General features: G+C 74.6%; 54 protein-coding genes, 3 tRNA genes and 1 pseudogene (1 of these 58 only partly in view). 32 read left to right on the top strand and 26 right to left on the bottom strand.

Going from position 1 to position 55,620, the window contains the following annotated elements; all coding sequences use genetic code 11:
- Positions 1 to 358 carry the final stretch of an alpha/beta hydrolase gene (locus tag ABD994_RS21715; RefSeq protein ID WP_345419994.1) on the top strand. The gene continues 773 nt to the left of window position 1, outside the view, so only the last 358 of its 1,131 coding nucleotides appear in the window; its start codon lies beyond the left edge, outside the window; the stop codon is at positions 356 to 358.
- Here the strand turns inward: ABD994_RS21715 and ABD994_RS21710 are convergent.
- Positions 344 to 1,318, bottom strand: a complete 975-nt coding sequence (locus ABD994_RS21710; RefSeq protein ID WP_345419992.1) for a helix-turn-helix transcriptional regulator — start codon at positions 1,316 to 1,318, stop codon at positions 344 to 346. The genes ABD994_RS21715 and ABD994_RS21710 overlap by 15 nt on opposite strands.
- A 104-nt stretch (positions 1,319 to 1,422) precedes the next feature.
- Between ABD994_RS21710 and ABD994_RS21705 the strand changes: the two genes are divergently transcribed.
- Complete coding sequence (locus tag ABD994_RS21705; RefSeq protein ID WP_345419990.1) at positions 1,423 to 2,847, top strand: amidase; 1,425 nt, start codon at positions 1,423 to 1,425, stop codon at positions 2,845 to 2,847.
- Here the strand turns inward: ABD994_RS21705 and ABD994_RS21700 are convergent.
- Positions 2,844 to 3,284 carry an SRPBCC family protein gene (locus tag ABD994_RS21700; protein WP_345419988.1) on the bottom strand — a complete coding sequence of 147 codons (441 nt, stop codon included), beginning with the start codon at positions 3,282 to 3,284 and terminating at the stop codon, positions 2,844 to 2,846. The genes ABD994_RS21705 and ABD994_RS21700 overlap by 4 nt on opposite strands.
- A 54-nt stretch (positions 3,285 to 3,338) precedes the next feature.
- On the opposite strand from ABD994_RS21700, the gene glf reads away from it, so the two are divergent.
- The 6 genes from glf (at position 3,339) to ABD994_RS21670 (ending at position 9,144) form a co-directional block, all read left to right on the top strand.
- Positions 3,339 to 4,535, top strand: a complete 1,197-nt coding sequence (gene glf / locus ABD994_RS21695; RefSeq protein ID WP_345419985.1) for a UDP-galactopyranose mutase — start codon at positions 3,339 to 3,341, stop codon at positions 4,533 to 4,535.
- 88 nt (positions 4,536 to 4,623) lie between these two features.
- A complete protein-coding gene (locus ABD994_RS21690; protein ID WP_345419982.1) occupies positions 4,624 to 4,893 on the top strand; it encodes a hypothetical protein in 270 nt (89 codons plus the stop codon).
- Positions 4,894 to 4,923: 30 nt separating this feature from the next.
- Positions 4,924 to 5,709: a hypothetical protein gene (locus ABD994_RS21685; protein WP_345419979.1), complete on the top strand. Its 786-nt coding sequence runs from the start codon at positions 4,924 to 4,926 to the stop codon at positions 5,707 to 5,709.
- Positions 5,706 to 7,742 carry a glycosyltransferase gene (locus ABD994_RS21680; RefSeq protein ID WP_345419976.1) on the top strand — a complete coding sequence of 679 codons (2,037 nt, stop codon included), beginning with the start codon at positions 5,706 to 5,708 and terminating at the stop codon, positions 7,740 to 7,742. Before ABD994_RS21685 ends, ABD994_RS21680 begins: the two co-directional genes overlap by 4 nt.
- A 94-nt stretch (positions 7,743 to 7,836) precedes the next feature.
- A complete protein-coding gene (locus tag ABD994_RS21675) occupies positions 7,837 to 8,436 on the top strand; it encodes a DinB family protein (RefSeq protein WP_345419973.1) in 600 nt (199 codons plus the stop codon).
- Between the two features lie 48 nt (positions 8,437 to 8,484).
- A complete protein-coding gene (locus ABD994_RS21670) occupies positions 8,485 to 9,144 on the top strand; it encodes a hypothetical protein (protein ID WP_345419970.1) in 660 nt (219 codons plus the stop codon).
- 6 nt (positions 9,145 to 9,150) lie between these two features.
- On the opposite strand, the gene ABD994_RS21665 is transcribed toward ABD994_RS21670, so the two are convergent.
- Complete coding sequence (locus ABD994_RS21665) at positions 9,151 to 10,482, bottom strand: MFS transporter (RefSeq protein WP_345419967.1); 1,332 nt, start codon at positions 10,480 to 10,482, stop codon at positions 9,151 to 9,153.
- A 435-nt stretch (positions 10,483 to 10,917) separates the two neighbouring features.
- Between ABD994_RS21665 and ABD994_RS21660 the strand changes: the two genes are divergently transcribed.
- The 4 genes from ABD994_RS21660 to ABD994_RS21645 all read left to right on the top strand — a co-directional run bounded on the left by ABD994_RS21660 (position 10,918) and on the right by ABD994_RS21645 (position 14,143).
- Positions 10,918 to 11,223 carry a hypothetical protein gene (locus ABD994_RS21660; protein WP_345419964.1) on the top strand — a complete coding sequence of 102 codons (306 nt, stop codon included), beginning with the start codon at positions 10,918 to 10,920 and terminating at the stop codon, positions 11,221 to 11,223.
- 85 nt (positions 11,224 to 11,308) lie between these two features.
- Positions 11,309 to 11,650, top strand: coding sequence for a hypothetical protein (locus tag ABD994_RS21655; protein WP_345419962.1), 342 nt, complete (start codon positions 11,309 to 11,311; stop codon positions 11,648 to 11,650).
- A gap of 131 nt (positions 11,651 to 11,781) precedes the next feature.
- Entirely contained in the window at positions 11,782 to 12,216 is a 435-nt protein-coding gene (mscL, locus tag ABD994_RS21650; RefSeq protein ID WP_345419959.1) for a large conductance mechanosensitive channel protein MscL, read from the top strand.
- A 508-nt stretch (positions 12,217 to 12,724) separates the two neighbouring features.
- Positions 12,725 to 14,143: an acyltransferase family protein gene (locus tag ABD994_RS21645; RefSeq protein ID WP_345419956.1), complete on the top strand. Its 1,419-nt coding sequence runs from the start codon at positions 12,725 to 12,727 to the stop codon at positions 14,141 to 14,143.
- 106 nt (positions 14,144 to 14,249) lie between these two features.
- Here ABD994_RS21645 and dprE2 read toward each other — a convergent pair whose 3' ends face one another.
- From dprE2 to ABD994_RS21625, 4 genes are read right to left on the bottom strand one after another with little or no spacing between them, the layout of a single operon-like run.
- On the bottom strand, positions 14,250 to 15,005 hold the full coding sequence (gene dprE2, locus ABD994_RS21640) for a decaprenylphospho-beta-D-erythro-pentofuranosid-2-ulose 2-reductase (protein WP_345419953.1): 756 nt from the start codon (positions 15,003 to 15,005) through the stop codon (positions 14,250 to 14,252).
- An 8-nt stretch (positions 15,006 to 15,013) separates the two neighbouring features.
- Positions 15,014 to 16,384, bottom strand: coding sequence for a decaprenylphosphoryl-beta-D-ribose oxidase (gene dprE1, locus ABD994_RS21635; protein WP_345419950.1), 1,371 nt, complete (start codon positions 16,382 to 16,384; stop codon positions 15,014 to 15,016).
- A gap of 11 nt (positions 16,385 to 16,395) precedes the next feature.
- Positions 16,396 to 19,467, bottom strand: a complete 3,072-nt coding sequence (locus ABD994_RS21630) for an arabinosyltransferase domain-containing protein (protein WP_345419947.1) — start codon at positions 19,465 to 19,467, stop codon at positions 16,396 to 16,398.
- Positions 19,451 to 22,606, bottom strand: coding sequence for an arabinosyltransferase domain-containing protein (locus ABD994_RS21625; RefSeq protein WP_345419944.1), 3,156 nt, complete (start codon positions 22,604 to 22,606; stop codon positions 19,451 to 19,453). The genes ABD994_RS21630 and ABD994_RS21625 overlap by 17 nt, the downstream gene beginning before the upstream one ends.
- 73 nt (positions 22,607 to 22,679) lie before the next feature.
- Here ABD994_RS21625 and ABD994_RS21620 point away from each other — a divergent pair, with 73 nt between their 5' ends.
- A complete protein-coding gene (locus tag ABD994_RS21620) occupies positions 22,680 to 23,120 on the top strand; it encodes a GtrA family protein (protein ID WP_345419941.1) in 441 nt (146 codons plus the stop codon).
- A 261-nt stretch (positions 23,121 to 23,381) separates the two neighbouring features.
- Here ABD994_RS21620 and ABD994_RS21615 read toward each other — a convergent pair whose 3' ends face one another.
- From ABD994_RS21615 to ABD994_RS21595, 5 genes are all read right to left on the bottom strand, one after another.
- Positions 23,382 to 26,954 carry an arabinosyltransferase domain-containing protein gene (locus ABD994_RS21615; RefSeq protein ID WP_345419938.1) on the bottom strand — a complete coding sequence of 1,191 codons (3,573 nt, stop codon included), beginning with the start codon at positions 26,952 to 26,954 and terminating at the stop codon, positions 23,382 to 23,384.
- Positions 26,955 to 27,043: 89 nt separating this feature from the next.
- The gene (gene glfT1 / locus ABD994_RS21610) at positions 27,044 to 27,979 is read right to left on the bottom strand and encodes a galactofuranosyltransferase GlfT1 (RefSeq protein WP_345419935.1); all 936 of its coding nucleotides are present in this window, start codon (positions 27,977 to 27,979) and stop codon (positions 27,044 to 27,046) included.
- A complete protein-coding gene (wzt, locus tag ABD994_RS21605; protein WP_345419932.1) occupies positions 27,976 to 28,770 on the bottom strand; it encodes a galactan export ABC transporter ATP-binding subunit Wzt/RfbE in 795 nt (264 codons plus the stop codon). The genes glfT1 and wzt overlap by 4 nt, the downstream gene beginning before the upstream one ends.
- Before the next feature lie 5 nt (positions 28,771 to 28,775).
- A complete protein-coding gene (wzm, locus tag ABD994_RS21600) occupies positions 28,776 to 29,711 on the bottom strand; it encodes a galactan export ABC transporter permease subunit Wzm/RfbD (protein ID WP_345419929.1) in 936 nt (311 codons plus the stop codon).
- A 123-nt stretch (positions 29,712 to 29,834) separates the two neighbouring features.
- A complete protein-coding gene (locus tag ABD994_RS21595; protein ID WP_345419926.1) occupies positions 29,835 to 30,407 on the bottom strand; it encodes a bacterial proteasome activator family protein in 573 nt (190 codons plus the stop codon).
- Between the two features lie 120 nt (positions 30,408 to 30,527).
- Between ABD994_RS21595 and ABD994_RS21590 the strand changes: the two genes are divergently transcribed.
- On the top strand, positions 30,528 to 31,745 hold the full coding sequence (locus tag ABD994_RS21590) for a cysteine desulfurase-like protein (RefSeq protein WP_345419923.1): 1,218 nt from the start codon (positions 30,528 to 30,530) through the stop codon (positions 31,743 to 31,745).
- A 153-nt stretch (positions 31,746 to 31,898) separates the two neighbouring features.
- Here ABD994_RS21590 and ABD994_RS21585 read toward each other — a convergent pair whose 3' ends face one another.
- A complete protein-coding gene (locus ABD994_RS21585; protein WP_345419920.1) occupies positions 31,899 to 32,909 on the bottom strand; it encodes an NAD(P)H-quinone oxidoreductase in 1,011 nt (336 codons plus the stop codon).
- Between the two features lie 89 nt (positions 32,910 to 32,998).
- Here ABD994_RS21585 and ABD994_RS21580 point away from each other — a divergent pair, with 89 nt between their 5' ends.
- Together ABD994_RS21580 and ABD994_RS21575 are read left to right on the top strand one after the other, a co-directional pair.
- Positions 32,999 to 33,466: a MarR family winged helix-turn-helix transcriptional regulator gene (locus ABD994_RS21580; RefSeq protein ID WP_345419917.1), complete on the top strand. Its 468-nt coding sequence runs from the start codon at positions 32,999 to 33,001 to the stop codon at positions 33,464 to 33,466.
- Between the two features lie 21 nt (positions 33,467 to 33,487).
- Positions 33,488 to 33,572: transfer RNA gene (locus tag ABD994_RS21575), tRNA-Ser, on the top strand.
- Between the two features lie 12 nt (positions 33,573 to 33,584).
- Here ABD994_RS21575 and ABD994_RS21570 read toward each other — a convergent pair.
- Together ABD994_RS21570 and ABD994_RS21565 are read right to left on the bottom strand one after the other, a co-directional pair.
- Positions 33,585 to 34,043 (bottom strand): VOC family protein, encoded by a 459-nt coding sequence (locus ABD994_RS21570; protein WP_345419914.1) that lies wholly within the window; start codon positions 34,041 to 34,043, stop codon positions 33,585 to 33,587.
- Positions 34,044 to 34,084: 41 nt separating this feature from the next.
- Complete coding sequence (locus ABD994_RS21565; protein ID WP_345419911.1) at positions 34,085 to 34,579, bottom strand: cupin domain-containing protein; 495 nt, start codon at positions 34,577 to 34,579, stop codon at positions 34,085 to 34,087.
- 56 nt (positions 34,580 to 34,635) lie between these two features.
- Between ABD994_RS21565 and ABD994_RS21560 the strand changes: the two genes are divergently transcribed.
- Positions 34,636 to 35,292 carry a TetR/AcrR family transcriptional regulator gene (locus ABD994_RS21560; protein ID WP_345419908.1) on the top strand — a complete coding sequence of 219 codons (657 nt, stop codon included), beginning with the start codon at positions 34,636 to 34,638 and terminating at the stop codon, positions 35,290 to 35,292.
- Positions 35,293 to 35,335: 43 nt separating this feature from the next.
- Here ABD994_RS21560 and ABD994_RS21555 read toward each other — a convergent pair whose 3' ends face one another.
- From ABD994_RS21555 to ABD994_RS21545, 3 genes are all read right to left on the bottom strand, one after another.
- Positions 35,336 to 35,560 (bottom strand): hypothetical protein, encoded by a 225-nt coding sequence (locus ABD994_RS21555; protein WP_345419905.1) that lies wholly within the window; start codon positions 35,558 to 35,560, stop codon positions 35,336 to 35,338.
- 74 nt (positions 35,561 to 35,634) lie between these two features.
- Positions 35,635 to 36,852 carry a low temperature requirement protein A gene (locus ABD994_RS21550; protein ID WP_345419902.1) on the bottom strand — a complete coding sequence of 406 codons (1,218 nt, stop codon included), beginning with the start codon at positions 36,850 to 36,852 and terminating at the stop codon, positions 35,635 to 35,637.
- Positions 36,853 to 36,917: 65 nt separating this feature from the next.
- A complete protein-coding gene (locus ABD994_RS21545) occupies positions 36,918 to 37,595 on the bottom strand; it encodes a DUF1990 family protein (RefSeq protein ID WP_345419899.1) in 678 nt (225 codons plus the stop codon).
- Between the two features lie 151 nt (positions 37,596 to 37,746).
- On the opposite strand from ABD994_RS21545, the gene ABD994_RS21540 reads away from it, so the two are divergent.
- Together ABD994_RS21540 and ABD994_RS21535 are read left to right on the top strand one after the other, a co-directional pair.
- The gene (locus ABD994_RS21540) at positions 37,747 to 38,397 is read left to right on the top strand and encodes a DUF1990 family protein (RefSeq protein WP_345419896.1); all 651 of its coding nucleotides are present in this window, start codon (positions 37,747 to 37,749) and stop codon (positions 38,395 to 38,397) included.
- Positions 38,398 to 38,461: 64 nt separating this feature from the next.
- Positions 38,462 to 39,424, top strand: a pseudogene (locus tag ABD994_RS21535) (acyltransferase family protein); the annotation flags it as partial.
- Between the two features lie 80 nt (positions 39,425 to 39,504).
- On the opposite strand, the gene hisC reads toward ABD994_RS21535, so the two are convergent.
- On the bottom strand, positions 39,505 to 40,557 hold the full coding sequence (gene hisC / locus ABD994_RS21530) for a histidinol-phosphate transaminase (RefSeq protein WP_345419893.1): 1,053 nt from the start codon (positions 40,555 to 40,557) through the stop codon (positions 39,505 to 39,507).
- Positions 40,558 to 40,655: 98 nt separating this feature from the next.
- Here hisC and ABD994_RS21525 point away from each other — a divergent pair, with 98 nt between their 5' ends.
- Both ABD994_RS21525 and ABD994_RS21520 read left to right on the top strand, forming a co-directional pair.
- Positions 40,656 to 41,405 (top strand): dienelactone hydrolase family protein, encoded by a 750-nt coding sequence (locus ABD994_RS21525; RefSeq protein ID WP_345419886.1) that lies wholly within the window; start codon positions 40,656 to 40,658, stop codon positions 41,403 to 41,405.
- 33 nt (positions 41,406 to 41,438) lie between these two features.
- Positions 41,439 to 43,178, top strand: coding sequence for a phosphatidylglycerol lysyltransferase domain-containing protein (locus ABD994_RS21520; RefSeq protein ID WP_425550097.1), 1,740 nt, complete (start codon positions 41,439 to 41,441; stop codon positions 43,176 to 43,178).
- 75 nt (positions 43,179 to 43,253) lie between these two features.
- On the opposite strand, the gene ABD994_RS21515 is transcribed toward ABD994_RS21520, so the two are convergent.
- Positions 43,254 to 44,285, bottom strand: a complete 1,032-nt coding sequence (locus ABD994_RS21515) for a zinc-binding dehydrogenase (RefSeq protein WP_345419883.1) — start codon at positions 44,283 to 44,285, stop codon at positions 43,254 to 43,256.
- Between the two features lie 156 nt (positions 44,286 to 44,441).
- On the opposite strand from ABD994_RS21515, the gene ABD994_RS21510 reads away from it, so the two are divergent.
- The 3 genes from ABD994_RS21510 (at position 44,442) to ABD994_RS21500 (ending at position 45,737) form a co-directional block, all read left to right on the top strand.
- Positions 44,442 to 44,531, top strand: a tRNA-Ser gene (locus ABD994_RS21510).
- A gap of 45 nt (positions 44,532 to 44,576) precedes the next feature.
- Positions 44,577 to 44,649 (top strand) — tRNA-Arg (locus ABD994_RS21505).
- A gap of 275 nt (positions 44,650 to 44,924) precedes the next feature.
- Positions 44,925 to 45,737, top strand: coding sequence for an alpha/beta fold hydrolase (locus ABD994_RS21500; RefSeq protein ID WP_345419880.1), 813 nt, complete (start codon positions 44,925 to 44,927; stop codon positions 45,735 to 45,737).
- A gap of 102 nt (positions 45,738 to 45,839) precedes the next feature.
- Here the strand turns inward: ABD994_RS21500 and ABD994_RS21495 are convergent, their stop codons facing one another.
- Positions 45,840 to 46,274 (bottom strand): hypothetical protein, encoded by a 435-nt coding sequence (locus ABD994_RS21495; protein WP_345419877.1) that lies wholly within the window; start codon positions 46,272 to 46,274, stop codon positions 45,840 to 45,842.
- A gap of 111 nt (positions 46,275 to 46,385) precedes the next feature.
- Between ABD994_RS21495 and ABD994_RS21490 the strand changes: the two genes are divergently transcribed.
- Positions 46,386 to 46,769 carry a VOC family protein gene (locus ABD994_RS21490; RefSeq protein ID WP_345419874.1) on the top strand — a complete coding sequence of 128 codons (384 nt, stop codon included), beginning with the start codon at positions 46,386 to 46,388 and terminating at the stop codon, positions 46,767 to 46,769.
- 1 nt (position 46,770) lies between these two features.
- On the opposite strand, the gene ABD994_RS21485 is transcribed toward ABD994_RS21490, so the two are convergent.
- Both ABD994_RS21485 and ABD994_RS21480 read right to left on the bottom strand, forming a co-directional pair.
- The gene (locus ABD994_RS21485; protein WP_345419871.1) at positions 46,771 to 47,487 is read right to left on the bottom strand and encodes a thermonuclease family protein; all 717 of its coding nucleotides are present in this window, start codon (positions 47,485 to 47,487) and stop codon (positions 46,771 to 46,773) included.
- 127 nt (positions 47,488 to 47,614) lie between these two features.
- Positions 47,615 to 47,950 carry a hypothetical protein gene (locus ABD994_RS21480; protein WP_345419868.1) on the bottom strand — a complete coding sequence of 112 codons (336 nt, stop codon included), beginning with the start codon at positions 47,948 to 47,950 and terminating at the stop codon, positions 47,615 to 47,617.
- Between the two features lie 292 nt (positions 47,951 to 48,242).
- Between ABD994_RS21480 and ABD994_RS21475 the strand changes: the two genes are divergently transcribed.
- Positions 48,243 to 48,488 (top strand): hypothetical protein, encoded by a 246-nt coding sequence (locus tag ABD994_RS21475; RefSeq protein ID WP_345419865.1) that lies wholly within the window; start codon positions 48,243 to 48,245, stop codon positions 48,486 to 48,488.
- Between the two features lie 72 nt (positions 48,489 to 48,560).
- Here the strand turns inward: ABD994_RS21475 and ABD994_RS21470 are convergent, their stop codons facing one another.
- Positions 48,561 to 48,734 carry a CsbD family protein gene (locus tag ABD994_RS21470; RefSeq protein ID WP_345419862.1) on the bottom strand — a complete coding sequence of 58 codons (174 nt, stop codon included), beginning with the start codon at positions 48,732 to 48,734 and terminating at the stop codon, positions 48,561 to 48,563.
- A gap of 30 nt (positions 48,735 to 48,764) precedes the next feature.
- Positions 48,765 to 49,697: a DUF3048 domain-containing protein gene (locus ABD994_RS21465; RefSeq protein ID WP_345419859.1), complete on the bottom strand. Its 933-nt coding sequence runs from the start codon at positions 49,695 to 49,697 to the stop codon at positions 48,765 to 48,767.
- 56 nt (positions 49,698 to 49,753) lie between these two features.
- Here ABD994_RS21465 and ABD994_RS21460 point away from each other — a divergent pair, with 56 nt between their 5' ends.
- The 5 genes from ABD994_RS21460 to ABD994_RS21440 all read left to right on the top strand — a co-directional run bounded on the left by ABD994_RS21460 (position 49,754) and on the right by ABD994_RS21440 (position 54,580).
- A complete protein-coding gene (locus tag ABD994_RS21460; RefSeq protein WP_345419856.1) occupies positions 49,754 to 50,413 on the top strand; it encodes a DUF1707 SHOCT-like domain-containing protein in 660 nt (219 codons plus the stop codon).
- 70 nt (positions 50,414 to 50,483) lie between these two features.
- Positions 50,484 to 52,271 carry a serine/threonine-protein kinase gene (locus ABD994_RS21455; RefSeq protein WP_345419853.1) on the top strand — a complete coding sequence of 596 codons (1,788 nt, stop codon included), beginning with the start codon at positions 50,484 to 50,486 and terminating at the stop codon, positions 52,269 to 52,271.
- Between the two features lie 104 nt (positions 52,272 to 52,375).
- Positions 52,376 to 52,765 (top strand): hypothetical protein, encoded by a 390-nt coding sequence (locus tag ABD994_RS21450; protein WP_345419850.1) that lies wholly within the window; start codon positions 52,376 to 52,378, stop codon positions 52,763 to 52,765.
- Positions 52,766 to 52,800: 35 nt separating this feature from the next.
- The gene (locus ABD994_RS21445) at positions 52,801 to 53,811 is read left to right on the top strand and encodes an acetamidase/formamidase family protein (RefSeq protein WP_345419847.1); all 1,011 of its coding nucleotides are present in this window, start codon (positions 52,801 to 52,803) and stop codon (positions 53,809 to 53,811) included.
- A 10-nt stretch (positions 53,812 to 53,821) separates the two neighbouring features.
- Entirely contained in the window at positions 53,822 to 54,580 is a 759-nt protein-coding gene (locus ABD994_RS21440; protein WP_345419844.1) for an SDR family NAD(P)-dependent oxidoreductase, read from the top strand.
- Here ABD994_RS21440 and ABD994_RS21435 read toward each other — a convergent pair.
- Positions 54,577 to 54,933, bottom strand: a complete 357-nt coding sequence (locus tag ABD994_RS21435) for a hypothetical protein (RefSeq protein ID WP_345419841.1) — start codon at positions 54,931 to 54,933, stop codon at positions 54,577 to 54,579. The two genes, ABD994_RS21440 and ABD994_RS21435, sit on opposite strands and share 4 nt — an antisense overlap.
- A gap of 326 nt (positions 54,934 to 55,259) precedes the next feature.
- Here ABD994_RS21435 and ABD994_RS21430 point away from each other — a divergent pair.
- The coding region (locus ABD994_RS21430) for a hypothetical protein (protein ID WP_345419838.1) at positions 55,260 to 55,620 on the top strand (361 nt) is incomplete at its 3' end.

The following is a 55,620-nucleotide window of genomic DNA, read 5'->3' as shown; positions in this document are numbered from 1 at the left end:
AGGCCCGCGCGCCGGCGACACCAACGCCGACACGGCGTCGGCCGTCGCGCAGCTCTTCGGCGGCTCGCAGACCGCCTTCGAGGCCCACGAGCCCGCGCAGCTGCTCGCGTCCCGCCGCTACCCGCAGCTCGGCGGCTGGTTCGAGGTCGGCGACGCGGACCCCGAGCCCGCCGCGGCCGCGAGCACCCTGGTGCCCGCCGCCCAGCGGGCCGGGATCACGACGTGCTCGGTGGTGGTCCCCGGCGGCACCCACACCTTCGACGTGTTCTCCCGGGCCTTCGCGGACTCGCTGCCGTGGATGGCGGGCCGCCTCGGGGCGGGGCCGGTCGTGCGGGGCTGCCCGTCACAGGACTCCTGAGCCGGTCAGCAGGCCCCAGCGGGCGGCGGCGCGGGCGGCTGCGGCGCGGTTGCGGGCGCCGGTCTTGGCGAGCAGGTGCTCGACGTGCGTGGCGACCGTGCGCGGCCGGACGCCCAGCCGGCGCGCGATCTCCGGGTTGCTCAGGCCGTGCCCGACGCCGTCGAGCACCTCGAGCTCCCGCACCGTGAGCCCGGCCGGCGGCACGGCCGCGCGGTGCAGGACGAGCACCCCGTGCGCCGTCGGGTGCAGCTCCACCCCGAGGACCTCGCCCGACGTCGTCACGAGCAGCACGGGCCCGGGGGCGGGCCCGCCCGCCGCCGCCGCGTCGACCGGCCCGGCCAGCGGGGACGGTGGGCGCACGAGCTCGGGGCGCGCCGCCGGCGACAGGGCGACGACACGGCCCGCGGGCTCGACGAGCAGCCCCTCCGTGCCGTCGACGCCGAGCGCCCCGGTCCGCGCCGCGGGCGCCGGGACGGGGTCGAGCGCGGCCGCCAGGTCGGGGCCGAGCAGCTCGAGCAGCGCGATCGCGTCGTCGTCGGGGTGGCGGGCGTCGAGCGTGCTGGCGTTGAGCATGCCCACGTAGCGCCCGTCGGCGGCGACGAGGCACAGCGTGACGCCGTCGCGGAAACCGTGGGGGACGATGATCCGCTCGAAGATCTCCCCGCGGCGCCGGCGCGGTTCGAGGTCGCGCACCCGCAGGGCGTGCCGCCCGTCGCGCACCACCGCGAAGAGGCGGTCGGTGTGCATGCGGGTGTCGATGACGCCGGTGACCGCCGCGGGGTAGGTCGAGGCCAGGGTGCGGTGCCCACCCGTCACGGGGTCCGCGACGGAGAGCGCGGCGCAGTCGGCGGGCACGACCTCGCCCAGCGCCGCGAGCACGGCGCCGGCGGCGCCCGGCGAGCGCCCGCCGTGGCGCCGGAGGAACGACCGCAGCTCGCGGGCGGCCGCGACCGCGCTCATGTCCGGGAAGCTACGGGCTCGGGCCCCCGCGCGACCAGGGTGCGACCGGCGCATCGGTCATCCGGCCGATGTGCCCACGGGCCGCCCGGCGAACGATCCGGGCCATGACACCCGAGGAGTACGCCGAGCTCGACGCGACGGCCCTGGCCGCGCTCCTGCGCGACGGCGAGGTCACGCCCGACGAGGTCCGCGACCTCGCGGCCGCGGCGCTGGACGCCGCCGCGCCGCTGAACGCGGTCGTCGGCGAGCGCTTCGCCGCGCCGCTCGACCACGCCGCGGACGGGCCGTTCGCGGGCGTCCCGTTCGTGATCAAGGACCTGATCCTGCACGCGGAGGGCGTCCCCCAGGCCGCGGGGAGCCGGCTGCTCGGCGACGGGGTGCCGATGCCGTCGGACACCCACCTCATGACCCGCTTCCGCCGCGCCGGGCTGGCGACCCTCGCCCGCACCGCGACGCCGGAGCTGGGCTTCAACGCGACCACCGAACCGGTCGCGACGGGACCGGTGCGCAACCCGTGGGACACCACGCGCAGCCCGGGCGGGTCGTCCGGCGGCTCGGCCGCCCTCGTCGCCGCGCGCGCCGTGCCGGTCGCCCACGCCAGCGACGGCGGCGGCTCGATCCGCATCCCGGCGGCCGCGTGCGGGCTGGTCGGGCTCAAGCCGAGCCAGGGCCGGACGTCGCCGGGGCCGGACTACGCCGACCCGCTGCTCGGCATGGGCATCGAGTTCGTCCTGGCGCGCACCGTCCGGGACGTCGCGGGGATGCTCGACGCGGTGCACGGCCACGAGCCCGGCGACCGCTACCTCCTGCCGGACCCGCCGCGCCCGTACGCCGACGAGGTCGGTGCCGGTTGCCGTCCGCTGCGGGTGGCGGTGTGCACGACGCCGTTCTCCGGCGGCGGGAGCGTCGACCCGCGCTGCACCGCGGCCGTCGAGTCGGCGGCCCGCACCCTCGAGGGCCTGGGCCACGCGGTGGAGGTCGCGGCCCCGGAGCTGGACGCCGCCGCGTTCGACGCCGCGAACCTCGTGGGCTGGACGAGCTTCCTCGCCGACGGCGTCGACACCCTCGCGGCCGCGCTCGGGGTCGAGCCCGGCCCGGACGTCCTCGAGGCCGCGTCGCTCGCCTGCGCCGAGTACGGCCGGAAGCTGTCGGCGACCGACCTCTACGCCGCCGACCGCGTCTTCAACGCGACCCGCCGCGCCGTGGCCGCGTTCCACCGGCGCTACGACGTCGTGCTCACCCCCACGATGAACGTGCCGAACACGCCGCTGGGGCACCTGGACCAGGACGACGCCTCCCGCGACGCGCGCGGGTGGTACGACCACATCTTCTCGACGGCCGGCTTCACCGCGCTGTCCAACGTCACCGGCAACCCGGCGATCTCGCTGCCGCTCGGGCGCACCGAGGAGGGCTGGCCGGTCGGCGTGCAGGTGATGGCGCCCTACGGCGACGAGTCGACGCTGCTCGCGCTGGCCGGCGACCTGGAGCGGGCGACGCCATGGGCCGGGCACCGCCCGCCGGCGGGCTAGGAGACCGGGAGCTTCCCCAGCGCCTCCTGCAGGGTCTTCTGCGCCTCGTCGCCCAGGTTCCCGAGCGCGGGGACGAGCAGGGGGGTGGCCAGCTTCGCGACGCCGTGGAAGGTGAAGGTCGCGGTGTAGGTCAGCGTGGTCCCCGGGCCGTCGGCGGTGAGGACCATGTCGTCCTCGCTGGTCACCGTCTTGTTCCGGCCGACGATGCGGAGGTGCCCGGGCTCGTCGCGCTCGAGGGTGTAGATCAGCGTGGTCTCGCGGCCGCGGAACTCCGAGACGTTGCGCCACTGCTTGCCGATGGCGATCGGGCCGTCGTCGACGGGCTCGCAGGACACCGTCCCGGCGTCCCACTCCTCGGCGTTGGTGAAGTCGCGCAGGTAGGCCTGGACGGTCCCCACCGGGGCGGGGGAGTGGACGGTGCGCTCGATCGTCGGCATGTCGGCGGATACCCGTGCCGGGCCCGGCGACCCGTCCCGGCTACCGTCGGTGGCATGGGTGCGGATCCGGACCTCGTCGTGGTCGGCTCGGGCTTCTTCGGCCTCACCGTGGCCGAGCGGGCCGCGACCGAGCTGGACAAGCGCGTCCTCGTGGTCGAGCGCCGCAGCCACCTGGGCGGCAACGCCTACTCCGAGCCCGACCCCGAGACCGGCATCGAGGTGCACCGCTACGGCGCGCACCTGTTCCACACCTCGAACACGCGCGTGTGGGAGTACGTCAACCGGTTCACCGACTTCACCGGCTACCAGCACCGCGTCTTCACGATCTACGAGGGCCGCGTCTACCCGATGCCGGTCAACCTCGCGACGATCTGCGAGTACGCCGGGCGCGCGATGAGCCCCGACGAGGCGCGGGCGTGGGTCGCCGGGCACGCCGCGGAGATCGACGTCGCGGACGCCGAGAACTTCGAGGACAAGGGCGTCGCGCTGGTCGGCCGCCCGCTCTACGAGGCGTTCTTCGCCGGCTACACCGCCAAGCAGTGGCAGACCGACCCGAAGGACCTGCCGGCGTCGATCGTGTCCCGGCTCCCGGTGCGCTACACGTTCGACAACCGGTACTTCTCGGACACCTACGAGGGCCTGCCGGTCGACGGCTACACCGCGTGGCTCGAGCGGATGGCCGACCACCCGAACATCGAGGTCCGCGTCGACACCGACTGGTTCGACCTCCGCGACCAGCTGCCGGCCGACGTGCCGACGGTCTACACCGGCCCGCTCGACCGCTACTTCGACTTCTGCGAGGGCGAGCTCGGCTGGCGCACGCTGGACTTCGAGTCCGAGGTCCTCACCACCACCGGCGACTTCCAGGGCACCCCGGTGATGAACTACGCCGACCGCGACGTGCCGTTCACCCGCATCCACGAGTTCCGCCACTTCCACCCGGAGCGGACCTCGTACCCGAAGGACAAGACGGTGATCGTGCGCGAGTACTCGCGCTTCGCCCAGCACGGCGACGAGCCGTACTACCCGATCAACACCGCCGAGGACCGCGCCAAGCTCGAGCGCTACCGGGAGCTCGCCCGCAAGGAGGCGACCAACCGGCGGGTGCTCTTCGGTGGGCGCCTCGGCACGTACAAGTACCTCGACATGCACATGGCCATCGGCTCGGCGCTGACGCTGTTCGACAACCGGATCGCGCCGTGGTTCACCGAGGGCACCTCGTTCGACGGCGCGGACCTCGCCGAGACCTGAAGGGCTCACTCGTTCGGCCGCTCCGTCCGGCTCGATGATTGCGTAGCGTCACCGCGTCAGCGTTGATCATCGTCCCGGAGGTCTCCCCGTGCCCCCTCCCCCCACGTCGCGGCGCCGTCCGGCCGCCGGTCTCCTGGCGGTGCTGTCGTGCGCCGCGGTGCTGACCCTGTCGGCCTGCGACACCTCCGAGCCGAGCGGTGGCGGCGGTGGTGGTGGCGAGGAGCGCGAGCACACGAGCGAGCACTCCGGCGAGCACTCGGGCACCCGGCCCACCTCGGAGCACCGCACCACCGTGCCGCCGTCGTCACGGCCCTCGGAGTACAACCCGAACAACTGCCCGACCGGGCTCGTCTGCTGATCTCCCGCCGCAGCGGGTACTGCCGGCGGCGTGACCCTCCCCGACGGCGCCGCGATCGTGTTCACCGTGTCCGGCGAGCGGCCCGGCTACCTCGCCGAGACCCTCGCCTCCTGGCGCCGCGCGCGGGGCGTCGGGCGCTGGCGCACGGCGTTCCTCGTCGAGCCGGGCACGCGGGTGCCGGACTGCCGCGCCGTGATCGACGGCGCGTTCCCGGACGCCGAGGTCGTCGTCCACCCCGAGCGCCGGGGCGTGCTCGCCAACCCGCACGCGGCGCTGACGCACGGGTTCGCCGGGGGTGCGGCGTTCGTCGTGCTGGCCGAGGAGGACATCGTCGTGGCCGACGACGTGCTCGAGTTCCTCACCTGGGCCGCGACCACCTGCCGCGACGACCCGTCGGTGCTGGCCGCGTGCGCCTTCTCCCGCCTGCCCGCACCCCAGCCGTCCGACCTCGTCACCGACGGGGAGTTCAGCCCCTGGGTGTGGGGGACGTGGGCCGACCGCTGGCACGACGTGCTCGACCCGACCTGGTTCGCCGCCGCCCGCGCCCCCGAGCCCGGCGGCGGCAACGGCTTCGACTTCGGCATCGCCCGCACGCTGGCCGCCACGGGCCGGCGCGTGGTGATCCCGCGGGCCAGCCGCTCGGACGACATCGGGCAGTACGGCGGTGTGCACGCCGTGCCGGCGGAGTACGAGGCCGGCCGGGCGGCGACGTTCGTCGCGCACCGGCCGCCGGTGCGCTTCCGGGCGACCGACCCCGTCGGGGTGCGGGGTGCTCCCCGGGACGAGGCGGCGGCGCGGTTACCGTCGTCCCCGTGACGAGCACGGTCGGGAAGAAGCGCAGCGGCGCCACCGGGACGGTGGAGATGACGGCCAGGCCGGCGGGGTCGGCGCTGCTGCAGCGCGTCATCCTCCCGCGCCCCGCCGACCCGACGTCGGTGCGCGCGCTGTACCTCGACGAGGGCACCGCGACGTCGGTGAAGACCACGGCGCCCACGGCGCACCGCCCCGGCACCTACGACGAGACCGCCGACGAGTACGTCATGCACGTGCGCCGCGGCGGCAGTCGCGTGGCCGAGGTGGTCTCCCGCACCGGCGTGCGGCTGCCCGAGCGCAGCGAGGTCTCGTTCGCCGCGTACTTCAACGCCTTCCCCGCGGCGTACTGGCGGCGCTGGTCGGTGCTCGGGTCGGTGACGCTGCGCCTGCGGATGCGCGGGCACGGGCGCGTCGACGTCTACCGCTCGACGGCCAAGGGCGTCGCCGTGCACCTGGCCGGCGAGCTGGTGGACACCGGGAGCGACACCGAGACCGAGGTCGTCGTCCCCGTGTCGCTGACGCCGTTCGGCGACGGCGGCTGGGTCTGGTTCGACCTCTCCAGCGACGCCGACGCGCTCGAGCTGGTCTCCGGCGGGTGGTTCGCCGACCAGGAGGCCCCCGGCCGGGCCGCGGTGACCGTCGGGATGCCGACGTTCAACCGTCCCTCGGACTGCGTCGCGACGCTGCGCGCGCTCGGTGAGGACCCGCTGGTCCGCGACGCCCTCACCGCGGTGATCATCCCCGACCAGGGGTCGTCGAAGGTGCGTGACCAGGCCGGGTTCGACGAGGCCGCCGCGGCGCTGGGCGACCGGCTGCGGATCATCGACCAGCCCAACCTCGGTGGGTCCGGCGGCTACGCCCGCATCATGTACGAGGCGCTGGAGAACACCGACTGCGAGCACGTCCTGTTCATGGACGACGACGTCGTCCTCGAGCCCGACTCGGTGCTGCGGGCGCTCGCGTTCTCGCGCTTCGCGCGGCAGGAGATGCTCGTCGGCGGCCAGATGCTCTCGCTGCAGGCGCGGTCGCACCTGCACGCGATGGGCGAGGTCGTCGACCGCGGCACCTTCTTCTGGCAGATCGCGCCGCACACGGCCGACGACCACGACTTCGCCGTCGACTCGCTGCGCGAGACGCTCTGGATGCACCGGCGCGTCGACGTCGACTACAACGCCTGGTGGATGTGCCTGATCCCCCGCACGGTGGCCGAGCGCATCGGGCTGCCGCTGCCGCTGTTCATCAAGTGGGACGACTGCGAGTACGGGCTGCGCGCGGGGAGCCACGGCGTCCCGACGGCCACCGTGCCCGGCGTGGCGATCTGGCACATGTCGTTCGTCGAGAAGGACGACAGCTCGGACTGGCAGGCCTACTTCCACGTCCGCAACCGGCTCGTCGTGGGCGCGCTGCACGGCCCGGACAACCCGCGCGCGATGCTCGCCGACTCGCTCAAGCGGACGCTGCGCCACCTGTTCCTGCTCGAGTACTCGACGATCGCGCTGCACCACATGGCGATGCGCGACTTCCTCTCCGGGCCGAAGGCGCTGTTCGGGTCGCTGCCGACGGCGCTGGGGGCCGTGCGCGCCACCCGCGCCGAGTTCCCCGACGGCACCGTCCACCGCGACGCCGGCGACCTCCCGCACCCCGACATCGGCGCCCGCGAGGCCCAGCTGTGGCCGAAGCCGCCGACGAACAAGGTCGCCCAGATCGCCTCGCTCGCCCGAGGCCTGGCCCACCAGCTCAAGCCCGTCGACCCCCGGGCGCACGAGCGCCCGCAGCGTGACGTGCCCGCGGAGCACGGCCAGTGGTTCCTGCTCTCGCGCCTCGACGGCGCCGCGGTGACGACGTCCGACGGGTCGGGCGTGACGTTCCGCAAGCGCGACCGGGAGATGTTCTGGTCGATGCTGCGCGAGTCGGTGCGCCTGCACACCGAGGTCGGCAAGGCCTGGCCGGCGCTGCGCGAGCGCTACCGGGCCGGCATGGGCGAGCTCGTCAGCCGCGAGGCCTGGCGCGAGCAGGTCTTCGACCGCTTCCGCTGACGTTCCTGCTCGTCGGCGGTAGAGGAGGACCGGACCTGTCCGCCTCCCTCCGTAGCGTCCACGGCATCAGGGACGACGAGGAAGGTAGGCCCCGATGACCACGACCGCCGCGCAGGAGACCGCCATGACCAGCACCGACGCCGACGAGCGGGCCGACATCCTCGCCGAGCTGGCCCAGGCCCGGCACTGGATGGTCTTCCCGACGCGCGACCTCACCGACGAGCAGGCGGCCTCCCGCCCGACCGTCTCCCAGCTCACCCTCGGCGGGCTGATCAAGCACGTCACGAAGGTCGAGGAGGGGTGGATGCGGTTCGCGGTCGACGGCCCGCAGCCCGAGGACGACGTGGTGCTGCCCGACGGCATGACGCTCGAGGACTTCGAGGGCTGGATCGCGAGCCTCGACGAGAAGCCGGACTGGCTCGTCGAGCGCGAGAACGAGTTCAGGCTCCTGCCGGGCGAGACGCTCGCGGGCGTCGTCGCGGCCTACCACGAGACGGCGGCCCGCACGGAGCGGACGCTGGCGTCGATCCCCGACCTGAACCGGCGCTTCGCGCTGCCGAAGGCCCCGTGGCACGAGCCGGGCACGACGTGGTCGGTGCGGCGGGTGCTGCTGCACATCATCGCCGAGACCACCCAGCACGCCGGCCACGCCGACATGCTGCGCGAGCACATCGACGGCGCCACGTCCATGTAGGGCCGACCGGGTCAGCTCCGTCGCGCATCCGGTGCCATCATGCCGGGCGTGACGGAGCAGGCCGGGACGCAGCAGTCGTCGGAGCGGGAGTCCTCGGAGGAGGAGTCCGCACAGCGGGAGGGGTCGGCCGAGGAGCAGTCCTCGCAGGAGTCGTCGTCGCAGGAGCAGTCCTCGCAGGGGTCGTCCTCGTCGCAGGGGTCGTCCTCGCAGGAGGAGTCCTCCGGGCAGGGCGGGTCCGAGCAGGAGACGCAGCAGCACGAGACCCAGCAGCGGTCCCAGCAGCAGTCCCAGCAGCAGTCCCGGCAGCAGCCCTCCGAGGCGCCGACGGAGCGCACACAGCAGCCGCACGGTGTGGACACCCACGCTCCGGAGGGCCACCGGCAGCGCCCCCCGATCGACGTCGGCGACCTGGTGTGGCGGATCGCCCGGATCCTGGCGTCGGTGGTGCGCATCGTCGCGTTCGTCCTGGCCGTGGTGCTCGTGGCCTACATCGTGCTGGTGCTGGTCGGGGTCAACCCGCAGAACGGCGTCGCGCAGCTCATCGGCGGGGTGGCCGACGCCGTCGTGTTCGCGTTCCGCGACCTGTTCCTCATCAGCGACCCGTCGTTCGCCGTGGTGGTGAACTACGGGCTGGCGGCGGTGTTCTGGCTGCTCGTCGGCGAGTTCGGTTCGCGGCTCATCCGGTGGCTGGGCGCCCGGCTCGCCTGAGCCGGGTCACACCCGGACGGCGGCCTCGCCGGCCGCCGCCCGGCCCGCCACGGCGCGGACCGGGAGCAGCATGACGAACCCGAGCAGCAGGACGATCCCGATCCCGAGGATCCCCCAGCGCTGCGCGCCGAAGATCGTGATGAACAGGGCGAACAGCGCAGGCGCGAGGAAGCTGACGGCCCGGCCGGTCGTGGCGTAGAGACCGAAGAGCTCGCCCTCGCGCCCCGGCGGCACGATGCGGACCAGGTAGCTGCGCGAGCACGCCTGCGCCGGCCCCACGAACAGCGACAGGAACGTCCCGCCGATCCAGAACGCGGTCGGCCCGGACGCGAACAGCATGCCGGCGGCCGTCACGACGAGGGCCGCGAGGCAGACGAGGATCACGATCTTCGGCCCGACGCGGTCGTCGAGCCAGCCGCCGATCAGCGCGCCCACCGCGGAGACGATGTTGGCGACGATCGCGAAGATGATGACGTCCCCGGGCGTCAGCCCGAACGTGCCCGAGGCGAGCACGCCGCCGAACGTGAACACGGCCGTCAGCCCGTCGCGGTAGACCGCGCTCGAGACCAGGAAGCCCAGGAGGTGCCGGTCGTCGCGGTAGAGCGCGCCGAGCCGCCGGAACAGCAGCCGGTACGACGCGGCCCAGCCCACGGCCGCCTCGGTGTCGCCGGGCGGCGCCGGGAACGGGAAGCGCATCCGCAGCACCGGGATGGTCGAGACCGCGAACCAGACGGCCGCGACGAGGACCACGACGCGCACGGCGGTGCCCTCGCCGGGCAGGGTGATGAGCGGGCTGTCGGCGAGGAAGAGGACGAAGCAGATCAGCAGCAGCACGATGCCGCCGACGTAGCCCGCGGCCCACCCGATGCCCGAGACGCGCCCCGTCCGCCCGGGCGGCGCGAGGCGGTAGATCATCGCGTTGTACTCGACCTGCGCGAGCTCGTAGGCGAATGTGCCCACGCCGAGCAGGAGCAGGCCCCACAGCAGCCAGGACGGCGCGGGCGCGACGAACGCCATCAACGCCGTGCACAGGATGATCACGGCGGTGAGCCAGCCGAGGCGGCGCTGCCGGCCGACCTCCGCGCCCGCGGCGTCGCTGCGCTGGCCGTACACGGGCGCGACGAGCGCGACGAGGATCCCGGAGATCGTGATCGCCGTGGCGAGCGCGCTCGACCCCGAGGCCTCGTCGGCCGCGACGCTGCCGGTGAGGTAGACGGTGAAGACGAACGTCGTGACGATGTGGTTGAACGCGGCCGAGCCCCAGTCCCACGCGGCCCACGCGGCGAGGGAACGCCCGAAGCGGACGGTGGACCCGGCGGGCGCGGTCGAGGACGACACGCGCGCACCGTAGCGACACGCAGGGCAGTCGCGCTTGCTCCGAACGGGCGGGTAGCCGCTCCTCGTGAGTGCCGGCGGCGCAGAGGTGACCACCCACCGCTGTCCGACCGCCGTTCGACGCCTGGCCATCCCGTTCGCTCTGGGGGCAGCGGACACGGGCTGTGCCGGGCAGACCCACTCCGACGTGCGGCATCGCCCCGCGCGGTCACTCCGTGTCCGGACGACATCACCACCCAGGTCGGCGATCACCTGGTCGTGGTCGCCGGGGCCGCACGGCTGAGTGATCCACTTTGCGAACGACGGAGATCCTCCGTGTCCGAACTGACGCCGCGGGATGGCTAGTGTCCGCCGCGCGGCATTTCCGCCGCGCTCCCCGAGGCTCCCCGCCCGTTCGCGCCCGTTCGTCGGGGATGCCCCCTGTGAAAGGACACCCCTGTGGGATTCCTCCGTAAGTCCGTGCTGGCCGTCTCCCTGATCGGTGCGGGACTGGCGAGCACGACCGGTGCCGCGTTCGCGCACGAGAGCGACGGCCAGGACGGCTTCGCGAACGTCGACTCGGTGCAGACCATCACGCCGGCGAACGCGTGCAACAACGACGTCCCGGTCAACGCCCTCGGTGTGCAGGTCCCGGTCGAGGACGTCTCGGGCGCCCTCCCGGTCCTCGGCGGGAACTCGCCGGGCGCCGCCGCGCAGCCCGAGTCGCAGTCGTGCGGCTCGTCCGTCGACGGCGAGGCCAACTGATCCCCGAGCTCCGGCTCCCCGCCCGCCGGACCCCGAATTCCCGGCGGGTCTCACCACCCCGTTCCCCCATCGTCGAGGAGACGAGATGAGCTTCCTGCGACGTGCCGCGGTGGCCGGCGCCCTGGCCGGTACGGCCCTGGTCGCGACGACGGGCTCGGCCTTCGCCGCCGAGTCCCACGGCCCCCGCAGCACCGACGACGGCGCCCAGAGCGGCCTCGTCAACGTCGGCGACGTGCAGACGGTCACGCCGATCAACGCGTGCAACAACGACGTCCCGGTGAACGCCCTGGGCGTGCAGGTCCCGGTCGAGGACGTGTCGGGCGTCCTCGACGTCGGCGGCCTGCTCGGTGACCACCAGGACGGCAGCGGCTCGGCGGCCCAGCCCGAGTCGCAGTCCTGCCGCACCGGGACCGACGCGGCCGCCTGACGGTCGCGCCGGTGCGCCGGGCCCCGGTCCCTCCCCGAGGGGGCCGGGGCCCGCGCGTGTTCCACCGGGCGCCCCGCCCGCGGTGCCCTATCCTCCGTCGCGCAGCGTGTCGCCAGAGCCGGAGGAATCGCGTGCTCAAGGGATTCAAGGACTTCCTGCTCCGCGGGAACGTCGTCGAACTCGCCGTGGCGGTCGTCATCGGCGCGGCGTTCACCGCCGTCGTCACGGCGTTCACGAACGCATTCCTGAAACCGCTGATCCAGGTGTTCTCCGGCGGCGGTGAGTTCGCCGGCGCCTTCACGGTGAACGGCGTGGTGTTCGACTACGCGAGTTTCGTCAACGCGGTCCTCACGTTCCTCATCACCGCCGCCGTCATCTACTTCCTCGTGGTGCTGCCGTTGAAGTACGTGGAGGAGCGGCGCCGCCGTGGCGAGGAGGAGGGCCCGGCCGACCCCACCGACGTCGAGCTGCTGGCCGAGATCCGCGACCTCCTCCGCGAGCAGGCCACCCGCCCGACGGGCGCGGCCGGCGGCGGCCAGGGCCGCATCCCCCACCAGGACCGCTGACCCCGACCCGTCCTGCGAGCAACGCGGCATTGCTGGCACTGGGTGCCAGGATCGCCACATCCTCGCCGGGACGACACGCGGGGCGTGTCAGCGTGGCGTCGACGCTGACGTCCACCGTCAGGAAAGCCACCACGATCATGTGGCTCCGCCGGCGCCCGCGAACGGGGAGTTCGGGCGCGTCGAAGCAGCGGACCGCTCGTTCGCTGCCACGGACGGGGCCACACAGCGCCACGGACGAGCGCCGCGACGACGTCACCGCGTGCGCGCGCGACCGGCCCTCGGTGCCCGCCGGCGACACACCCTCGACCCGGTGTCACCACACCCGCTCGTGGCTGCTCCGTCCGTGTGGCGACGACGCAGAGCGACCACGGGGCTGTGCCCCGTTCCCTGATCGAAGCGTGAAGCACCCCAATCCACCGATCGGAGTATCAGGACACGGCCACTCGGCGCCGTTGACCAGGTCGAGGGGCGGCACGATGCCGGTCCGGGTGGTCGTCGGGGAGGCGCGGTGCGGACGGTGGTGGGGCAGGACCACGGCACGCGGGACGTCCGGGGTGGGCAGGTCGGGCAGGACCCGGCCACCTCGGACCTCCCCGGCACCCGGCGCATCCCGGCCCCGCGCGGCGACCGGGCCGCGACGGGGGCCCGGCCGGCGACCGTCGAGATCCCGGCCCTGACCGGCCTGCGGGCGGTCGCGGCGGTCTGGGTGCTGGTGCACCACCTGAGCTTCCTGCCGGTCACCGGATACTCCGAGTGGTTCGCCCCGGTGGCGCCGCTGGTATCCGCGGGCGGGCTCGGGGTCGACCTGTTCTTCGCCCTCTCCGGCTTCCTCCTCGCCCGGTCGTACCTCGACCGCTGGCGGGGATCCCCCGGGCCGCGGCAGGCCCTCGGGTTCGTGTGGGCGCGCGTCGCCCGCGTCTGGCCGCTCTACGCGGTCGTGGTGGTCCTGGCCGGGCTGTGGTGCGCCGCGCGCGCCGTCCTGGGGAGCGACGGCGTGATCACGTGGCAAGGCGCCCAGCCCGGCCTGGACCCCCTGAGCTGGCTGCGGCAGCTGACGTTGACGCAGATGTGGGACTCGGGAGGCATCGACGGGGTGTCGTTCGTGCTGCCGGCCTGGTCGGTGAGCGCGGAGTGGGCGGCGTACCTCGCGTTCCCGCTCCTCGCGGGCGCGGCCTGGCTCATCCGCGGATGGCCGCGTCCCCTGCTCGCCGTGCTGGCCGTCCTCGCCGCGACGCCGACCGCCGCCCTCGCCGTGCAGAACGCCCTCGACGGCGACTGGGGCGGCTTCTGGGCCGTGCGTCTCGTCGCCGCGTTCACAGCCGGGACGGTGACGTGGCTGGTCGTGCGCCGCGTGCCCCGCACCCGGACGGTCTCGCGCTGGGCCCACCACGTGCTGGTGCTCGCGCTGGCCGAGATCGCGCTGGTCGTCTACTGGGCCGCGACGGCGCCGGCCATCGCGACCGTCACCGCCGACGCCCGCACGTACCTCGCGACCCCGCTGATCCCCGTGGTGCTCGGCGCCCTGGCGCTCACCGACGGGCCGATCGCCCGGGCGCTGGGGACACCGCGGCTCCGGTACGGCGGGCGCATCTCCTACGCGCTCTACCTCGTGCACTTCCCCCTGATCGAGATGGCGCTCGTCGCCATGACCCGCATCCCCGCGCTGGCCCCCGGCACGGCGGCGGCCGCGCTGCTGGTGCCCCACCTCGTCGTGGCCTCGCTGGTGCTCGCGCACCTCGCGTACCGCTTCGTGGAGGAGCCCGCGCAGGCCTGGATGCGGGACCGGGACCCGTCGCGGCGCCGGGGTGGCGCGCGCCGCGACACCGCGGAGACCCGCCGTCCGGAGGTCACCCCGCCCTCCGGTCGCCGGGCGGTCGGGCGGCGTGGGGGTAGCCACGCCGCCCGACCGGCAGCGGTCGCGGCCTGACGTCTGCCCGCCGGCTCCGCCCCGACGAACGAACGGCGCCCTCGCTGCTTGCGTAGCAGCGAGGGTGCCGTTCGTTCGTCGGAGGGTGCGCGCGGACGGCGCAGCGTCAGACCGGCAGGCGGCGGAAGATCGGGCGCGGGATGTGGCGCAGCACCGACATCACCGCGCGCAGGGGCGCCGGGGCCCACACCTGCTCCTTGCGGCCCGCCACGGCCGCCACGACGACGTCGGCGACGGCCTCGGGCGTCGTCGACAGCGGCGCCGGCGACATCCCCTCGGTCATCTTGGTGTGCACGAACCCGGGACGGACGACGGTGACGCCGATGCCCTCGGGCCGCAGCGCCTCGGTGAGCCCGGTGTAGAACGCGTCGAGCCCGGCCTTCGTCGAGCCGTAGACGAAGTTCGAGCGCCGCGCCCGCTCCCCGGCCACCGAGGACAGGGCGACGAGGTGCCCGTGGCCCTGGCGGCGGAACTCGGCCGCGAGGGCGACGCCCACCGACACCGCGGCGACGTAGTTGACCTCGGCGAGCTCGACGGCGACGTCGATGTCCTGCCAGGCCTTCTCCTGGTCGCCGAGCAGGCCGAACGCGACGACGGCGACGTCGATGTCCCCGCCGGCGAACGCCTTGCGCACGGCCTCGGTGTGCACCGCGGCGTCGCGGGCGTCGAACTCGACGGTCTCGACGGTCGCGCCGGCGCGGGTGAGCCGCGCGGCGGCGTCGGCGAGCCGGGGCGACTGGCGCCCGGCCAGGACGACCCGCACGGGGCCACCCTCGAGATACTTCTCGGCGGTCGCCAGCCCGATCTCCGAGGTGCCGCCGAGCAGCAGCAGGGACGACGGGTGGCCGACGGCGTCGATCATGGAACTCCTCAGGGGGTGAGGCGGAGGCGGCGCGACATGTCCGACGCGAACACCCCGTCGGGGTCGGCGGCGTCGCGGACCTTGCGCCATTCGTCGAGCCGCGGGTACATGGCGGCGAACGTCCCGGCGTCGGTGCGCGAGTCCTTGGCGGTGTAGAGGCGCCCGCCCATGGCCAGCACGCGCTCGTCCAGCGAGCGGCAGAACGCACCGAGGCCGTCGACGATCGGGAAGTCGACGCAGATGTTCCAGCCCGGCATCGGGAACGACAGCGGCGCCCGGTTGCCCTCGCCGAACTTCTTGAAGACGTTGAGGAACGAGACGTGCCCGGAAGCGGCGATGTCGCGGATGATCGCCCGGAACTCCGCCTCGGCGTCGAGCGGGACGATGAACTGGTACTGCAGGAAGCCCTTCGACCCGTAGGCCCGGTTCCAGTCCCCGAACAGGTCGAGCGGGTGGTAGAAGGCGGTCAGGTTCTGGATCTGACCCTTCTTGTTCTTCGTCTTGCGGTAGTACAGCTCGCCGATCGCCGAGAACGTCAGCTTGTTGGCCAGGCCGTTGGGGAAGACGTCGGGCAGGTCGACCAGCGTGGGCGCGTCGAACTTCAGCGGGTCGCGACGCAGCTTCTCGGGCAGCTCGTCGAGCCGGGCCAGCGAGCCGCGGCCGAGCGCCGCGCGACCGAGCTTGGCGCCCGTCGACATCGAGTCGAACCAGGCCGACGAGTAGTCGTAGGCCTCGTCGGAGCCGTCGGAGAACCGCTCGATCGTCTCGTCGAGGTTCGCTGTCCGCTCGGTGTCGGCGACGAAGTAGGCGGTCTCGGTCTTCGTCATCCGCACCGTGGCGCGCAGGATGATCCCGGTCAGGCCCACGCCGCCGACGGTCGCCCAGAACAGCTCGGACTCCGGGCCCTCGGGCTCGAGGCGGCGCACCTCGCCGGAGGCGAGCAGCAGGTCCATCGACACGATGTGGTCGCCGAAGCTGCCGGCGGTGTGGTGGTTCTTGCCGTGGATGTCGTTGGCGATCGCGCCGCCGATGGTCACCTGGCGCGTGCCCGGCAGCACCGGTACCCACAGCCCGAACGGCAGCGCGACGCGCATGAGCCGGTCGAGCGAGACGCCGGCGTCGAGGTCGACCAGGCCGGTCTCGGCGTCGACGCCGTGGATGCGGTCCCGCGCCGTCATGTCGACGACGAGGCCGCCGGCGTTCTGCGCGGTGTCGCCGTAGGAGCGGCCGAGGCCGCGCGCGACCACGCCGCGCGCCCCGGCACCGGCGACGACCTCGGCGAGCCTCTCGGTGGAGGTGACCTCGTCGCCGGACACCACCGTCGCCCGGCTCGGGGCCGTGCGGGCCCACCCGACCAGGGTCTTCTCGGTGCGCGACATCCCGGGCGAGTCTAGGGGGTGTCCAGGACGGGCACGCTCGCGCGTCCCGTCCGCGTCCAGCCGGCGACGGTCTCGTCGCCGACCTGCGGCGTCAGCGTGCCCAGTGGCAGCCGCGGCACCCAGCGGGCGAGGCCGATCGCGTCGCGCGTCGGCTCGCCGTCGAGGTAGACGGGCAGGCGTACCTCGTCGACGAGCAGGCGCGGGGTGAGGAACGGTCCCCCGGTGCTCGGGGCGACGGCGATCTCGCCGGCGCCCGACAGGTCCGGCGGGGTGATGCGCCAGGGCGGGACGCCCGCGGTGCCGCCGGTGAGGGCCGGCGGGCGCAGGCACGGGAACGGGAACGCGACCGGCCAGTCGACCAGCGCCGTGCTGCCCGGCGGCACGACGTCGCCGAACGGCACGGTGCGGGGCACCCGGGGCACGCTCACGGCGAGCGGGAGCTCGGGGTCCTCCCCGGACGGCGTCGCGACCTGGGCCGCCGCACCGTCGCGGGCCGCGCTCGTGGCGCGCACCCGCACGAGCGTCGTGCCCTCGGGGGCGAGGGCGCGCAGGTCGCGGGGGGCGGTGCCGTCGCGGGGCCCGGCCGGGCCCTCGGTGACGGGCTCGGCCGTCGGGGACGCCGCGAACTCCAGCGTGACGTTCCCGCGCGCCAGCGAGCCGCTGGCGGCGACGACCACCGGCGCCGTCCGGTCGCGGGCCTCGGGCGGCAGGACGAACCACTCGGACCGCAGCTCGGCCGGCGCCTGCCCGGCGGCCAGCGCCGGCGCGGCCCACCCCGGCAGCTCCTGCCCGGCGATCCGCAGCGGCACCGCCGCCGGCGTCACCGGTGCGGTGGGGGTGAACCGCGGCGCGAGCAACGGGGCGTTGCTGGCGTCTGGCGCCAGGATCGCCACGTTCTCGCTCGCCGACACGCCGACGGGGAGGAGGCCGGCGCGGGGGTCGGTCTCGACGGCGAGGTCGGACGCCATCCCGCACGGGTCGCCGCGCACGGCGGCCAGCGAGTCCGTGCCGTAGCTGTAGGTCCCGAGCCGGTCGGCGGTGTCCTTGAGGAACGCGCCGCCCTGGAGCGCGACGACCGCCACGACGAGCACCAGCGCGAGCCGCCCCGGGGCCAGGACCCGCGCAACGCGGCGCGGGACCCGCCCGCGCACGGCGACGACGACCGCGAGCACCAGCGTCCCCACGATCGTCACCGGGAACGCGATGTCGGCGAGCGGCACGCGCAGCACCTGGGGCGGGATGTCGTTCCAGAACACGCCCCACGCCGACGCGTAGGCCCACTGGTTGTACCCGAGCAGCACCAGCGTCGTGACCAGCCCGAGCCCGCCGACCACGGCGACCAGCGCGCGGCCGCGCAGGCGGGCGGCGACGACCCGCGGCGCCCACAGCACCACGAACAGCGTCAGCACGGCCGTGCCGACGCCGATCAGCTCGCCGAAGTGCAGCGTCCACTTCGTCGGGCTGACGATCAGCAGCACCGGCGCCAGCGCCACGACGCCGAGCAGCCGCCCCGCCGGCCCGACCGCGACGCCGGCGCGGACCCGGGCCACGCCCAGTGCCCACGCCGTCGCGGCCAGCCCGAGCAGCGTCAGCAGCACCGCCAGCCGCGCGCCGAGCCCACCCTGCACGTCGCCGGGCGTGATGAGGTGGCTGTAGCGGTCGATCTCCTGCCACCAGGGCTGGCCGCCGCCGATCAGCTGGCGCACCCGCGTCGCCTCGAGCAGACCGGCCAGTGACTGGTCGGCGGCCATCGGCAGCACCGCGACGGCCAGGCCCGCGACGACGACGAGCAGCCGCGTCCACCCCCGCGGCGCCCGGGCCAGCGCGGGCAACGCCACGAGCAGCGGTGCGAGCCCGAGCAGCGCGCCCGGCGTCAGGGCGACCGTGAACCCGGCCAGCACGGCCGCGGCCAGCAGCGGCAGCAGCGCCCGCGTCGCCACCGCGCGCTCGGTGCACACCCACACCGCCAGCACGCCCAACGCGAGCCACGGCTCGGGGCGCAGCGAGAGCCCGAACGGCGCCCACCAGGCCGCGAACGCCGCCGCCGCGACCCAGGTCGCGCCGGGACGGCGCAGCGCCGGGCCCAGCCGGGGCAGCGCGTGGCGGCGCAGCAGCACCCAGGTCAGCAGCCCCAGCACGGTCGCCGGCACCCGCAGCCACAGCACCGACGCCGCCGGGCCGGGCGCGAGCGCGGCCCACGCGCGCGTCACCTCGTAGAACCAGCTGAACGGGGCCTCGGGCGCGTTGAGCCAGCGGTAGACGTTGCCGGTGAACCCGCTCTCGCCGCGGCTGCGCAGGATGCCCGCGATGTAGCCGTCGTCCACCGTCGCCGGACCGACGACGGCCCAGCCGGCGAGGGCCAGCCCGACCACGGCGTCGACGGGCCGGGGCCGCCACGGCCGCCCGCGACGCACGGGCCGCCCGGGTCGCGATGCCGCGACGACCATCCCGGCCAGCCCCAGCAGCACCCCCAGCCCGAGCAGGTACTTCCACACGCTCGGCGTCGTCTGGAAGCGGGTGTCGGTACGCAGCGACACCGTCAGGCCGTCCGTGCCCGGGGTCCCGGCGACGATCGCCGCGACGACCGGGCGCACGTCACCGGGCCGCGTCACCACCGTGCGGTCGTCCACCCGAATCTCGGTGCTCTCCGGCCGCGAGACCACCGCCAGCGTGCACGGCCCGGGCGGCAGCGCGACCGCCGCGAGGGTCTCGCCGTTGCTGGTCACGAGCGCCCCGCCCGGCAGCGGCCGCACCGCCAGGCCGCCGACCGGCGCCGGCGGCGTGCCCGGCGGGGTCGTCGCGAGCGTGGAGGCACCCGGCGGCGTCGCGGCGAGCGCGGCGCAGCTCACCGAGGCGTCGAGGGCCACCGGCTGGTAGGGCATCAGCGGCAGGGCGGCGGCGGTCTGGCCGGGTGCCTGCGGCCAGGCGAACGTCACCACCGGCTGGTGCACCGGCGCGAGCGGGAACAGCACGGCGCAGAGCAGCGTCAGCAGCGCCGAGGCGAGCAGCAGCGACGGACGCCGGGGCGGGGACGGCGACGGCTCCGCCGCCGCCGGCGCCCGCGCCTCAGCCGAGGTACTCACGGCCGGAGTACGCCTCGGAGGCCAGCGTCGCGAACCGCGCGGTACCGCTGCGGGTCACGTGGTCGACGCGCAGGTCGTAGCCGTCGGTCGGGTGGTCGTAGACGATCCGGTCGACGTTGCCCCACGCCAGCGCGGGCACGCCGCCGTCGGGCAGCGCCGAGAACGGGCGCACCGTCGCCCACGTCCGCTCCGACTGCACCATCGTCCCGCCCCACGACTCGTAGGTCGGGTTGGTCAGGATGAACTCGGGGGTGTTCTCGGCCGCGCTGAGCCGCATCGTCGGGGTCGGGGCGATGCCGTGCTGGACGGCGACCTGGTCGACGCACGGCCACAGCACCGCCGAGAGCTGGTCGGCGAAGACGCCCCCGGCGACGATGTCCGACGGCTGGTCCGCCGCGGTCGCCGACGGCATCACCGACTGCATGCGCGCGAGGTGCGGCGCGGCGACCGCGAGCGAGCTGTCCGGGCCGGCGACGCGGTCCTCGACCTGCAGGCGCACCGCCGTCGGCCGGCTGCCCGGCAGCAGCACCGGGATCTCCTGCCACTGCCGCGCGGTGAACCCGCCGGCGGGCGTCACGGCCACCGACTCGGCCTCGACGGGGGCCCGCGGGTCGCCCGAGCCGAACTGGACGACGACGCGCTGGCGGTCCGGCTCGTTGCCGGCGACCGGGACGACGAGGTGGGTCGGTGCCTGCGGGTCGGCCGGGTCGATCGCGGGCAGCGGGTACCAGCCGGTGGTCAGCGTCCCCAGGCCGGTGACGCCGGCGGGGGCGGTGGTCGGGTCGGCGCCCGGCGGGAGGGCGACCTCGTCGTGCCACAGCGCGCCCGGGCCGGGCGGCGGCACCGGGGACGGGTCGCCGGCGGCGAGGGCGAAGTCGCCGGTGCGCGTGTCGGGGGTCGTCGGGGCGCCGACGTCCTGCCCGGTGCGCGCCATCACCGTCGCCGCCTCGCCGAGCCCGCACCCGCGGCCGGTCAGGGCCTGCATCTGGCTGCCGGCGACGGTCCACCCGGCGCCCTGGTAGATGGGCGCCATCACCATCACGCCGATCATCAGCCCGACCATCACCACCGACGCCGTCACGAGCACCGCGCGCTCCGGCGTCACCCCGAACGTCCGTCGTCGGGCCCGCCGTCGCCACCACACGAACAGCCCGGCGAGCGCGGCGACGAGCAGCCACCACCAGACGTCGCGCAGGTAGTGGTCGCCGTAATGGGGGGCGAAGCTCTCGAGGTCGAGCATCGAGATGTCGGTGTCGAGGTGGTCCCCGAACGGCTGGCCGCGGTCGCTGTAGGGCTTCCAGGTGTTGGGGCCGGCGAAGCCGAGCACGGTCGCGCCGGTGATCAGCGCGACCGACGCGCCGGTGACCAGCGCGCCCGCGCGCCGCGGCAGCGGCGAGTGCAGCAGGGCCAGTGCGAGCAGCACCGTCGCCGGGGCGGCGACGGCCCCGAAGTGGTTGACCCACTTCGTCGGCCCGAGCGCGATGAGCCCCAGCGCGACGGCGGTGGTGACGGCGGCGCCGAGCGTCGCGTCCCGCAGGCGCCCGCCGGCGGGCCCGGCCCGGCCGCTGCGGCCGCTGCCGATCGACACGACCACCAGCAGCACGACCGTGAGCAGCACGGGCAGCCGGCGTCCCCACGTCCCGGTCTCGATGAGCGTCCGGTAGTGGGCCCACTCCTCGTACCAGGGGAAGGTCAGGTAGTACCAGCTGTGCACGTCGGTGGCCTCGAGGACGTCGCCGAGGGTGGCGTCGCCGAAGCCGATCGGGATGGCGATGGTGCCGGCGGCGACGACCGCGCCGGCCGCGCCGAGGCGTGACCGCCAGCCGTGGGCGGCGAGCCAGCGCCACAGCCACGGGAGGGCGACGACGACGGGCGCGGCCGCCACCAGCCCCGACGGGGAGACCGAGACCGCGAGCGCGGCGAGCGCCGTCGCGGGGATCAGCGGGCCGACGGCCTCGCGCCGGCGCGCGAGCTCGGCGAGCACGAGCACCCCGGCCGACAGCGGCACGATGACGATCTCGGGTCGCAGCGCCATCCCGTAGGGCAGCCACCACACGAGGTGCGCGACGAGCAGCGCCCACGCGACGCCGGGCAGCGCGCCGGCGCGCCCGAGCAGGTTCACCAGCAGGACGCGCAGCAGGGCCCACGTCACGAGCCCGAGCAGCAGCGGCAGCAGGCGCATCCACAGCAGGCCCCAGCCCGGCAGGCCGAGCGCCTCGCCGAGGTGGCCCCAGACCGCCATGACGTACTGCGACAGCACGAACGGGTTCTCCGTCGTGTTGAACATGTAGATCTGGTTGCCGATGTAGCCCGTCGGCGTCGCGTTGCGGGCCATCAGCAGGTACCAGGAGTCGTCGTTCTGCAGCGGCCCGAGCACCACCCAGGCCGCCGAGACGAGCGTGACGACGGCGTCCGCCGGGTGCAGGCGCGGCCGGGCCAGCCCGGCCCCGCGGCCACGCCAGCGGCGGGTGGCGAGCCAGATCGTCGCGACCAGCGCGAGCGCGTGGAGCACCAGGAGCGCCAGCTTCAACCCGCTCGGCACCGACGAGTAGCGGTCGTCGGTGTGGACGGTCGCGGCCAGGCCGGGCGTCCCGGGCGCGTCGGTGGCGATCTCGGCGACCTGCGGGACGAGCGCCCCGGGGAAGGACGCCAGCTCCTGGCCGTCGCGGGACACCCGCGTGCCGGCCTGGTCGGCGATCACCCGGTACGTGCAGTCGCCGAGGGGGAGCAGCTCGTCGAGCACGGTCGCGCCCGAGCTCGTGACGACCACCCGCCCGCCGGACAGCGCCACCGTCAGCCCGCGGCCGGGGGTGCCGGCCGACCCGGGCTCGGTGCGCAGGGCGTCCCCACCGCCGCGCAGCGCTGCGCAGGGGACCTCCGCCGCGAACGACAGCGGCCGGTAGGGCGTCAGCGGGAGCGTCGTCGACGTCGCCGGGGCGCCCGCCTTCGGCCAGGTGACGACGGGGTCGTCGGCGACGACCGGGGCCAGCGGGATCGCCAGCCCCAGCAGCACCGTGACCGCCGCCAGGGCCGCGAGCCACCACCCGCCCGCGCGCGACCGCCGTGGCCGCACGTCCTCGCCGGGGGCGTCGGGGGAGGTCGGCCCGGGCCGACTCTCCTGCGCTGCCACCACGGCCATGGGGCGCGACGATATCGACGCGCCCGGACCACCCCGGTGAGGTGGTCCCTCCAGGGCTCGTACCCTCGACCCCATGACCGCCACCGGGCCCACCACCGGCGAGCGCCCCGCGCCGCTCGGCCTCAAGGCCCAGATCGTGCGCTTCGTCGCGATCGGCGTCGTCGCGGCCGCCGTCGACCTCGGCCTCTACGCCGGCCTCCTCGCCCTGGGCACGTGGGCCCCGCTGGCCAAGGCCGTGTCGTTCATCTGCGGCACGACGACGGCCTACCTGCTCAACCGGCGCTTCACCTTCGCCTCGTCGTCGGGCGGCACGGGCCGGTTCCTGGGCTTCGTGGTGCTCTACGGCTCGACGTTCGCGGTGAACGTCGGCGTCGCGGCGCTGGTGCTGCACGTCATGGACGCGCCGTCGGTCAACCCGGGCGTCGTCGCGGGCTTCGTGTCGTGGTTCGTCGCGCAGGCCTGCGCCACCACGATCAACTTCGTCGTCATGCGCACGGTCATCTTCCGCGACTGAGGTCCCTGGCAGCAGCGAACGCGCTGTTCGCTGCCTCTAGGCGTCGGAACTCCCCGTTGATCACTGGTACATGGGCGTGGTGATCAGGAGCGCGCCGCGCACCTCGACGCGGTGCTCCGCGTGCGTGACGCGCCCCTGATCTCCGGAGATCGGAGTCCCGAGGCTGATCAACGGGGACTTCGCGCGCGTAGACGCAGCGAACCGCCCGTTCGCTGCGGCAGGGGCCCGGGGGGGGGCAGGGGCAGGGGCAGGGGTGGCGGGTCAGCGGGAGGGCGAGGGGGTCCCGGGCGGCGGGTCGCCGATGGGGCCCGGGGTGTAGTTCCCCCACACCTCGCGCTCGCCGTGGACGACCGTCGGGGCCGCGGCGTCGGGGGTGTAGGGGTCGAGGCGCTCGACGATGCCCCAGTCGCGCGACGGCTGGCCCTCGAGGTAGGTGGGCAGCTCCGTGCGGCGCTCGAGGATCTCGATCCACCCCAGGGGCCCGCCGGCGTTGGCCGACGACCAGTTCACCCCGCCGGGGCGCAGCTGGCTGGCGTCGGCGATGAGCCGGTACCGCGCGACCTCGGCGATGCCGTCGCGCACGTCGAACGGGCGCAGGCAGGGGCTCGCGAACTGCACGGGCCACTCGAGGTAGCCCGGGTTCTCGGGCCCCAGGATCTGGGTCAGCGGCACGAGCTGGGGCGCGCGCATCGGCGCGATCGCGAGCCAGCCGTCGGGCACCGGCGCGCGGTCCTGGGCGATGAGGCGCACCTCGTCGGCCTGGGCGCCGACGCCGCCGGCGAGGTTGAGCCGGATCTCGCGCCACCCCGGCTCGCCGAAGCGGCGGTCGTCGATCGGCTGCTGGCCCAGCACCTCCAGGCGGCCGTCGGGCTGGCGGCGGGCGAACTGGATGGTGAGGAAGTTGCCGCCGTTGAGGCGCCCGGCGACGGTCAGCACGAGCGGGGTGCTGCCTCGGCGGAGGTCGTCGTTGAGCGAGTACCAGTCGGTGCGCAGCACGCCGGTGTTGGTGCCCGACGCGTCGTAGGACCCGAGTGCCTGGTCGGCGAGCCCGTTGCGCAGCGAGTACTCGTAGCCCGACACGCCCGTGCCGCCGCCGACGGGCGGGGTCGCCCCGGCGAGGGAGAACCCGCTGTTGACCGGCGTCGGGTCGACGAGCTGGGCCTCCGGGCTCGACGCGGGCACGGTGTTCGGCGGCAGCGGGGCCGGGCTGGGGGTCGCGGAGGCACCCGGTGCCGTGGAGGTCGTCGTCGGCGGCGTCGTGCTGGTCGTGCCGCCTCCGTCGGTGCCGGTCGCGGCGGAGCCCGCCGACGAGCCCGTGGTCCCGGACGCGCCGGGCGTCGCGGTGGGTGTCGCGGGCGCGACGGTGGGCAGCACCCCGGGCGCCGACGGCGCGAGGCCGGTCGCGGGCGGCGCGACGGGCAGCACGCCGGCGGCCGTCGACCCCTCGACGCGGACGGCGTCGGCGAGACCGCAGGTGCCGCCGAAGGGGTGCTCGAGGACGTCGCCGCCGAGGGAGAAGCTCCCGGCCTGGGCCTCGATCCCGTCCGACATCGAGATCATCTCGAACGCGAGCAGCGCGGCGCAGACCAGCGCGATCGGTGCCGACCCGACGCGCAGGGCCCGTGCCCGGCGCTCGACGGTCGAGCCGCCGCGGGTGCGCCGCAGCTTGCCCAGCGCCTCCCGGGACGGTCGCAGGGCGCTGCCGACCGCCGACGACACGGCCGGCGGCATCGTCGCCGCCGACGGCGGGCGCGGTGTCCCGAGCTCCTCGGGCCGGGGCACGCCGCGGATGTGCTCGATGCCCGCCCAGACCAGCAGGATCACCGACACGCCGAGCAGCAGCGAGTACACCGGCCAGGGCCCGTAGAAGAACGCGCCGACCTCGGGCCCGAACGGCCAGCCGAACCAGTACGGCGGGCCGCCGCCGAACGGCACGCCCCAGTTGTTCGTGTACCACCAGGTGTTCGGGCCGGTGAACGCCAGCGCGAGCACCGCGAACAGCGCGGCGAGGAACAGCAGCCGGTTGCGTCGCGAGCGCAGGACGTCCGACGACGTCGCCAGCGCCGTCAGCGCGGCCATGCCGGCGCCGAGGGCGGCGAAGGAGCCGAAGTGGTGGGTCCACTTGGTCGGGGTCAGCGCCAGCACGACGAACGCGAGGACCGACGACCCGATGAGGCGCTGGGCCGGTCCGAGCGCGGCGCCCGCGATCTTGTCGCGGCGCAGCAGCACGACCATGCACACCGCGATGCCGAGCATCAGCAGCAGCACCGGGAAGCGGCGCTCGAGCGAGCCGTCGGCCGCCGTGCCGAACAGGGACTGGTAGCGCACGAACTCCTGGAACCAGCTCCAGTTCGGGCCCAGCAGCGTGCGCAGGCGGGTCGCCTCGTACACCGCGGCCCAGGTCTGGTCGGCGAAGATCGCGACGAGCACGAGCAGCCCGGCCCCGGTGATGGGCAGGAGCACGGCCAGCCAGCCGCTGAACCGCACGCGCTCGACCACCAGCCGCCACAGCGGGCGCGCGGCGGCGAGGAAGGGCGCGACGGCGATGAACCCCGTCGGCGTCGCGGCGACCGCGAACGCGGCCGCGAGCAGCCCCAGCGCGACCGGGGCGAGCCGCCGGGTGGCGACGCCGCGCTCGACCGCGCAGAACGCGAGCAGCGCGGAGATGACGACGACGGGCTCGGGCCGCAGGCCGTTGTTGTACGGCAGCCAGAAGGCCAGGAAGACCATGGCCGCGGCCCACGCCGCGGCCTTCGAGCGCCGGACCTGCTGGCCCAGGCGCGGCAGCATCTCGCGGCTGATGAGGATCCACGACACGAGCCCCATCGCGACCGAGGGCACCCGCAGCCAGAGCACGGAGTCGTCGATGCGGATCCACTGGGCGTAGAGCTCGTAGAACCAGCCGAACGGCGCCTCGGGGACGTTGAACCACCGGTAGTAGTTCCCGATGTACCCGGCGGACTCGCGGGCCCGGGCGATGCCGAGGATGTAGCCGTCGTCGGAGGTCTGGCTGCCGATCACGGCCCAGACCGCGAGCACGGCGGTGACCACGATGTCGCGCCCGGTCGGCCACCACCAGCGCTTCGGCGCCAGGCGCGGGGCCCGACGCCCGGCGCGCACGTCGAGCGCGTGCAGCGCCCACACCCCGCCCGCGACGGCGAGGATCGCGAGCACCCCGGCCAGCACCTTGAGCGTCGTCGGCGAGGTCTGGAAGCGGGTGTCGGGCGTGATCGACACCGACACGCCCGCCACGTCGTCGCGGCCGGCGTCGAGGTCGGAGTAGATGCCGACGACCTGCGGGCGGGCGTCGAACGGCAGGCGGATCTCCTGGCCGATGCCCAGGTCGATCAGCGTCGACTGCGCGTCGGAGACGATCCGGATCGTGCAGTCGCCGGCCGGGACGGTGGCGGTGGCCATCTGCTGGCCGCGGTCGTTGAGGACGAGCTGGCCGTCCTGGACGCTCAGCCGCATCCCGACCTGGGGGCCGTTCGGCGAGAGCGGCGGGTACGTCGACAGGACGGTCGCGGCCGGGCCGGTGCGCGCGTCGAGGTCCTGGACCGCGCGGCAGGGCACGGTGACCGACATCGTCTCCGGCCGGTAGGCCACCAGCGGGGCGTCGACCGGCCGGGTGCCGGTGGTGGCGCTGGGCCACGTGATCGTCGCGGTGTCCTGCACGACCGGCAGGAACGGGAACAGCAGCGCGAGGCCCGTCCCGAGCAGGCCGAGGACGATCGCGACCAGGCGCAGCCACCGGGGGCCGCGCTGCGACGGACCCGCGTCGGGGGTCTCGGCGACGTCGTGAGCCGGGCTCACCGTCTGTTCCGAGGTCAGCACGCGGCGAGGCTAGTCCGGGCGCCGCACGGCGCCGTGAGGTGGCTGGGGGATCTCGTCATCCGATCGTGAGGGGTGGGGCCGCTGGGACGTCAGCGGCGCAGGAAGCGCTCACGCCGGCCGAGGCGGACCAGCGCCAGCCACTCCCGCAGCGCGCCCGGGTCGCGGCGCGAGACGAGGAAGTACCACGCGAAGCGCAGGTGCTCGATCGCGCCGAAGCGGCGCAGTCCCGGCTGGGCGAGCAGGTAGCCCCGGTTGCGGTACGTGTAGTAGCGCTTGGTCGCGTCGCCCGGGTCCTGGGCGTGCAGACGGCCGCCGAGCATCGGTTTGAACTCGGCGGACCCGTCGGGGTGGACGTACGCGGTGGTCAGGCACGTGCCGTAGGGCAGGCCCGACCGGGAGAGCCGCCGGTGCAGCTCGACCTCGTCGCCGCGGACGAACAACCGCAGGTCCGGCACGCCGACCACGTCGAGCGTGCCGGCGCGGAACAGCGCCCCGTTGAACAGGTGCGCGATGCCGGGCATGAGCTCGCCGCCGGTCTGCGCGGCGTACTCGGCGAGCTCGCTGCGCCGGCGCATCCAGTGCAGGCCCTGGCGCAGCGGGAACGCCAGCCGGTCCGGGTCGGCGATGTCGGCGATGACCGGCGAGACCTCGGCCAGGCCGCGGCGGCGTGCGACGTCGAGCAGCGTCGCGAGGACGTGCTCGTCGACGGGCCGCCCGTCGTCGTCGGCCATCCAGAGCCAGTCGGTGCCCCGCGCGAGCGCCGTGAGCATGCCGAGCGCGTAGCCGCCGGCACCGCCGAGGTTGTGCCGCGAGGGCACGTACGTCGCGGGCAGCCCGCAGTTCTCGACGACCTCGCGCGTCGCCTCGTCCGGGCCGTTGTCGACGACGACGAGGTGGTCCGGCCGCCGGGTCTGCTTGGCGATCACCGCGAGCCCGTCGACCAGCATCTCGGCCCGCGCGCGGGTGACGACGACGGCGGTGACGACCTCGGTGTCGGGCTCGGTGTCGGTGTCCGGCGCGGTCATCCGGCGGTCGTCCGCTCGAGGCGCGCGAGCGTCTCCGGGCTGAGGTTCTCGAAAACGTCCCGGCCCTTGTAGTGGCTGACGACGTCGCGCAGCGGTCCCTGCTCGCGGATGACGCCGCCGTCCATCCAGATCGCGGTGTCGCAGAGCTCGACGAGGAACTCGTCGGAGTGCGAGGCGAACACGAGCATCCCGGAGCGGCCGACGAGGTCGCGCAGCCGGTCGCGGGCCTTCTCGAGGAAGGCCGCGTCGACCGCGCCGATGCCCTCGTCGAGGATGAGGATCTCGGGGTCGATCGAGGTGACGACGCCCAGCGCGAGCCGCACGCGCATGCCGGTGGAGTACGTGCGCAGCGGCATGCCGAGGTAGTCACCGAGCTCGGTGAATTCGGCGATCTCGTCGACCCGGCGCTCCATCTCGCGGCGGTTCATGCCGAGGAACAGGCCGCGGATGATGATGTTCTCGAAGCCGGAGATCTCGGGGTCCATGCCGACGGCGAGGTCGAACACGGGGGCGACGCGCCCGCGGATCTGCGCCCGGCCGCGCGTGGGCTCGTAGATGCCGGCGAGCAGGCGCAGCAGCGTGGACTTGCCGGCGCCGTTGTGGCCGACGAGCCCGACGCGGTCGCCCTGGCGCAGCGAGAGGTCGACGTCGCGCAGGGCCTCGACGACCGGGACCTTCTGTTCGCTGATGCGCCCGCCGGCGCGCCCGAGGACCGACTTCTTCAGCGACCTGTTCTTCGCGTCGAAGATCGGGAACTCGACGCTGGCGCCGCGGACGTCGATGCTGACCATGCCACTCACACCCAGTACGCGACGCGGGACCGGTAGTTGCGCAGCGCCAGCAGCGCGAGCGACCACCCGACCACGGTGATGGCGCCGCAGACCGCCCAGTGCACCCAGCTCTGCTGCTGGCCGACGAGCGGCGCCCGGAAGATCTCGATGAAGTGGTAGAAGGGGTTCAGCTTCGCCAGGAACTCGATGATCGCCCGCGGGCTGCCGGGCGCGCCGCCGGTGAGCAGGTCGGTGGTCCAGATGATCGGCGTCATCGTGAAGAACAGCTGCATGAAGCTGCCGACCACCGGCGGGATGTCGCGGAACCGCGCGGAGATGATCCCGAACAGGAGGGTCACCCACAGGCCGTTGACCACGATGAGCGCGAAGGCCGGGATCGCCAGCAGCGCCCACCAGCTCAGCCCCGGGTGCACGATGGCGTCGGCCTTCGTGACCATCGTGTACGGGTCCTCGAGCTGGCGGAAGAAGATCGCGATCACCACGACGTAGACCACGACGTTGTGCGCGAAGAAGAGGATCTGCCGCCACACCGTGCGGAACACGTAGATCATCAGCGGCGCCGGCAGGAACCGGATGAGGCCCTCGTTGGCGATGAAGGTCTCGGTGCCCTCGAGCACGCAGGCGCTGATGAAGTACCAGATCATGAAGCCGACGGTCACGTACGGCATGAACGTGCCGATGGGCTGGCCGAACAGCTGCGAGTAGAGCCCGCCGAGCGCGGCCGCGGTGACGGCCATGCTGATCGTGATCCAGAGCGGGCCGATCACCGACCGGCGGTAGCGCTGCTTGATGTCCTGCCAGCCCAGGTGGCCCCAGAGCTCGCGCTGGGCGATCGCGGCACGGATGTCGCCGAACGCGCGCCCCCAGCTGCGCGGGGACGGCGCGTGCTCGAGGGGCGCCGGGTCGTCGGCGTCCTGGCGCGCGAGTGCGGGGACGGCCACGACCGGTGAGCGTACCTGCGCGGGCGGTGGGTCCCGGTGCCCCGGCACGGGCGCGTGTTCGATGGTCGAGCTCCCCTATCGGCGTGCTCCGTCGTTGGTGCTACGTCTCCCGTGCCGGGCCGTTCAGAGGTACTGGCCCGTGGTCCCCGCCCCCGCCGCCGCACCGGACGCGCCAGCCGGCAGGCCCCGACGCATCTGCTCGAGCTGCACCTTGGCCGCCATCTGCTGGGCCACGAGCGCGGTCTGGATGCCGTGGAACAGGCCCTCCAGCCAGCCGACCAGCTGGGCCTGCGCGATCCGCAGCTCGCCCGCAGACGGGGGCGCATCGGCGGCGAAGGGCTCGACGAGGCGCTCCAGCTCCTCGCGCAGCTCCGGGGAGAGCGCGGACTCGAGCTCCCGCAGCGACGAGGCGTGGATCTCACGGAGGCGGCCGCGGCTCGCGTCGTCGAGGTCGGTCTCGCGGACCTCCTCGAGCAGCTGCTTGATCATCATGCCGATGCGCATGACCTTGGCCGGCTCCTCGACGGCGCCGGAGAGGTTCTCGCGCTCGCCGTTCTCGGCGACCTCGCCGTGCTCGTCGGCGTCACCGTCGGGCCGGACGCGCACGGTGCCCACCGGCTGACCGTCCGGCCCGACGACCATCACCTGGTCACCGGGGGTGGGCTCGGAGGATCGGGTCCCGGGTGCCTCGCTCATGCCGTCCATCCTCCACACATCGGACGCGGGCGTCCGCCCGGCGCCCGTCCACCGCCTGCTGCCGTCGCCTGAGCTGACCGCCGTCGCCGGTCGTCGCAGCGCTCCGTACCCTCCGAGGACATGGCGTTCGACGTCGCTCGGGTCCGGGGCCTCGTGCCCGCCCTGGGTGACGGGTGGGCGCACCTCGACGGTCCGACGGGCATGCAGGTGCCCGAGCAGGTGGCCACCGCCGTGTCCTCCGCGCTGCGCGCACCGGTCTCGCGGCCCGGCGGGGTGTACCCCGCGTCGCAGCGCGGCGGGGCCATCGTCGAGGCCGCCCGCCGGGCGATCGCCGACCTCGTGGGCGCCGATCCCAAGGGCGTCGTCCTCGGTCCGGGGCCCGCGCCGCTGATCGAGCGGCTCGCCGACGCGCTCGCCGCCGACTGGGAGCTCGGGGACGAGGTCGTCGTCACCCGCCTCGACGACCTCGCCAACGTCGCACCCTGGGAGCGTGCCGCGCAGCGCGCCGGCGGGCGCCTGCGCACCGCGGAGATCGACGTCGAGACCTGCGAGCTGCCGAGCTGGCAGTTCGACGAGCTGCTCGCCGAGCGCACCCGCGTCGTGTCCGTCACCGCGGCCTGCCCGGCCATCGGGGTGCGCACCGAGGTGGCGGCGATCGCCCGCAAGGTCCACGCCCTGCCCCACCGCGGCGCGGGCGTCGAGCCGCTGCTGGTCGTCGACGCGAGCGCGGCGGCGCCCTACCTGCCGCTCGACCTCGACACCATGGGTGCCGACGTCATGGTGCTCTCGGCGTCGGCGTGGGGCGGACCGCCGGTGGGCGCCCTCGTGTTCCGCACGCCCGACCTGCTCGACCGCCTGCCCGCCGCCTCGCTCGACCCGTCCGCGCGCGGGCCCGAGCGGCTCGAGGTCGGCGACGCGCCCTGGGCCCTGCTCGCCGGGCTCGTCGCCTCGATCGACTATCTCGCCGACCTCGACGACACCGCCTACGGCCCGCGCCGCGACCGCGTGCTCACCTCGATGAGCTCGGTGCGCAGCCACCAGGACGAGCTCACCGACTACCTCGTCTCCGAGCTCCGGTTCCTGCCGGGTGTCATGGTCATCGGCGAACCCCCGCGCCGGATCCCCGTGGTCGCCTTCACCGTCGCCGGCCGCACGGCCCGCGAGGTGGCCGAACGCGTCGCCGAGCACGGCGTCTGCGTCGTCACCGACACCGGCGACACGGGCGCGCTGGAGGTCCTCGGCGGCGCGGAGGTGGGCGGCGTCGTCCGCGTCGGCCTGGCGCACTACTCCACCCGCGCCGAGATCGACACGCTCGTGAGCGCCCTCGCCCGCCTGTGATGCCAGCAACGCGGCATTCCTGGCACCGGGCGCCAGGATCGCCACATCCTCGCCGGGACGACACGCGGGACGTGTCAGCGTGGCGTCCACGCTGACAATCGAATACAGCACGCCGATAGGGCCAGGAAGTCCGCCACGATCACTGCGGTCCGGTCAGCCGCGCAGCACCTCGTCCTCGTCGCGCACGACCAGGATCAGCTTCCCGACGACCCCGCCCGCGTCGAGCGCCGCGTGCGCCCGGGACGCCTCGGCGACCGGGACGTACTCGTGGATCACCGGCCGGACGCGGCCCTGACCGATGAGCGGCCAGATCTCCTCGCGCGTCGAGGCGACGATGGCGCCCTTGCCGTCGGGCCCCTCGACCTCGCGCCCGCGCAGCGTCGTCGCGCCGATCGAGAGCCGACGGCCGAGCATCGACGCCAGGTTGATCTCCGTCTTCGCGCCGCCCATCAGCCCGATGATCACGAGACGGCCGCCGGTGGCCAGCGCGGCCAGGTTCGCCTGGAGCCCGGAGGCGCCCATGTTGTCGAGGATGACGTCGACGCCGCGGTCGTCGGTGGCGCTCGCGACCTCGGCGGGCAGGTCGTCGTGATAGTCGATGGCGACGTCGGCGCCGAGGTCCAGGCAGGTCTGGAGACGCTCGGGCGAGCCGGCGGTCGCGAGCACGCGGGCGCCGAGGGCCTTGCCCACCTGGATCGCGTGGGTGCCGATCCCGCCCGTCCCGCCGTGCACGAGCAGCGTCTCGCCCGAGCGCAGGCGACCGGCGACGACGAGGTTCGACCACACCGTGCAGGCGACCTCGGGCAGCCCGCCGGCGTCGGTCAGCGAGACGCCCTCGGGGATCGGCATGACCTGCGCCGCGGGCACCGCGACCTTCTCGGCGTAGCCGCCGCCCGCGAGCAGGGCGCACACGGTGTCGCCGACCGACCAGTCGCTCACCCCGGCGCCGACCGCCGAGATGCGTCCCGAGCACTCCAGCCCCGGGATCTCCGACGCGCCGGGCGGCGGCGGGTAGTTGCCCTGCCGCTGCATGACGTCGGCGCGGTTGACCGCCGAGGCGACGACGTCGATGACCACCTCGCCCTGACCCGGCTCCGGGTCGGGGTGCTCGACCCACCGCAGGACGTCGGGGCCGCCGAACTCGCTGATCTCGATCGCGTACACGGGGCGCGACGGTAACGGCGTCGGCGGCGCGCCGCTGTGTCCTGCCGCGTCTCGTACCGCGGGTACGCGATCCGCAGTATCTTGGCGGGATGGCCGAGCAGGAGCCCCGCTGGCTCGACCCCGTCGAGTGGCACGCGTGGCGCAACTACATCGCGGGCCAGGCGTTGCTCGCCGGGCGGCTCAACCGTGAGCTGTCCGATCGGCACGGCCTCTCGCTCGCCGACTACGAGATCCTCGTGCGCCTCTCCGAGCAGCCCGGGCACCGGATGCGGATGAGCCTGCTCGCCGAGGAGGTCGTCGCGTCGAAGTCGCGGCTGTCCCACCAGGTCTCGCGGCTCGAGAACGACGACCTCGTGCGCCGCGAGCTCTGCCCCTCCGACGGCCGCGGCGTGTTCGCCGTCCTCACCGAGCACGGCTTCGAGGTGCTGCAGCGCGCGGCGCCGGACCACCTCGAGGGCGTCCGCGCCCACTTCGTCGACCTGCTGGACGACCACGAGCGCCGCGTCATCGGCGACGTGTTCGAGCGCGTGGTGACCAAGCTGCGCGCCGACTCCTGACCTGCCCCTACCCTGGCCCGCGGAAGCGTGGCAGAGCGGCCGATTGCATCCGCCTTGAAAGCGGACGTCACGAGAGTGACCGGGGGTTCGAATCCCCCCGCTTCCGCCCCGCACCGTGTCAGGACGGATGCCCGAGCAGCGCCCGCCCGCGGGCGACGATCTCCTCGGTCGGCAGGTCCTCGCGGTGGGTGAGGAAGACCCAGACGTGGCCGAACGGGTCCCGCAGCATGATCGTGCGGTCGCCGTAGAACATGTCGGTGGGCTCCTGGAGCAGCTCGGCGCCGGCCGCCGCGGCCCGGGCGGCGAGCCCGTCGACGTCGGGCACGTACACGTGCAGGCCGACGGTGCTGCCGTGCGGGCCCGGCGGGACGAACGGCGGAGCGGCATCCCCGAGCATGAAGACCGAGGAACCGATGGCCATCTCGGCGTGGACGACCGAGCCGTCGGGCGCGTCGATCGTGAACAGTTCCTCGGCGCCGAAGGCGTGGCGGTAGAACTCCATGGCCGCCCGGGCGCCGTCGACCATGACGTGCGGGATGACCGTGTCGCGGTAGCGCGTGGGCGCGTCGGAAGCCATGCGGCGACGCTAGGAACTCGACCTTCGTCGAGGTCAAGGACCTACGGGATCGCGACCGGCGGCGGGCCCAGGAGCTCGAGCTGGTGCCGCGCTGCGGCGTGCCCGAGACGCTCCGGGTCGACAGGTCCCGGCGCCGGGAGCTCGCGCCGTGTGGCCGGCTCCCCGACCTCCGCCGCGAAGTCCTCGAACCCGCCCGGCGTGGTGATCTGCAGGGCCCGCAGGGGCTCATCGCCACCGACGAGGAACGTGTGCGGCTTCCCGACGGGCAGCAGGACGAAGTCGCCCGGCCCGGCGTCGAACACCTGCTCCTCGCACCGGAACCGCGCCGCGCCCGCGAGCACGTAGAACGCCTCGTCCTCCTCGAGGTGGCGGTGCAGGGGCGGCGCGAAGCCGGCCGGGTTGACGAACTCGGCGACGGTGAGCCGGCCGCGCGTGTCCGCGCGCCCGGCCTTGATCGTGACCAAGTTGCCGAGGAACCACAGCGCCTCGCCCTCGTCGGGGCGGCGGTGGAGGGGGCGGGCGCTGGTGGAGGTCATGCTCCGAGCCTTTCACTAGACGGTGTCTAACCAATAGACGCGAGTATGCTCACCGAATGGGCGAGGTCAAGCGCCGCTACCGGTCGGCCGTGCGCGAGGAGGCCGCGCAGCGCACCCGGCGCGCCGTCGTCGCCGCGGCGGCGGCGATGTTCGCCGAGCGCGGCTACACGGCGTCCTCCCTGCGCGAGGTCGCCGACGCGGCGGGGGTCGCCCGCCCGACGGTCGCGGCCGCGTTCGGGTCGAAGCCGGCGCTGCTGCGCCAGGTCGTCGACGAGGCGCTCGCGGGTGACGACGAGCCGGTGCCGGTGGCCGACCGCCCGTGGTTCGCGCCGGTGTGGGAGGCCGGCGACCCCGCGGGCGTCCTCGACGCCTACGCCGGGGTCTGCACGGTCATCGGACGCCGCGCCGCGCGGATCTTCGAGGTCGTCCACCAGGCCGCCGCCGACTCCGCCGAGCTCGCCGAGCTGTGGGCCGGGCTCCTCCACAACCGGCGCCTCGGGGCGCGGATGGTGGTCCGGCGCGCCCGCGAAACCGGCCCCCTGCGCGACGACCTCACCGACGACCACGCGATCGACGCGCTCTGGGTGCTCAACGACCCGGCGCTGTACGGCGCGCTCGTGCACGAGCGCGGGTGGCCCGAGGACCAGCACCGGCGGTGGCTCGCCCGCCAGATGCAGGCGGCGCTGCTCCCCGGGGACCAGCTCCGCCTCTGACCCACGAGGTACGTGCCGCGACCCCGAGCAGGGCCGACCTGGGTCAGTCGGGGCGCTCCTCGTTCGGGTCCTGGTTGCGGATGCTGTCGAGGATGTCGTCGACGTCCGTGCGGTGCCGCGGCGGCTGCAGGCGCCGACTCTCGAAGGTGAGCTCCTGGAACCGCGGCGCGAGCTGCGCCCAGACCTCGCGCTTCAGGGCGTCGTCGACGGCCTTGGCCAGGGCCGGATCCGGCTCGGCGTCGGCCGGTGTCTCGTCGTCGTCAGCCATCACGCACCCCTCGGCCGCCGTTGCGGGTCCACCGAGGGTGCCCCGAAAACCGGTGGCGCACCACCGGAGCGGGGTCACGACGCGGCGTCGACCCCGGCCCGGGCGGCCCGGCGCGACGCCAGGGCGATGAACGTCGCGAGCCCGGCGGCGAGCACGACGCCCATGAGCAGGACCGCCACGCCGACCCCGACCACCCCCGCGAGGACGCCGCACGCGAGCAGGAGCACGACGAGCACGCCGATCAGCACCGGGTTGCGGGTCTCGCGCGACCAGACGAGCGCCCGCAGCGACGCCAGCACGACGAGCACGATCGCGACCGGGATCGCCACCGACAGCGCCGCCCCGACCGAGCCGACGTGGGCCACGTGCTCCTCGGCGTCGACCGCGACCTCGAGCCCGGCGCCGAGCGCGCCGATGGCCCCGAACACGAAGTAGTGGCCGTAGCCCCAGGCCAGCGCGATGCGCAGGGTGGTCAGTCCCTCCTCGTCGCCGCCGAGGAAGTACGTCCACCAGATCCCGAACACCAGCAGCAGGCCGCCCACGGCGAGCGCGAGCAGCGGGAGGGAGAAGCCGGTCGTGAATGCCCCGCTGATCGCGTTGGTGACACCGAGGATGACCTCGCCGAGCACGATGAGCGTCAGCAGCCCGTAGCGCTCGGCGATGTGCTCGGGGTGCCAGGTGGTCGGTGTCCCCCGGAGCTCGGCGTAGGTCGGCACGGCCAGCTCGCCGGCGATCAGCACCACGAGCCCGACGTAGGCCCAGGGCGTCGGGACGAACACGAGCCCGATCCAGAGCACCTGCAGGACCCCGATGCCGAGCGCGTAGGTGCGGCACGTGCGGGCGCGCGCCGGGTCCTCCCGCCCTGCCCGCAACCACTGCACGATCATCGGCACGCGCATGACCACGTAGCCGGCGACGACGAGCGAGATGTCGAAGTCGCGGAACACCGCGGGCACCCCGACGGCCAGCAGGAGGACGCCCGCCATCTGCACGAGGGTCAGCACGCGGTAGAGCACGTCGTCGCAGTCGTAGGCCGACGCGAACCACGTAAAGTTCATCCACGCCCACCAGATGGCGAAGAACACCAGCAGGTAGCCGAGGATCCCGGCCACCGCGTGCTCCTCCGCGATCGCGTGGTGCATCTCGGCCGCCGCCCGGGCGATCGCGACGACGAACGCGAGGTCGAACAGCAGCTCGAGCGGGGTCGCCGTGCGTGAGCGCTCGTGCGGGTCGCGGGCACCCATCAGCCGGTGCCAGGGCCGGCGCGTCACCGGCGAGGTCGTCTCGCTCATGTCTCCCCCAGCGGGCGGACCAGTCGGGGGCAGCCTGGCCGATGCCCCACCGCGGGGCAATCGGTTCAGCCGGTGGGCGCGAGCACGATGTCGCCCGGTCCGATACGGCGGGGCACCGGCCGCTCGGCGCCCCGGGAGATCGCCGCGACGAGGCGCGCGAGCCGGTGGCCGGCGGCGCGGTAGAACCGCTTCTGGGTCACCCGCCCGAAGACGCCGAAGCCCAGGGCGATCACCGGGTTGGTGATGCTGGCCCGGCTGGAGACACCGGTGATCACGAACTCGACGCGCCCGGTGTCCAGGTTCTTCACCACCTCGTAGACGAGCCGGCCGCGCTCGAGGTGGTGTTCGAGGGTGCGGTAGCTCCACCCCCAGGACCGCTCGCGCGTGCCGTCGGCGCGGTCGCGCACCTCGTCGACCTCGACGTCGACGCGGACGCCCATCGGGAAGCGCAGGAAGAGGAAGCGGCCCTCGAGCAGCATGTCCCGCCCGACCAGCGGGGCGTCGGCGTGGAAGTACGCGTGCATGATCGCGGGCTCGGCGAACTCGTAGTCGTGCACGAGGCCGCGGGCGATCTCGAACGGCCCGCCGGGGACCGGCTCGCCGGGGTCCTCGTCGCCGAGCAGGTGGCGCACCCGGTCGTGGTGCCAGCCCGTGCCGTCGGTCTCGGCGGGGTCGTAGTTGAGGTCGTACGCGGCGATCTCGCGCAGACCACGGTCCGGGGCGGGGTGGGCCGTGATCCTCACGCGGGGCTCCTCCGGGGGGTGACGACGCGGGCGGGGTGGACGGGGCATGGTGCCATCGCGCGGCGGCTACCCACTGGTGATGTCGCCCCGACCCTTGCTCTCCCGCCGCCCCCCGCTCGGCCGACTCCGTCGGGGGTGGGGCGCCCTGATCATGCTCGGTCGCCACCTGCGCGCGCTGCCGGTGACCGAGCGGCGGCGGGAGCACGGCGGCGCCACGGACCTGCCGGCCCCGTGGCCGCTCGCGCTCGTCGACGCCCGCACCAAGACGTACGCCGAGGGGTTCGGCCCGCTCTACCACCGGTGCTTCACCGTCCGCGCGGTCAACGCGGCGGGGGAGGCCCGCGACGTGATCGACGTGCTCGCCCGCGACCTCGACCGCGGCGCGCCGCCGCACGCCGTCACGTTCTCCCGCGAGAGCGGACAGCCCGACCGGATGCTCGTCGGCGACGAGTACCGCGTCTACATGCCGGCGCCGTGGGACGGGCCGGTGCGTGTGCTCGCGCGCACCGAGCGGTCGTTCCGCTTCGGCACGCTCGACGGCCACCTCGAGGCGGGCCAGATCGAGTTCCGCGCGGACGACGTGGGTCCGGGTCGCGTGGACGTCACCATCGAGGTGTGGTCCCGCGCCGGGGACCGCGCGGCGGAGGTCGTCTACCGGTTCCTCGCCGTCGGCCAGGAGATCCAGGCGGGGCTGTGGGTGCAGTTCTGCCTCGGCGCGGTGCGCCTGCTCGGGGCCCGCCGGGAGGGTCCCGTGCGCGAGATCACCCGTCGGGTACCCCCCGAGGAGCTGGACGGGCGATGACCTCAGGCCCGGCGTGGTGTCGTCTCAGCTTCCTCACAGGATCCGTTCCTAGTTTCCGGCGGCTGTGAGTCGAACCCGGCAGTTGAGCTGGGACGTCGTGCGCGTCGTCGCGGTCGCGAGCGTCGTCGTGCAGCACGCCACCTACTCCGTCGTCGGGGTCATGCCGTGGCTGCCGCCCATGCCGTTCGCCTGGTTCGTCGAGGCCGGCGCGAACACGCTCATGGTCATCTCGGCCTACTTCGTGTGCGTCACGCTCGCCACGCGCCCGCCGGGACGGTGGTGGGTCGACCGGCTCGCCCGCCTCCTGCCCGCCTACGTCGTCGCGGTGCTGCTGACGTACCTGGCGACGCTGTGGGCCGCGCAGTACGGCTACTGGTACCCGACCGGCCGCGACCTCGTCGGGAACCTCCTGCTGCTGCAGACCTGGGATCCGGCCGTCGTCTACCTCGACCACTCGTACTGGACGCTGCCCGCGCAGCTGGCCATGTTCACCCTCGCGGCGGCGGCCGCCGCGGCCGTGGGGCGGGGGTTCTGGCGCCGCCGGTGGACGCTGCCGGCGATGGCGTGGGGCGTCATCGCCGTCCCGCTCGTGATCATGGAGCTCGGCGCCGCCGACGACGGGTTCTCGACGGTCTTCCACGGCCTGGTGATGTTCCGCTGGCAGTGCTTCGGGATCGGTCTCGCCGTGTGGCTCTGGTCGCGGGGGCGGATCGGGCTCGTGCACCTCGCCGCGCTCGTCGTCGCCGGCCTGGTCGCCGAGGACCTGCACACGCCCGACCTGCCCTCCACCCTGGTGCTCGCCCTGGCCGTCGTCGGCATCGCCGCGGCCGCGGCCGGGCGCGACTGGAGCGTGCTGCGGGTGGGACCGCTGCCGCGGGTCGTCACCTGGCTCGCCGGCATCTCCTACGGCGTGTACCTGATGAACCAGCAGATCGGCTACTTCGTGGCCTGGGCGTTCGAGGCGCGGTTCGGGCACCACGGCTGGTGGCGCCTCGCGCTCGTCGTCGCCACCGCCGTGGTGCTGGGCTGGTTGCTGACGGTGCTCGTCGAGCGCCCGGCGCACCGCTGGCTGGTGCGTCGCCCGTCCCAGCGGACCGCTCGGACGCCTCAGAGCGCGAAGGAGCCCGCCGCCGCGAGGAACAGGTCGACCTCCTCGGGCGTGCCGGCGCTGACCCGCACGCCGTCGCCGTCGAACGCCCGCACGACGACCTTGTTCTCCAGCGCGTGCTCGGCGAACTCCAGCGCGCGGGAGCCCAGCGGCAGCCAGACGAAGTTGGCCTGTGAGGGCGGCACCTCGTACCCCAGGGCGCGCAGCGCCGACGTCATCCGCCCGACCTCGCCGACCACCGCGGCGCAGTCGGCCAGCAGCTCGTCGAGGTGGTCGAGCGCGGCGAGCGCGGCCGCCTGGGCGGGCGACGACACGGCGAACGGCACCGCGACCCCCCGCAGCGCCGCCGCCAGCTCGGCCGGCCCCACGGCGTAGCCGACGCGCAGGCCGGCCAGCCGGTGCGCCTTGGAGAAGGTGCGCAGCACACAGACGTTGTCGTACTCCGCGGCGAGCGCCAAGCCGTCGGGGACGTCGGGGTCGCGGACGAACTCGCGGTAGGCCTCGTCCAGCACCACCAGCACGTCGGAGGGCACGCGGGCGAGGAACGCCCGCAGCGCGTCCTCGCCGACCGCCGTGCCCGTCGGGTTGTTGGGGTTGCAGACGAAGACCATCTTCGTGCGCGGGGTGATCGCGTCGGCCATGGCGTCGAGGTCGTGGACGTGGCCCGCGGTCAGCGGCACCCGCACGGCCGTCGCGTGGCCCGCGAGCGCGACGATCGGGTAGGCCTCGAACGACCGCCACGCGAACACGACCTCGTCGCCGGGCGCGCACACCGCCTGCACGAGCTGCCCGCACAGCGCCACCGACCCGCAGCCGACCGCGATCCGGGCGGGCTCGACGCCGTGGTGCTCGGCCAGGCGCGCGGTCAGGGTGGTGACCGCGATGTCGGGGTAGCGGTTGCCGGCCTCGACGGCCCGTTCCACCGCCGCACGCACGGCGGGCAGCGGCGGCAGCGGCATCTCGTTGCTGGCGAGCTTCACCGCGCCGGGGACCGTGCGGCCGGCGACGTAGGTGGGCAGGGCGGCGAGGTCGTCACGCAGTCGCACGGGCACGTCACCACGGTAAACGGCTGTCCACGGCTCGCCCCCGGGCGAGTCGTGATCGCCAGGGCGCGCAGGACGGCGGCCCCGCGACGTGGAAGGCTGAGGACATGACGCCGACCCGCACCGAGACGATCCCGCTGGTCGACGAGACCCAGCTGCGGGTCACGATCGGCGAGCCCGACGGTGCCGTGCGGGGTGGCGTGGTGGTCCTCCACGAGTCGCGCGGGGTCACCTCGCGCACGCAGGCGATCGTCGAGGCCCTCGCGGGCGAGGGCTGGCTCGCGATCGCCCCCCACCTCTACCACCGCGACGACCCGGGCATCGACGAGCACACCGGCGACGACGAGGCGGCCGACCGCGGGGCCGCCGCGGTCACCGGCGAGTCGGTCCTCGCCGACTCCGACGCCGCCTTCGGGATGCTGGCCGACCGCGGCGTCACCTCCGACCGGATGGCCGTCCTCGGCTTCGACCTCGGCGCCACCGCCGCGCTGGTCGTGGCCGCGCAGCGCTCGCTCGGTGCCGTGGTCACCGTGTCCGCCGCCGGCGTCGCGGAGCCCCTCGCCTCCGGCCTCCCCGCGCTGCTCGACGTGGTGGGCGAGCTGACCTGCCCGTGGCTCGGGCTCTACGGCGAGCGCGGCGACCCGGTCGACCCCGCCGAGGTCGACCGCCTGCGCGCGGCCGCGCACGCGTCCGGCCGGGTCGTCGACGTCGTCGTCTACCCGTCGCGGGAGCACCGCTTCGACGCCGACGAGCAGGCCGGCGTCCAACCGGATCCCCTGGACGAGGGGTCCGCGGAGGCGACGAAGATGGAGGCGCGCAGCCGTGTGCTGAACTGGCTGGACGCGCACCTGCGCTAGCGCGCACCGACCGGAGGAGACATGGCGTCGGGGGTGCAGACGGACAGCCCCACCGCGGAGGCCGCCGAGGGCCGCTTCGCCCGCTTCCGCGGGCGGCGGATCGCCCGGGTCGTCACGTGGGCCGCACGCATCGCGGGCCTGCTGACGATCCTGTCGCTGGTCGCGCCGCTGCTGCGGCGGCGGCTGCAGCCAGCGACGTGGTTCGGGCTGCCGCCGGAGGCCACGTTCGTCGGCACGGCGGTCGTCGCGACCCTCGGCGTCGGACTGATGATGCTGGCCACGGGCCTGCGGCGCCGCAAGCGCCGCGCCTGGCAGCTCGCGGTCGTGGCCTGCGTGCTGCTCGTCGTCTCGCACGTGGTCGGCCGGCACGTCATCGCGCCGACGGTGGTGACGCTCGTGCTGCTCGTCGGGCTGCTGCTCACCCGCCGGGAGTTCACCGCGATGCCCGACCCCGTCGGGCGGCTCGCCGCGGTGCGCGTCGTGGTGCAGATGCTGCTCGGCGGCTTCCTGGTGGTCACCCTGCTGCTGTTCGTCCGGCCGTCGCTGCTCGTCGGGCGGCCGACGGTGGGGGAGCGACTGGCGCAGGCGGCCCTGTCGCTGGTCGGCGTGAGCGGGCCCGTCGAGTTCCGGGCGCTCTGGTTCGACGACCTGACCGCCGTCCTGGGCCTCACCTTCGGCATCGCCGCGCTCGTGCTCGGCGGGTACTTCCTGCTGCGCTCGGCCGAGCCGCGCCCGGCGCTCACCGAGGAGGACGGCTCGCGCATCCGCGAGCTGCTGGCCCGCCACGGCCGCGCGGACTCCCTGGGCTACTTCGCGCTGCGCCGCGACAAGGCCGTCGTGTTCTCGCCGTCGGGCAAGGCGGCCGTCGCCTACCGCGTCGTCGCGGGCGTGGCCCTGGCGTCGGGCGACCCGCTGGGCGACCTCGAGGCCTGGCCGGGCGCCATCGGTGAGTTCCTCGACACCTGCCGCCGCTACGGCTGGGTCGCCGCCGTGCTCGGGTGCTCCGAGGCCGGAGCGCGGGTGTGGGCGCGGGAGGGCGGGCTCGACGCCCTGGAGCTGGGCGACGAGGCCGTCGTCGACGTGGCCACGTTCTCGCTGCAGGGTCGGTCGATGCGCACGGTGCGCCAGGCCGTCTCGCGGGTCCGGCGCGCGGGGTACGAGACGTCGGTGCGGCGCCTGCGGGACGTGCCGGACGAGGAGCTCGTGGCCCTGCGCGAGCTGGTCGCGAGCTGGCGGGGCAGCCCGGCCGAGCGCGGCTTCTCCATGGCGCTGTCGCGGGCCCTCGACGGCGACGCCGACCCGGACGCGGTGATCGTCGTCGCCACCGCCGAGGGCAGCACCCGCGGCCTGCTGCAGTTCGTGCCGTGGGGCGAGGACGGGCTCTCGCTCGACCTCATGGTCCGCGACCCCGCGGTGCCCGACAACGGCCTCAACGAGCTGCTCATCGCCGACCTGCTCGCCGCCTGCCGCGGCCTCGGCGTCGACCGGGTGTCGCTGAACTTCGCGGTGTTCCGCTCGGCGCTCGAGCGCGGCGAGAAGATCGGCGCGGGCCCCGTCGCCCGGCTCTGGGCGCGGTTGCTGCGCATCGCGTCGCGGTGGTGGCAGATCGACACGCTCTACCGGTTCAACGCCCGCTTCGGCCCGGTCTGGGTGCCGCGGTTCCTGGTCTTCGACGCCGTGCGCGACCTCCCGCGCATCGCCGTCGCTGCGTTCGAGGCGGAGGGCTACGGCGGCCGCCCCCCGACCCTCCTGCGCCTGCTGCGCCGGACCTGAGCGCGCCTGCCTGACGCAGCGAACGCGCTGTTCGCTGCTTCTATGCGCACGAACAGCGCGTTCGCTGCCGCGGGATCATGGCCTGACGAGCACCTTGAGGGCCTCGCGGGCGTTCATCGCGCGGTAGCCCTCGGGCGTCTCGTCGAGGGGGATCGTGCGGTCGAACACCCGGCCGGGCTCGACCGTGCCGTCGAGCACGTCGGGCAGGAGCTCGTGCATGTTCGCCTGGGTCGGCGCGATACCGCCGGCGATGGTGATGTTCTTGGTGAACTTCGCCGCCAGGTTGGGCAGCTCGCCGCTCTGCGGCACGCCGACGATGCCGACGTGGCCGCCGGGCTTGGTGACGTTGATCGCCGAGGTCAGCGACTGCTCGTAGCCCACGGCCTCGATCGCCGAGTGCACCCCGTCGCTGCCGAGCAGGTCGCGCAGCTTCTGCTCGCCCTCCTCGCCGCGTTCCTCGACGACGTCGGTCGCGCCGAACTCGCGGCCGAGGTCCGTGCGGTCCTTGTGGTGGCCCATGAGGACGATGCGCTCGGCGCCGAGGCGCTTCGCGGCCAGCACGGCCAGCAGGCCGACCGCACCGTCGCCGATGACCGCGACGTCCTTGCCGGGCCCGACCGCCGCCGACACCGCGGCGTGGTGACCGGTGCCGAACACGTCCGACAGCGTCAGCAGGCTCGGCATGAGCGCCGAGTCGTGCGGCACGTCCAGCTTCATCAGCACGGCGTCGGCGAACGGCACGCGGGCGGCCTCGCCCTGGCCGCCGTCCGTCTCGGCGCCCCACGCGCTGCCGTTGGGGCACGCGGTGGTCAGGCCGGCCCGGCAGTACTCGCAGGTGCCGTCGGCGTAGAAGAAGGGGGCGACGACGAGGTCGCCCTTCTGGACGCGACCCACGTCGGAGCCGGTCTCCTCGACCATGCCGATGAACTCGTGGCCGATGCGGGCGCCCTGCTCGGTCTGCTCGCGGCTCTTGTAGGGCCACAGGTCGCTGCCGCAGATGCACGAGTGCGTGATCCGCACGATCGCGTCGGTGGGGTTCTGCAGCGTCGGGTCGGGGACGTCCTCCACCCGGACGTCGCCCGCTCCGTAGATCAGCGTCGCCTTCAACGCGGTACCTCCTCCGGGATGATTCGGTTGTGGGCTACCCGAGCTCAGGGACGGCGACCCGCGACGCCGGCCACGTCACGCGCGGCGGGGGGTGGCGCCCGACGGCGTGGACGGCGGTGTGTACTGTTCGTCGTCGGAGGCCCCAGGGGGACCTCGGGAGGCTTCGCCTAGTCTGGTCTATGGCGCCGCACTGCTAATGCGGTTGGGAGTTCGGCTCCCTCCCGGGTTCAAATCCCGGAGCCTCCGCAGCCGCGGTCCGGACAGGGTCGGGGCATCCACAACCACATACCTGCGCCCGTAGCTCAACGGATAGAGCATCTGACTACGGATCAGAAGGTTAGGGGTTCGAATCCCTTCGGGCGCGCGCCGGTCGAGGCAGCTCAGCGGGGGTATCGCGTCAGCGATGCCCCCGCTGTTTTCGTCTGTACAGCGGCTTCGTGTAGCAGCGCGGCCCGTCGTGGCGAGCGAGACCTGGCCGTAGACGTCCACGGCGCCCACACCAGCTGGTCGTGCCGTGAGGGAGCCGCCGACGCCGGCCCCTGGCCGTCGCCGACCCGTTGTCGTGTTCCCACTTCCTCTCCGGACACGTGGTGCTACGATACTTGTGAACCGAATAGCAAGTATCCAAGAGGTGATCTCGTGCCGCACACCCCGCTCGTCCTCGTCCACGGCAACCCCGAGTCCGCGGCCGTCTGGGGACCGCTCATCGGCGAGCTGGACCGGGCCGACGCGGTCGTCCTCTCCCCGCCCGGGTTCGGCGTTCCCGCACCCCGCGGCTTCGACGGATCGGCCACGTCCCACCGCGACTGGCTGGCGTCCCAGCTCGAGCTGTTCCGTGCCCCCGTCGACCTCGTCGGCCACGACTGGGGCGGTATCCACGTCGCGTCGCTGGCGATGAGTCGTCCGGACCTGATCCGCAGCTGGGCCTCCGACGCCCTGGGCGTGTTCGCACCCGACTACGTCTGGCACCCGCGGGCGCAGGTCTGGCAGCAGGAGGGCCCGGGGGAGGCGTCGGTCCGGGAGATCTGGGGTGGCGACCTGGCGCAGCGGCTCGCGGTGACGTCGGCTCTCGGCATGACCGGGCGCATGGCGGAGCGGGTCGCGGCCGGCATGGACCCCGAGATGGGCGGCGCCGTGCTGAGGCTGTTGCGGTCCGCGCGGCAGCCGGCGATGGCCGACGCGGGGCGGCTCCTCGCGAACGCCGCGCAGCGCCCGGGGCTCGCCCTCATCGCCGTCGACGACCTCGACCGGGCCAGCGGGACGGTCGTGCAGCACGAGTGGGCCGCGGGTCAGGCCGGCGCGACGGCCGTGCACCTGGAGGGCGTGGGCCACTGGTGGCCGGAGGAGACGCCCGCGCCGGTCGCCCAGGCCCTGACGGCCTTCTGGGCGGGGCTTCCAGAGCCGGAGGACGACGAAACGACCACACCCAGGCGCGCCTCCGTGACCGCGTGACGGGTCGGCCTGGCTTTGTCGGGCACGAGAGCTGTCCGTCAGGTCCTGGGCGGCGATGCTGACACGTGCCTGCGGTCACCTCTCGGCGGCCGCCAGCACGTGTCAGGCGCCTCCGGGAACGACGCACGTCGCCGTGACCTGTCCGCTCTTCGTGGCGATGATCGTGCCTGAGCTCTCCACCCCGTTGAAGGTGCAGTTGAGAGAGCCATGGAACGGCGACGCGACGGTGTAGCCGGCGGGGACGCGTGCCCGGGCCACGACCCTGAGGTTGCCGGTCGGCTCGTGGACGAAGGTGCAGGTGGCCTCGAACTGCACGTCGATCCCGGGCACGTCGCCCGGCTCGAAGAAACAGGCCCCGGGGTCGTCAGTGGGGTTGGTGTGCTCGACGTAGCCGGGAGGATTGACAGTGATCGCGGACGCCGGTGCGGCGCCGAGGAGGAGAGAAATCCCTGCGGCTGCTGTGATGACCAGCGATGACCTGACCCAGCGCGACCCGTCCATGGCACCTGCCTCGTCCCTGTCCTTCTGCGTGATCACCCAGTGCAATCGCAAGCAACGACGTTCCGCTGAACGAGCGATGAACACCAGCCGCTGAACGAGCGCGGTGTATAGCTTCCGAACACAAGGGTGTTGCCGGACGACCGGGCGATGTCAGATCTCGCAGGGGAGTACTCGGAAGTGGCCGGGGAGACGATGTCCGATGCGCTCGCCCTGTTCGCGGGGCTCTTCGTCCGTGACTTCGCGACGTCGCGGGCCTGGTACGAGCGGCTGTTCGGCCGCGCGCCGTCGTTCCTCGCCTCGGAGACCGAGGCCGTGTGGGAGCTCGCCGAGAACCGTTGGCTCTACATCAAGCAGGACCCGGAGCACGCGGGCCATGGAGAGCTGACGATCTTCCCTCCGGATCTGTCCGCCGCGCTCCCCGCCGGCCTGGAGCCCGACCGGCAGGAGGACTACCCGGGCGGCATCCGCAAGGTCGTCTTCCGCGACCCCGACGGCAACGAGGTCGGGTTCGGCGGCGCGGCGGGCGCGTAGGTCAGCGCTCGCCGCAGCGACCGTCGCCGTCGCCGTCCCGCTCCCCGGGGCGGCACGGGTGGCCGTCCCCGCCCGAGCTGCCCCCCGAGCTGCCCCCCGAGCTGCCGCCCGAACTGCCGCCCGAGCTGCTCCGGCGGGACCCGCCGTCGCTGTCGTCGTCGCCGGTGCTCCGCGGCCGGTAGCGCCGGTCCGGGTCGCCGTCATCGGTGGCCGAGCTGCGGGAGGTCGTGGTGGTCGTGCTCGACGTCGTCGCGAGGACGTCGTCGCACGCGCGCCCCACGGGCGGGGTGCTGGTCGACATCCGCGTGTCGAGGCCGCGGAGCTCGTCGACGTAGGCCGTGGCCCCGCCGACGAGCGCGACGCCCGTGTGCTCGTAGGGCACCTCCTCGCGTCCCCAGTCCGTGCCCGCGATCTCGACGTGACGCAGGAGCAGCCCGTCGGGGGTGCGGTCGACGCCGGGCTCGCTGCGCAGCACGACCGGCGCGGCGCGGCCGGACGCGACGAGGCTCTCTGCCTGACGGCGGGCCTGGTCGCCCGCGGCAGTGCCGAGGTCGCAGGCGTCGATGCCGAGGACGCGGACGGTGCGTCCGTCGGCGACGACGACAGTGTCGCCGTCGAGGACGCGGGCCAGCTGGACCTGCTCCTGGGTGGCCGCGGCCGGCGCGACCGGTGCCGCGCTCGGTGTGGTCGCCTCCGGTCCGCACGCGGCGACGGCCACGAGACCGAGGAGGGTGGGGACGAGCAGGCACGCACGACGCGGATCGGGCACACGGGGCCAACGAGCACCGCGAGGGCAGGGACGCGGTGAACGGGGCGGCCGGTCTGTTCCCGGTGCCGAACGGTCGTCAGCCCACCCGGCGCACCGGCACCGGGCCGGTGCGGCGCAGCCGCACCGCGGCGTTCTCGGCGAGCAGGGAGTTGCGGCGGCGGACGATGGCCGTGGCGAGCTCGCGCGTCCGGGCCGCGACGCCGTCGGGGTCCTCCTCGGCCTGCGCGCGCGAGGTGCAGCCGTCGACGATCTCGCCGATGGCGGTGACGGCCCGGGCGAGCTCGTCGAGGGACTCGCTGCAGGCGTCGAAGCGGTCGCCGGTGGTGGGACGTTCGCGGACGTGCTCGAGCAGCTCGGCCAGGGCGTCCGACGCCTGCCGCGCGAGCCGCGCCGCCGCTTCGTCCTTCTGCACGTCCGCTCTCATCATCGCTGGGGGATTCGCGATGAGGATGTCCGCTGCGGACCCGGTCCAATCCCTGCCGGGACCGCGGCGGGCGTGACACCGCGCTCGCCCGACGGGTGGAGGGGGACCCGGTCGGCGGGGGGACACCGACCGGGTCCGTAGCCGATCACGGGGGGCATGACCGGCGGCGATCATCCTTGCATGTGCAAATCCATGTGCAAAGAGCGGGCCCAGATCATCTGACCTCGGGCGACGGTCGTGCCACCATGGCCCCGATCAGCGTCGAACGAGGGGAGGGCCGGTGCGGATCCGACTCGCCGACGGCCCCTGTCAGGGCCACCACGACCTCTCCCTCGCGGAGGGCGCCAACCTGCCCGAGGAGTTCCTCGTGCTGGTGGAGAAGGGGCCGCGCCAGAAGGTCAACGACATCTTCGGCGGCTCCATCCCGGGCATCAACGTCTTCGCGGTGCACCGGCTGGCGCGTCACGACCAGGACGGGACGCCCGTCTACGCGTTCACCGGGCGCCGCGAGTCGCGGGGGTACTGAGGACACCGACTGAGCACACAGGACGGCCCCGGGGACCGATGGTCCCCGGGGCCGTGGTGCGCGGCGGCGCGATCAGGACTTGAACGCGTCCTTGATCTTCTCGCCGGCCTGCTTGATGTCGCCCTTGGTCTGGTCGGCCTTGCCCTCGTGGCGCAGCTCCTCGTCGCCCTGGGCGGTGCCGGCCGCCTCCTTGACCTTGCCCTTGAGCTTGTCGGCCTTGTTGTCGATCTTGTCGTCAGCACCCATGGCGTGGTGGTACCCGATCCAGTGGGGTCCTCACACCGGCACCAGCAGCACCCACAGCGGTCCGGCCGCGAACGGGACGGGCCGCCCGTCGGCGCCGAGGACGACGGTGGGGTCGGTCGGGGCCGGACGCGACCAGCGCGCCGGGAAAGCCCGGCCGTCGCGCAGGACCTCGGCGTCGCCGTCGCCGACGGTCACGGCGTAGGGCGAGACGGCGCCGGCCACGTCGCGGATGGCCGACGGCCGCGTCGTGACGCGCTGGACCAGGACGGTCGCCGCGCCGACCGGGTCGCCGCCGGTGGCCGGGACGACCGGTCCGCCGCCGCCCGGCTCGACGATCCACCGCCCGCGGACCGCGTCCCACGACAGGCCCATCTCCGCGGAGCCGAACGACACGGTGCGCTCCCGCACGACGTCGCCGCCCGCGGGCAGCGCCCCGAAGCGGAAGCCGACGTCGCGCGGCGGGGTCGCCCCACCGGCCGAGGACGCCGCGGCGAGGAGGGCGGACGGGTCGGCGTAGAGGTTCGACGGGGCACGCCGGCCGGGGTCGCGGCGGAACGCCCCGGCCGCGGTCTCGGGGGTGACGGTGGCGAGGGGCGCGCCGGCGAGCGTCGGCGCCAGCTCCGGCGCCGAGCCGGAGAAGGCGAGGGCGGGGTGGCCGTAGGCGGCGAGGACCGTCACGTCCGACTCGCGGGCACTGCGCACCGGACCCACCGACGCCGGCAGGCGGGACGAGAACACCGCGAGCAGGCGCGTCGTGCCGCCCTCGACCGGCTCGACGTAGACGACGTCGGCGTCCTCGACGCCGGTCCACGGGCGCCCGGCCGGCGAGTTGTCGACCTTGACCGCCAGCACCGGCGCGTCGGCGGACGCGGTCAGCCCGGTCAGCGGCGAGGTCCGGCCGCTCGGGGCGCACCCCGCGACGAGCAGGGCCAGCGCGACCGCCGCCAGGACGCCCCGGCCCACCGCCCACCTCCCTCGCGACCCCCGGCGCGCTGCCGGCGGCGCCCTATCATCACGACGTGACGTCAGCGAGCCCGGAGCCGGGGGACCCCGCCGCGCTGCGCGTCTCCGACGTGGAGCGCGAGCAGGTGCAGCAGTTCCTCGCCCGCGCGATGGTCTCCGGCCAGATCACCGCGGGCGAGTACAGCGACCGCAGCGCGGCCGCCCTGGCCGCGCGGGTCCGGCGCGACCTCGAGGGCCTGCTCGACGACCTCCCCGGCGCGTCGCTGCAGGCCACCCGGCCCGTCGACGTGCTCGACCTGCAGGCCGGGCTCGCCGGGTCGATCACCCGGCGCGGCTACTGGCGGGTGCCGCCGCTGGTGCGCGTGCACAGCTGGGTCGGGGGCGTGACGCTCGACTTCTCCGGCGCCGAGTTCACCACGCCGGTGGTCGTCGTCGAGCTCGCGACCGGCCTCTGCTCCCCGGTGCTGATCGTCCCCGAGCACGGCACGGCCGACGTCGACGAGCTGCGCATCGCCGCCGGGAAGGTCAAGGACGACACCCACCACCGGCGCGAGCGCGGCGTCCCGCACGTCGTGGTGCGCGGCCGGCACAGCCTCGGGGACGTCGTCCTGCGCCACCCGCGGAGACCACGGTGGCGCCCGGGGCTACCGGGACGCCGAAAGACCACCGTGACGCGTGAGGGTGACGCCACGCCGGGCCGACGCACACCGGACTGATCCGGCCCCCCGGTAACGTCGCGGGAGCGGGGTCCGTCGGGGACCCGGCGAGCACACGAGGAGGCTCGAGGTGGGGCTGGCGGAGCTGGGCCCGGGGCTGCCCGTCCTCGTCGTGGTCGCCGTGGGCGTCCTGACGGGCCTCCTCATGGCGCCACTGCACCGCCGGGCCGCGGCGTACCGCCGCACCGCGATGCTGGTCGACCGCGTGGTCACCGACCGCGTCGCGCGCCTCACCGGGGCCGAGCGGCGCCGCGCCCGCCGCCACCTGCACCGCGCCGCCGACCTGCCGATCCCCCGCGCGGTGGGCCTGACGGCGCTGACCGCCGCGATCACCGTCGCGGTGGGGGCGCTGACCGTCGCGCTCGTCGCCGACCAGCTCGCCGAGGGTCGCCGCACCGCCCTGCGCGCGCTCGTCCGGCGGCTCGACGACGCCGGCCTGCCGGCTCCGGCCACCACCGGCCCGACCGTGACGATCGGCGGCCTCGTCGTGCTCACGGTGCTCGCGCTCGCGACGGCCGGCCTCTACGTCGGCGGGCTGGACCTCGAGCGCCGGCGGGCCATGCCCGTCACGCGCCCGTGGCCGACCAGCCGGGGCAAGGCGACGATCGTGCTCGGCGCGGTGCTCTTCGGCGTGCTCGTGCTGGTCGCCGGCTCCTTCGCGGCGCCGGGGGCCGGGCTGGGCGCGGCGCTGTTCCTCGTGGCCCAGCAGGTGGTCTCCCGGACCGGGCGGCCGCGCGCCTGCCGCGAGGCACCGGTCGTGCCCGAGGCCCTGCGCGCCGCCCGCCTGCCCGCGGTGAAGGAGCGGCGCCTGCTGCGCAGCCGCCGGCGCGCCGAGCCCGCGGCGTCCGAGCGGCCCGCCCTGCCGCCGCGCCCGACCCCGGGACGCCCGTCGGTCCCGCCGCCCTCGCAGCGCCCGGCCCCGGCGCCGCCGGTCGTGGGGCCGTCGACGCGCCTGGTGGACCTCGCGGCGCCCGAGCAGCCGCTGACGCCGCACGACCCGCGCAGCGTCGGCGAGTACACGCTCACCGGCCGCCTCGGCTCCGGCGGCATGGGCACGGTCTACCTGGGCCACCGCGCCGGCACCCACGGCTCGGTCGCGATCAAGGTCCTCGCGCCGCACCTGCTCGACGACGTCGACGCCCGCACCCGCTTCCTGCGCGAGGGCCAGACGCTGCAGAAGGTCACCGGCGACTACACGGCGCGCGTCCTCGGCGTCGGCTTCGACGGCTCGATGCCCTACATCGTCATGGAGCGCCTCGACGGGCCGTCCCTGCACGCGTTCGTCGCGGCCTCGGGCGCGGTGACCGACGGCGAGATGCTGACGCGCACGGCGATCGCGCTGGCCCGCGCGCTGGCCGCCCTGCACGCCGACGGCATCACCCACCGCGACCTCAAGCCCGGCAACGTGCTGCTGACCTCGGCGGGGCCGAAGGTCGTCGACTTCGGCATCGCCCGCGTCGTCGGGCAGACCCACCACACGCCCGCGGGCAACATGGTCGGCACGCCGGGCTACATGGCCCCCGAGCAGGTCACGGGCAACGGCGCGGTGCCCGCCACCGACGTCTGGGCCTGGGCGTGCTGCGTCGTGTTCGCGGCCCGCGGCGACCACCTGTTCGACGGCGACAACATCCTGGACATCGCCCGCCGCATCCTCGACGGCCCGGGCCCGGAGGCCTTCGCCGCGGTCCAGCGGCTCTCGCCGCGCCTGGTGCCGGTGCTGCGCCGGGCGACCGCCCAGGAGATCGGCGACCGCCCCCGCGACGGCGCCGCGCTGCTGCGCCTGCTCGACCGCAGCGGGGCCACCGCGACCGTCGCGCCGGCGGGCTGGGACCGGCTGGTCGGCGGTGGCGTGCGGTGACCGAGGACGGGCGGGCGCGCGGGCGCAGCGCTGCTACGGTGCGATCTCTCCGCCCGGTCCGCCGTTCCGGCGCCGGCACGAAGCGTGAGGACGGTGAGTGGTCGGTGGCCTCGTGGGACGACCTGGTGACCTGGGTCCGCGTGCGCTACGAGGTGATGGCCCAGAACGCCCACGGGCTGACGTTCCGGCTCCCGACGTCGGGTGACCGCACGCAGCTGGTGTACGTGCACCACAAGGGCGAGGTCGACGGGCACGACTGGCTGCAGATCGAGTCGCCGATCGGTCGGCTCGACGACATCGACGCCCGCCGGCTGCTCGAGCTGGCCGAGGACGCCGTCGTCGGCGGCGCCGCGGCCGTCGGAGGCGTCGCGGTGTTCCGCCACGCCACGCCGCTCGAGGACCTGTCGTTCGCGGAGTTCGACGCGCCGTTCCGGCTGGTCACGCGCATCGCCGACCAGCTCGAGCACGCGCTCACGGGGTCCGACGAGTACTGACGCGAACACCGGACCCGAACACCAGGGGAGAGACCGTGGACGTCGTCGAGTACCGCCCGGAACGCTCCGAGTACGTCTACACCTTCGGCGGGGCCGCGCCCGTCCGCGAGGTCGCGCCGGGCACGGTGCTGCGGCTGTGGTGCGAGGACGCCTTCAACGGCGCCCTGACCACGGTCGACGACCTCGCGAGCGCGAACCTGCGGATCGGCTTCCTCAACCCCCAGACCGGCCCGTTCGCCGTCCGCGGCGCCGAGCCGGGCGACACGCTCGTGCTGCACCTGGTCGACCTGACCCCGGCCCGCGGCCAGGGCGCCTCGACGCTCGTGCCGTTCTTCGGCGGCCTCACCGGCACCGACCGCACCGCGCTGCTCCAGGACGCCCTCGAGGAGCGCACCTGGATCTACGAGGTCGACACCGCCCGGCGGACGGTCACGTTCTCGGCCCGGCGCTCGGACCTGTCGATCGACCTGCCGCTCGCCCCGATGCTCGGCACGGTCGGTGTCGCGCCCGCGATGGGCGAGGTGCGTTCGTCGCTCACCCCGGACGCCTTCGGCGGCAACATGGACACCCCGGAGATGCGCGCGGGCGCCACCTGCTACCTGCCGGTGAACACCCCCGGCGCGATCTTCTCCGTCGGCGACGGGCACTACCGACAGGGCGAGGGCGAGGCGTGCGGCACCGCGGTGGAGGGCGCCATGGACGTCACGCTGATCGTCGACCTCATCAAGGCCGACCAGGCCCCGGCGCCGCTGTGGCCCCGGCTCGAGAACGACGACGAGATCGTCGTCGTCGGCTCGTCCCGGCCCCTCGAGGACGCCTGGCGCATCAGCCAGGTCGAGATGATCTCGTGGCTCGGCGGCCTGCTGGGCCTCGACCGGCTCGACGCCTACCAGCTGCTCACGCAGACGGCCCTCGCGCCCCTGGCCAACGTCGTCGACACCAACTACAGCGCGGTGACGAAGGTGTCCAAGACGCTGGTGCCCGGCCTGCGCCCGTACGACGGCCTGCACGCGGACCTGCGGTCCCGTGCGGCCTCGCTGACCTGAGGAGCTCACCATGGATCTCCAGTTCACCGGCCGGACCGCCCTGGTCACCGGCGGCAGCCGCGGCATCGGGCGGGCGGTGGTGGAGGCGCTCGCCGCCGAGGGCGCGACCGTCGCCTTCTGCGCCCGCACCGCCGACGGTGTGCGGGCCGCGGAGGAGGAGATGCGCGCCGCCGGGCACGACGTGCACGGCACGGCGGTCGACATCGCCGACGGGGACGCGCTGGGTGGCTGGGTGCGCTCGTGCGCCGAGACCCACGGCGGGATCGACGCCGTCGTCGCCAACGTCTCGGCGCTGGCCATCCCGTCGACCGAGGAGAACTGGGCGGCGACCTTCCAGACCGACATGCTCGGCACCGTCCGCCTGGTCGAGGCCGCGCTGCCGTCGCTGGAGGCGAGCGACGCGGGCGCGATCGTGACGATCTCGAGCGTCTCCGGGCGCGAGATCGACTTCGCGGCCGGCCCCTACGGCACGTTCAAGGGCGCGATCGTGCACTACACGCAGGGCCTCGCCCACCAGCTGGCCGGCCGGGTGCGGGCCAACACCGTCTCGCCCGGCAACGTCTACTTCGCGGGCGGCGTGTGGGAGTCGATCGAGGCGAACGACCCGGACCTCTACGCCCACGCCCTCGGGCTCAACCCGACCGGCCGGATGGCGCGGCCCGAGGAGATCGCCCGGGCGGTGACGTTCCTGGCCAGCCCGGCGGCCACGTTCATCAGCGGCACCAACCTGGTCGTCGACGGCGCGCTGACGCGCGGGGTGCAGCTCTAGCGCGAGGCCGGCGCGGGCACGAGCGCGTCGAGGAGCGAGCGCACGCCGTCGAGGGCGGCGTGGACGAGCCGGGCGACCGTGCGGCCCCAGGCGCGCAGCAAGCCCGGGACGCCGGCGTCACGCACAGCGACCACGCCGGAGCGACGCGGGACGGGCACGAGCTCGGTGGACGGGGCGGTGGACCCGGCGGAGCGCTCGGCCGGCGCGTCGAGGGTCGCCACGCGGCCGGGCATCCGCTCGAGGTCGGGTGCGACGCGGGGGGCCGGCACGAGGGGGAACCATCCGCCGCCGGGCTCGCCGCCGCCCGCACGGGGCTGCGGCACCCACGGGGGCTGGTCGTGGTCCGGGTCCATGCCTGGTCCTCTCGCCGGGGCATCGTCGCTGCGGTCATCGGTCGATCTCGGCCCGCCGTTAGCCGTCCGTGACGGGGGTCGCCACTCACCGCACCGGTCCGGGACCAGTGGACGGCCCCCACGACGGAGTGACATCAAACCACCACTCACCGCAGTGTGCGTCCCGGTCGTGGACACCTCCCCGACCGGGCCGCGACGTGGGCCGCGGTGGCGCGTTGCCTTCGTGCGGGTCCGGACATCCGGCGTCCGGGTCCGGCGACCGAGCCGGCAGCCCCGATCGGTCGTGAGCACGCACGGTGACGACGAGCGGCACGGGAGGTGGCTCGGTGGCGGGCACACACGCGCGCTCGTCGGGACGGCGCCACGGCGCCGGCACCGTCGACCCGGCCGACCGGGCCGACGACCTCGACGAGGGACCGCGGGGCGCGCACAGCGCGACCGTCGGCGGGCGGCGCAGCCGCGCCGAGGACCGCGACCGGCCCGAGCACACGGGACTCGACGACGACTACGGCGACGTCGTCCGCGCCCGCCTCGCCGCCGAGCCGGCGCCGGTCTCGCCGCCGGTCGGGTTCCCGTCGGCACTGTCCACCGGGTCGTTCCGCTCCCGCCGCGGGTCGGCCGCGACCCCGCCCGCCGAGCCCGCGACGGCCGCCGACCGGGGCACCGCGGCCCCCGCGAGCCGGCCGG

Origin of the sequence: Actinomycetospora chlora (genome assembly GCF_039542135.1) — a bacterium.
Classification (GTDB): domain Bacteria; phylum Actinomycetota; class Actinomycetes; order Mycobacteriales; family Pseudonocardiaceae; genus Actinomycetospora; species Actinomycetospora chlora.
The sequence above is the reverse complement of the archived record's forward strand: the minus strand, read 5'-3'. Positions and strand labels throughout refer to the sequence as shown.

What these genes read in the sequence shown, in the direction of transcription:
- ABD994_RS21710 (WP_345419992.1), bottom strand. Translation starts at nt 1,318, where the DNA reads ATGAGCGCGGTCGCGGCCGCCCGCGAGCTGCGGTCGTTCCTCCGGCGC.
- ABD994_RS21705 (WP_345419990.1), top strand. Translation starts at nt 1,423, where the DNA reads ATGACACCCGAGGAGTACGCCGAGCTCGACGCGACGGCCCTGGCCGCG.
- ABD994_RS21700 (WP_345419988.1), bottom strand. Translation starts at nt 3,284, where the DNA reads ATGCCGACGATCGAGCGCACCGTCCACTCCCCCGCCCCGGTGGGGACC.
- glf (WP_345419985.1), top strand. Translation starts at nt 3,339, where the DNA reads ATGGGTGCGGATCCGGACCTCGTCGTGGTCGGCTCGGGCTTCTTCGGC.
- ABD994_RS21675 (WP_345419973.1), top strand. Translation starts at nt 7,837, where the DNA reads ATGACCACGACCGCCGCGCAGGAGACCGCCATGACCAGCACCGACGCC.
- ABD994_RS21655 (WP_345419962.1), top strand. Translation starts at nt 11,309, where the DNA reads ATGAGCTTCCTGCGACGTGCCGCGGTGGCCGGCGCCCTGGCCGGTACG.
- dprE2 (WP_345419953.1), bottom strand. Translation starts at nt 15,005, where the DNA reads ATGATCGACGCCGTCGGCCACCCGTCGTCCCTGCTGCTGCTCGGCGGC.
- dprE1 (WP_345419950.1), bottom strand. Translation starts at nt 16,384, where the DNA reads ATGTCGCGCACCGAGAAGACCCTGGTCGGGTGGGCCCGCACGGCCCCG.
- ABD994_RS21625 (WP_345419944.1), bottom strand. Translation starts at nt 22,606, where the DNA reads ATGGCCGTGGTGGCAGCGCAGGAGAGTCGGCCCGGGCCGACCTCCCCC.
- ABD994_RS21620 (WP_345419941.1), top strand. Translation starts at nt 22,680, where the DNA reads ATGACCGCCACCGGGCCCACCACCGGCGAGCGCCCCGCGCCGCTCGGC.
- glfT1 (WP_345419935.1), bottom strand. Translation starts at nt 27,979, where the DNA reads ATGACCGCGCCGGACACCGACACCGAGCCCGACACCGAGGTCGTCACC.
- wzt (WP_345419932.1), bottom strand. Translation starts at nt 28,770, where the DNA reads ATGGTCAGCATCGACGTCCGCGGCGCCAGCGTCGAGTTCCCGATCTTC.
- ABD994_RS21595 (WP_345419926.1), bottom strand. Translation starts at nt 30,407, where the DNA reads ATGAGCGAGGCACCCGGGACCCGATCCTCCGAGCCCACCCCCGGTGAC.
- ABD994_RS21590 (WP_345419923.1), top strand. Translation starts at nt 30,528, where the DNA reads ATGGCGTTCGACGTCGCTCGGGTCCGGGGCCTCGTGCCCGCCCTGGGT.
- ABD994_RS21580 (WP_345419917.1), top strand. Translation starts at nt 32,999, where the DNA reads ATGGCCGAGCAGGAGCCCCGCTGGCTCGACCCCGTCGAGTGGCACGCG.
- ABD994_RS21570 (WP_345419914.1), bottom strand. Translation starts at nt 34,043, where the DNA reads ATGGCTTCCGACGCGCCCACGCGCTACCGCGACACGGTCATCCCGCAC.
- ABD994_RS21565 (WP_345419911.1), bottom strand. Translation starts at nt 34,579, where the DNA reads ATGACCTCCACCAGCGCCCGCCCCCTCCACCGCCGCCCCGACGAGGGC.
- ABD994_RS21560 (WP_345419908.1), top strand. Translation starts at nt 34,636, where the DNA reads ATGGGCGAGGTCAAGCGCCGCTACCGGTCGGCCGTGCGCGAGGAGGCC.
- ABD994_RS21555 (WP_345419905.1), bottom strand. Translation starts at nt 35,560, where the DNA reads ATGGCTGACGACGACGAGACACCGGCCGACGCCGAGCCGGATCCGGCC.
- ABD994_RS21550 (WP_345419902.1), bottom strand. Translation starts at nt 36,852, where the DNA reads ATGAGCGAGACGACCTCGCCGGTGACGCGCCGGCCCTGGCACCGGCTG.
- ABD994_RS21540 (WP_345419896.1), top strand. Translation starts at nt 37,747, where the DNA reads ATGCTCGGTCGCCACCTGCGCGCGCTGCCGGTGACCGAGCGGCGGCGG.
- ABD994_RS21525 (WP_345419886.1), top strand. Translation starts at nt 40,656, where the DNA reads ATGACGCCGACCCGCACCGAGACGATCCCGCTGGTCGACGAGACCCAG.
- ABD994_RS21490 (WP_345419874.1), top strand. Translation starts at nt 46,386, where the DNA reads ATGTCAGATCTCGCAGGGGAGTACTCGGAAGTGGCCGGGGAGACGATG.
- ABD994_RS21470 (WP_345419862.1), bottom strand. Translation starts at nt 48,734, where the DNA reads ATGGGTGCTGACGACAAGATCGACAACAAGGCCGACAAGCTCAAGGGC.
- ABD994_RS21440 (WP_345419844.1), top strand. Translation starts at nt 53,822, where the DNA reads ATGGATCTCCAGTTCACCGGCCGGACCGCCCTGGTCACCGGCGGCAGC.
- ABD994_RS21435 (WP_345419841.1), bottom strand. Translation starts at nt 54,933, where the DNA reads ATGGACCCGGACCACGACCAGCCCCCGTGGGTGCCGCAGCCCCGTGCG.